The sequence below is a fragment of the Leucobacter faecis genome (assembly GCF_054456635.2).
On sequence record NZ_JBTJEP020000006.1, the window covers coordinates 56906 to 114576 of the forward strand.

Genomic DNA, 57671 nt, shown 5'->3' on the forward strand with positions numbered 1-57671 from the left:
CTGATCAGTCACGATCCACCAGTTCGAGCTCACCGGCACGCACACGCACCCGGTTCCAGTTCACATCGTCAGGCACGTCTTCTTCTACAGCCGCCGTTACGATCACCTGTTCAAACTCGTTCACCGAGGCCATCAACCGCGCGCGGCGAGCACCATCGAGCTCTGCGAACACGTCATCGAGAATAATCACGGGATCGCCCGCCGACGATTGTTCACGCAGCACCATCGCGAGTGACAGCTTCACGGCCAAAGCAAACGACCAGGATTCCCCGTGGCTGGCATATCCCTTTACCGGTAGCCCGTTCAACGTCATGGTGACATCATCACGGTGCGGGCCCGCAAGCGTCACACCCCGGTCTACCTCACGAGAACGCACTGCCGTAAGCGTTTGATAAAAGGCCTCAGCCAGCGTTTCACGTGAAACGTTCTCCTGTTGCAGTCGCTCGCGCATCTCGGGAGACACGTCAGACAGTGCTGACTCAACCAAGCTCCAGCTCGGCCCGTGGTCCTCCCCCACGAGCGCTGCGTAGGCTTCAGAAAGATATGGGCCAGCGTCGGCGATGTAATCGCGACGAGCCAACATGATCTGCGAACCAAGCCCCACGAGCTGTTCGTCCCACACTTCTAAACTCGACTGAATCTGCTGCAGGCGACCGCGAGCCGATTTCAGCAGTGCAGTGCGCTGCCGAAGCACTCTTTCGTAGTCCAACAGGACGCCACCGGCTGCCGGATGCCGCGCCGTGAGTGCATCGTCGAGAAACCGGCGACGAACAGAGGGCTCTCCACGAACGATACTGAGGTCTTCTGGCACAAAAGCGACCGCCGCAAACCACCTGGTGAGCTCCCGCGGCGGCGCAGCGTTGCCGTTCACCTGAGCCCGGTTCGGTCCTTCTTTGTTGATCTGCAGGTCGAGCAACACTGTTCGGCTATTCGCTTCGACCTTCATCTTCAAAAACGCCGAGCGCTCACCGAATCGCACAAGCGGTGCATCAGACGAGACCCGGTGTGATTTGAGGCTCGCGAAATACCCGATCGCTTCGGCAAGGTTGGTCTTGCCCTGTCCGTTACGCCCGACGAGCAGGTTCGCGCCGGGCTCGAGTGGTAGCTCGGCCGACGCGTAGTTGCGAAAATCTCGAAGGGAGAGATGCGCGACCCGCATGTCGGTCTACCGCAACAAAAGGTTAGGCTGCAACAGGTAGCGGTAGCTCGTGTCGTCTGCGTCTTCTTTGCTGCGCTGGCTCGTGATCAACACGGGGCCGGGCTTCGCGGGGTTCTCGGTGCGTGTAAACGCGATCCGAGTGAACTCCGAGTGGGTCGACCGCAGAGCATCAAGCAGGTACTGCGGATTCAGCGACACGGTCATGTCTTCGCCCACGAGGTGCACGTCAACCTTCTCGACGGCCTTCGCTGATTCTGATCCGGCGGCTTCGAGAGTCACCGAACCGTCAGTGAACGTGAACCGCAGGGCTGCTCCGCGTTCGAGCACCAGGCTGACGCGACCGACAGCCTCGATGAGCTCGTTAGTGCTCATAACTGCGTGATTCTCGACGTTCGTGGGGAACAGGCGCCCGACAGGCGGGTAGTTGCCCTTGATCAGCAACGACGTCACGGTCTTGCTGCCGCCCGTGAACGCGATGAGCTCGCGTTCGGCATCCTTGATGATCGTTACCTTGACGGTGCCCTCGTTGCCAAAGGTCTTACCCACTTCGGTGACGATCTTGGCGGGCACAAGAGCACTGAGTGCGTCTTGCTCACCGAGCGGCTGCCAGTCGATCGTGCGTGTCGCCACACGATAGCGGTCGGTCGCAGTGAGTGTGAGCGCGTTGCCAGCGATCTCAAGCTGCACACCGGTGATCACGGGAGTTACGTCATCACGTGAAGCAGCGAGTGACACCTGCGCAACCGCTTCAGAGAAGGCGTTCGCCGGCACGGCCCCTGTCACATCAGTGACGTTAGGTAGCTGCGGGTACTCCTCCACAGGCATCGCTGAAAGATTAAATGTCGCAGAACCACAACGAACTTCAACGCGGTTTTCAATCAGCGTGATCTCGACGTCTGAGTGCGGCAGCTTCTGGGCAATATCGCTAAGTAGCTTACCCGAGACGAGCACACGGCCGGGCTCACTGATCTCAGCAGCAATTGCCGTACGCGAAGAGACCTCGTAGTCAAATGTCGAGATGGTCAGTTCACCCTGATCCGCCTCGATCAGCGCGCCACTGAGTAGTGGCTGCGTTGGCCGCTGCGGCAGCAGCTTTACGGCAAACGAAACGGCCTCGCTGAATACATCACGATTAACGCTAAACCGCATATCGCCCCTTCCGCCACAGATTGTGTAGTTCAAGCGTTCCAATCTTTGCACACTACGGGCATCCAGCCCACTCCACAGCTCCCAGGTGCGTTAACAGCCCGACCCGGATCTTGTGATCGAGTGCCCGCGTATTTAGATTGATGTGTTAACAGTGTTAACGGTTGTGGATACTGTGGATAACTCACGCGATGCCAGTCGTGGCAACGGATCCGAGCAATGCTTCGGTGTGAGCGGATCGCAAAAAATGTGCAAACCGGGCAGTGAGTCGATTTCCTGCAGCATCGGCGCCCCTCACAGGTGCCCAGAAGTTGTCCACAGCAACACGCGAGCTATCCCCAGTTATCCACAGCGGGGTATAAACCTGGGGATAAAGCGTAGTGCCGGCTGGAGCTGACACTTACTTGGTGCCCTGCTTGATGCGGGTCGTCAGCTCGGTGACCTGGTTGTAGATCGAACGGCGTTCAGCAATGAGCTGCGAGATCTTCTTGTGGGCATACATCACGGTCGTATGGTCGCGACCGCCAAACAGTTGGCCAATCTTGGGTAGCGAAAGTGGAGTCAATTCGCGGCACAGGTACATCGCAATTTGGCGGGCCGTCGCAATCTGCTGTGCGCGAGTGGGCCCATACAGATCATCAACTGACAGGTCGAAATACTCAGCCGTGCGCGTGATGATGTCGGTCGGCTGCACCTCGTTGTCGGCATCGAGGGTAATCAGATCCTTGAGTACCGTGTGCACGAGCGGCATGTCGATGGCCTGCTGGTTGAGGCTCGCATACGCGGTCACTCGAATGAGGGTGCCCTCGAGCTCGCGAATGTTCGACGAGAACTTACTCGCGATGAACTCCAAGACATTGTGATCGATCTCGAGGTTCTCGCGCTGCGCCTTCTTGCGCAGAATCGCGATGCGGGTCTCGAGGTCGGGCGCCTGAATGTCGGTGAGCAGGCCCCACTCGAAGCGCGACAGCATGCGTTCTTCGAAACCGCGCAGCTGCTTCGGCTGCACATCGCTCGTGATGACCACCTGTTTGTTGTGGTCATGCAGCGTATTGAACGTGTGAAAGAACGCCTCTTGCGTCTCGACCTTGTCTTCCAAGAACTGAATGTCGTCGACGAGCAAAATGTCGACGCTGCGGTACCGCGCGTGAAACGCGGCACCCTGGTTATTGGCAATCGAGTTGATGAAGTCGTTCGTAAAGTCTTCTGAGCTGACGTAGCGCACGCGCACGTCAGGAAACAGCTCTCGGGCGTAATGCCCAATCGCGTGCAGCAGGTGAGTCTTGCCCAGCCCTGAGTCGCCATAGATGAACAGCGGGTTGTACGCGCGGGCCGGCGCTTCGGCCACGGCGACCGCGGCCGCGTGCGCAAACCGGTTCGACTGGCCAATCACAAAACTGTCGAACGCGTACTTTGCGTTGAGTCGTCCCTCACCGGGCTCCCCCGCACCGTGGCGCGTGCGCGGCTCGGCCACCGGGCGCGCAGCACCCTCGGCACGATCGATGCGATCTGTGGGAAACTGCGAGACCGTCGCGAGTGAAGGTGCACCCTGCGGCTGGTGGGCTTGCTGCGGCGCCTGCTGTTCCTCAGGCTCCGGATCAATGTGCGGAAGAGCGGTTTCGTCGACCATCACCACGAAGTTATCGATGCCGTCTGCCTCGGGGATCTCGGCCAGCGCGGTCATGATCGCCGGGCGCAGCCGGCTTTCAAGGAGTTTCAGCGTGAACTCGAGCTGCACCGCCAGGTACAGGGTTCCTGCTCCAACGCCGCGGGGCACCGCGAGCGCGAGCTGCGCACCAACGGCCGGTCCAACAGCGGGGTCGCCCATCACCGCTTGGGTGACCTGTTCCCAGATCTGTTGAACTTCGTCGACTGTCACGCGTTTCCCCGGCCTAATCGTGTGGTGAGATAGATCAATGTTATACCCAGGCTTATCCACAAGCCATGGGAGCGAGTCTCGCATGAATTCGTGACATCTGTGCACAGAAGTGTTAACTGCGACAACGTTAGTCACAGATTTGTCCACAGGCAAGGTGTCGGCCGTTCGTTCGATGGCCGTGTTGACGGGCGCGTAAAAAGCGCGTAGAGTGTCAATCTTGTATGGGCGACAGCTCTCAGCTGACCTGCCCTAAATCCGACTTCCTCGGCACCAACGAGTGTTTCGGGGATCTATTCCAAAAGTCACGGAGTCTTAACAAATGAGCAAGCGCACTTTCCAGCCTAACAACCGCCGCCGCGCAAAGGTCCACGGTTTCCGTGCCCGCATGCGCACCCGCGCCGGCCGCGCGATCCTTACCGCACGTCGCGCTAAGGGCCGCTCGAAGCTCAGCGCGTAACTAGCGCCTCCCTACGATCATGCCCGCGAGGCAGCATCGCATTACTCGGGGAGAGGATTACCGGCGCACTGTGCGAACCGGTCGCCGCGTGGGAGGTGCATACTGCATCACCCACGCGGTTTTCTCTGCCCCCGACACTTCAGTGGCACAAGGCGGCACAAGCACCCCCGCGCGCTTCGGCTTCATCATCTCGAAGGCGGTCGGTAACGCGGTTACACGCAACCTGATCCGGCGTCGATTTAAGACGATCGTCGAGCGTCAGCTGGCGAGCGGCATTGCCGGGGTAGACATTGTGTTTCGCGTGTTTCCGAAGGTCACCGAGGCGAGCTTCGAGGAGCTTGAAGCCGAGGTGACTCGCGCCCTCGCGCGCGTGACGCGCGATCGCGAGCGGGCTGCGAGGAGCTAGCGATGCGCGTCGCAAGCGAGCTGTATCTGTTGCCGCGTAACGCAATGATCGCGTTTATGCTCGCTTACAGGCGCGTGATTTCGCCGCTGTACGGCGAGGTGTGCAGGTATTACCCATCGTGCTCCAGATACTCTCTTGAGGCATACCAGCAGCGCGGCTTCGTCGTGGGGGTCGCGCTCACCGCGTGGCGCCTCGTGCGCTGCAACCCCTTCAGCCCGGGCGGTATCGATGACGTACCGAAACCTGCGCACGCACGATTTATGACTTCTCCTCGCGGATTCGTCCGCCCCCCTCTTCGAAAGGCCTAATCCGGTGGACTTCTTCCAAACCATACTCTGGCCGCTGCGCTGGCTCGTCGAGCTGGTGCTGGCGGTCTGGCACTCGGTGCTCACGTGGGTGGGCCTCGATCCCGATGCTGGCCTCACCTGGGTGCTCGCCATCATTGGCCTCGTGATCGTCGTGCGTGCCGCGCTCGTGCCGGTCACGGTGCGTCAGATCAAGTCGCAGCGTCGCATGATGGATCTCGCGCCCGAGATGAAGAAGATCCAGGACAAGTACAAGGGCAAGAAGGATCAGTTCTCGCGCGAGGCCATGAGCCGCGAGACGATGGCGCTGTACAAGAAGCACGGCACCAACCCGTTTGCTTCGTGCCTGCCGATTCTGATTCAGATGCCCATCTTCTTCTCACTGTTCTACGTGCTGCGCCAGGCATCTGGTGCCATGGGCTCGGGCGGTGACGGTGCAGGCCAACCCGGCATCGGCATGATGACGCAGGAGCTCACCGACAGCTTCAACGCGGCCGAGATCTTTGGCGCGCCCATCAAGATGACGTTCACCCAGGGCTGGGAGAGCGGCAACTGGATCGTCGTGATCATGCTCGGCCTGATCATGCTGCTCATGATCGCGTCGCAGTTCTTCACGCAGCTGCAGATCATGTCGAAGAACGTCTCTGACGAGACGAAGAACTCGCCGATGTACCGCCAGCAGAAGATCATGCTGTACATCATCCCCTTCGCGTTCTTGTTCTCGGGCGTCACCTTTCCCCTCGCGCTCAACATCTACTGGTTCTCGTCGAACCTGTGGACGATGGGTCAGCAGTTCATTGTGATTCGCAGTATGCCCACCCCCGGCAGCGACGCGTGGCGTGCGCGCCAGGCGCGCCTCAAGGCAAAGGGTAAGCTCAAGGAAGACGAGAGCGCCGCGCTCGAAGCGAAGCCCGAACAGGGGCAGCGCCAGCAGCCGGTGAGCTCGAAGCGCGCCAAGAAGAAGAAAAAGTAAGTGAGGCTCCCAGTGACTGCTGCCACCCCACAGGACCGACCCGCTGAAGACCTGACGCTCGAAGAACTCGAGGCCGACGGTGACCGCGCCGCCGACTACATCGAGGGGCTGCTCGACATCGCTGACCTCGACGGCGACATCGATATCGACGTCGCCAACGGGCGCGCCTACGTGTCGGTAACCGGTGGTGGGGCCGAGCTCGATAAGCTCGCCACCCCCGACGTGGTGCAGGCACTGCAGGATCTCACGCGGCTCGCGGTGCAGACCGAGACAGGCCGCTTCTCGCGCCTCATCGTTGACGTGGGCGGCTCGCGCGACGCGCGCACCGTGCAGCTGCAGGGCATGGTCGACGCAGCGATCGCGCAGATCGCGGCCGGCCGCGCGCTCGTCGAGCTCGAGCCCATGTCGTCGTACGAGCGCAAGCTCGTGCACGATGAGGTCGCCTCACGCGGGTACCACTCTGAGTCACGCGGCGAGGGCCGCGACCGCCGCCTCGTGATCACGTCGGCTACCGCCGGCGCGCAGGCCTAGGCGCGCCGTGACTGTTTCACGTGAAACTGACGGGGCCCAAACAACCCCCGCTGTGACCGCTGCGGTGATCGAGTCCGAGCCAGCCGCGGCCGCGGTGCTCACGGGCGACCGCATCGAGGTGCTGCGCGCGTTCGCGGCCGACCTCGGCGCGCGCGGCGAAGAGCTGGGCCTCATCGGCCCGCTCGAGCTGCCGCGCCTCTGGACGCGGCACCTCGTCAACAGTGCGCTGCTCGCTCCCCTGATCGAGTCTGGGGCCACGGTCGCCGACATTGGCACAGGCGGCGGCATGCCCGGGCTCGTGCTCGCGATCTGCCGGCCCGACGCCAAGTTCTACTTCATCGAACCGATGGAGCGCCGCTGCGCGTGGCTGAACGAGCAGATCGAACGCCTGGGGCTTGAAAACGCCGAGGTCAAGCGCGGCCGCGTCGAAGAGTTTCACGACGCGTTCGAGGTCGACCAGGTGACGGCGCGCGCCGTCACCGCGCTCAAGAAGCTCGTGCCCATCACGGCGCCGCTCTTGCGCGACGGCGGCGCGATGCTGTTTCTCAAGGGCGCATCGGTCGAGAACGAGATCGAAGCGGCCGAAAAGCCGCTGCGCAAGCACAAAGTGCGCGAGATTTCGGTCGAAGAGCTCGGCGCCGACCTCGGTGTAGAGACCACACGCGTGTTTCGGGCTAAAATCGTGAGACATGGCTGAAGCTGAAAAGTCCCTCGTAGGCGACCACCTCGTCGACAAGATTCGTCGACGCCGTAAGCTCGCCGAAACGGTCTCACCCCTGCCCGAAAAGACCCGCGTCATCACGGTGTCGAACCAGAAGGGCGGCGTCGGTAAGACGACGACGACCGTCAACCTCGCGTCGGCGCTTGCCCGCCGCGGCGCGAACGTGCTGGTGATTGACCTCGACCCGCAGGGCAACTCGTCGACCGCGCTCGGCGTGAACCACCGCCCCGAGGTCACGAGCATCTACGACGTGCTGCTCGGCGACAGCGAGATCGCCGACGCGATCGCGCAGTCCACCGACCACGAGAACCTCATGTGCGTGCCGTCGACGATTAACCTCGCCGGCGCCGAGATCGAGCTCGTCTCGCTCGTGGCCCGCGAGCAGCGACTGCGCACCGCACTGCACACGTTCTTCGAACAGTCAGATCGCCCGTACCACTACGTGTTCATCGACTGCCCGCCATCGCTGGGCCTGCTCACGGTGAACGCGTTTGTCGCGGCCGACGAGGTGCTGATTCCCATTCAGTGCGAGTACTACGCGCTCGAGGGGCTCAGCCAGCTGCTCAACAACATCAAGCTGATTCAGAAGCACCTGAACCCAGGGCTGCACGTGTCGACGATCATGCTCACCATGTATGACGCGCGCACCAACCTGGCGCAGGAGGTCGCGAACGAGGTTCGCACCCACTTCCCCGCCGAGGTGCTGAACGCGATTATTCCCCGCTCGGTGCGCATCTCTGAGGCGCCCAGCTACGGGCAGACCGTGCTCGCCTACGATCAGGCGTCGATCGGCGCGCTGGCCTATCTTGAGGCTGCGGCCGAGATGGCCGAGCGCGGTGTGCGCAAGCAGTCACCAGTGAAGGAAGGGGCGTAGCTCATGACCGCCAAAAAACGTAGCGGCCTGGGTCGCGGAATCGGTGCCCTGATTCCGCAGTCACCCACGACGGGCGAACGCCCCGTAGACGTGTTCTTCTCGCAGACCCCCGCGGCCGATAAGGCCCCTGAGGCTGAGGCGCCCGCTGCGGCGGATCCGGTGGTCGAGGCCGAAGCTCCCGCGGCTGCAGCGCCCGCGAGCGATGCGCCCAAGGCCGCCGCTCCCCCGGCGAAGAAGCCTGCGCGGTCACGGGCCAAGTCGGGCCAGGCTGCCGTGGCCGTAGATCCGGATCAGGGGGCCGCAGGGGACCTACAGGCCGTGCCCGGTGCGACGCTGACGCGCCTCGACATTGTCGACATTGTGCCGAACAAGCTGCAGCCGCGTACCGAGTTTGATGAGGACGCGCTTGATGAGCTGACGCACAGTGTGCGGGAGTTTGGCGTGTTTCAGCCGATCGTGGTGCGCGCGATCGACCCGGCCCCCAAGAAGGGGCCGAAGTATGAGCTGATCATGGGCGAGCGTCGTTTGCGGGCGTCGAAGCGGGCGGGGCTCGAGTCGATCCCCGCTATTGTGCGGTCGACGGCCGACGAGCACATGCTGCGCGACGCGCTGCTCGAGAACCTGCACCGTGCGCAGCTGAATCCGCTGGAAGAGGCGTCGGCGTACCAGCAGCTGCTGTCTGATTTTGGGATTACCCAGGAGCAGTTGGCGACCCGCATCGGCCGGTCGCGGCCGCAGGTGTCGAACACGATTCGGCTGCTGCGTCTGCCCGAGACGGTGCAGGCAAAGGTGGCGGCGGGCGTGCTGTCGGCCGGTCACGCCCGCGCCATTTTGTCGCTCGACCCCGACACGGAGGCGATGCTCAAGCTCGCCGACAAGATCGTGAACGAGGGCCTGTCGGTGCGCGCGGCAGAGGCGGCCGCGGCCGAGGAGCCCAAGCGCAAGCTGCCCAAGCCCCGCGCCGGCGGCGTGCAGGCGCAGCTTGGCGAGATCGCTGACCGCCTTGGCGACCGCTTCGACACCCGCGTCGCGGTGAAGCTGGGCGCCAAGAAGGGCCAGATCATCATCGACTTCGCGACGATCGCGGACCTGAAGCGCGTGCTGTCGGAGCTCGGCGACCCCGGCTTTGGGCAGGGCTAGCCCCACCCGTCATTCTGCTGGACTTCTCTCCCCTCGTCATTCTGCGGGAGCGAAGCGACTCGCAGAATCCAATGGCCCCGCTTCGCGGACTCTATTGCACGTGAAGTGGGGCCGTTTTGCGCCGTGCGCGTTCTTCCACATCGTCATCCTGCGGAGCACCCCTCTTGGGTCATCCTGCGTGCGCGGATTGCTTAGGAAAAACGCGCCAGCGTTTTTCGCAATCCGCGCTGGCGCTACAGCGCCAGCGAGTCGCAGGATCCACACTCTGCTCCCCTACCGCGCTACTAACTCCTGTGCTTGACTGCTGTCATGACTGAACAACCAACGCTGGTCTCAGCAGAACTAGAAATCCCAGCCGACGCCGCAACAATCTTCGAACTCATCGCCGACCCCTCGTTGCAGCCCTCGTGGGACGGAAACGACAACCTCGCCTCTGCGGAGCCGGGCCAGCGCATCCACGCCGTGGGTGACATCTTCCTGATGGTGAACAAGCCCGACCGGGTGCGCGAGAACCACATCGTCGAGTTTGAGGAGGGCCGCCTGATCGCATGGAAGCCGTCACTGCCGGGCGGCGAGCCGTTCGGCCAGCTCTGGCGGTGGGAGCTCACTCCGTTGGAGTCGGGTGCGACGCTGGTGCGGCACTCATACGATTTCTCGCAGCTGCACGATGAGCAGCGGCTGGTACGGGCGCGGGCCACTACTTCGGAGAAGTTGATGGGGTCGATTGAGCGACTTGCTGCCACCTCAATTTCGATGTGATGAAGCCGACAGAATGTACGAGACGGGAATCAGCGTTCTTGGCTGATTCCCGTCTCTTCTAATTACTTGTTACTGCATTGCTTGCACTTGGGCCATCCGTTGGTACCTGACCGGCGATTGTGTGCAGGGATTTGTTTGCCAGTAGGGCAGTCATTGTGATCATGGTGAACATCTGGATCACTCTGATTTGCAGAGTGGTAGGGGGCAACACGCATTTCATGCTCCTTTGCTTGAATCATGCACCGGCTGGTGCATGGACACCATAACCTGAGCCAGTGACATTCCATCTGACGGGAGCTGGGAATTGCTCAACGACCGTGAAACTAAGCAAGATAGAGAGCATGGCCGTCTCTTTCGTACCTGCTCCTGAATCTTCGAGCACAGTCACTCCGGCAAGACCAGTGACTCTGTGGGATCTGCTCGACGATATGTATTTCGGGGCAACAAGTCATCGGGACAAAGGAACGAAGTTCGAGCGGTTCCTTAAGAGTTATCTGCAGACTGGACCGAAGTGCCTGACCGTTCGTCAGTAGAAGTGGCGCGGGCTCTAGTGTTTAGCCTCGTCCGCTCCGCAATCGCTCAGCTACAAACACGCCGGCCCCTGTTCCATTCAGAGGCTGACTTGCAACATGAACTCGCGGTCGAAATTTCACGACTCGACCCTTTTTTAGAAGTCCGGCTTGAGCGGCCTGTGCGCATTGCTGGCGCACGGCCCATCAATTTGGACATGATGCTGCTGCGGGACGGATACCGATTCGCAGTCGAGCTCAAATACATCACGGCCAAACTCGAAGAGACCATAAACGGCGAGGAGTTCCTGCTTCGAGCGCAGGCAGCACAGGATCTCCGGCGCTACGACATTTTGAAGGATATTGGACGGATCGAAATGCTCTGCGCTCACAATATCGTCGAGTCTGGCATGTCGGTTACGATAACTAACGACCGCACACTTTGGATTGAATCCACAAGAACAGGCACCGTTGACGAGCTGTTCCGTCTGCATCACGGTCGTACTGTGACAGGTGAGCTTGGCTGGCGCGATCACGCTAGTCCTGGCACGATTCGCGGACGCGAGGCGACACTTACACTCTCCGGAGCGTACCTGCTGAATTGGTTGCAATATTCGGCAGTTGACGCTCCACGGAACGGAGACTTCCGGATGCTGATCGCGGAGGTTAAATAACGATGGCTGCGCCTGATGGCGAGAGAATGAACGTTCCTGCGCGCCAAGTCTCTGACTCGGCGTTTGGGCAGATACAGCAGGTCAGAGGAAAGAAGGATGGTCGCCGCGTCCCTGAGCTCTTTACCTCAGAACTCAAAATGGGCGATGGTACCGTCCTGAAAACAGTAATGCCAGAACCTCCTGGTGTAACAGTTTCCACAAACCTTAATTCCGACAATTCTTAGATCACACAGGTCTTTCGTTCAGCCCGCTCGACATGTTCGGCCCGGGCGAGCAAGATCAGTGTTGTGAGACAGTCACGAGGCTCGCCGAGCTTGTGTGGTGGCCCGAGCGGCTACACGAAGTGGCTTAGCCCGAATAGAGTCGAGTGTGAACCCTTGAATGAAGGAAACACGATGCAAGTTAGAAATGCGGCGCTCGAGCAGCACATCGCAGTCTTCGGAGAGAGTGGCAGCGGCAAGACTGTGCTCGTCTCATCGTTTTACGGCGCTACCCAGCAGCAGAGCTTCAACGAGAGCCACTACGTTGATGTGTTTGCTGACGATTTGGGGCAAGGCACGAAGCTTTACCGCGATTATCTGGGCATGCGCGATGACGCTACTGCACCGATGCCTACGAAGTTCGCCCCCACCTCGTATGCATTCATCATGAAGCCGAAGAAGGGCGTTAATCCGAAAGCGGGCAAGCGTGCTGGAGTGGCAACGCTGCGGGTGGTGTGGCACGATTACCCAGGTGAATGGTTCGAACAAGATGTGATGGGCGAAGAAGCTCGTAGACGAGTGGATACGTTTCGTGCACTGTTGGGCTCTGATGTGGCGCTATTGCTTGTCGATGGGCAGCGGCTGCTTGATCACCAGGGTGAAGAAGAACGCTACCTGAAGTCGTTGTTTAACAATGTCAAAAATGGTCTGCGCAATCTTGAAGATGAGATTTTAGATGATGGCAAACCCCTCGTGCGGTTTCCACGAGTTTGGATTCTCGCGCTCTCGAAAGCTGATCTTCTACCAGAAACCAATGTCGACGGGTTTCGTGACCTGTTGATCGCAAAAGCAAGTGACGAGATTCTCGAACTTCGTGAAACATTGAAGGGGTTTGTGCAGGGGCCTCAGGCGCTGTCATTTGGTGAAGATTTCATGTTGCTTTCTTCAGCTCGATTTGAACCGGGCAAGATTGAGGTGGAGAAACAAATCGGGCTCGACCTGATGCTGCCGATTGCAGCGATCTTGCCGTTCGAGCGACAGGCGCAGTGGAGCCAGATGCAGAAACTGCCGGCTCAGGTTGCGAAATACTTTGCAAAGAATGCAGACACTGTCGTGGATGTGCTTAACTCGCTAGCTTTCTTCGTGCCTGGGCCTTTTGGCAAGGTGTTTAGCCTCGTGAATACTGTGCTTACAAGAGATGCCTTCGCACGGGGCCTTACGTTGCTTGGCGAGCGCCTCGTTACGCTCAACGAGGAAGCCATCAAGAAACGGGAGTACTTGGTCGCAACCCTGACACAGTTCACGATGGCACTCGATCGAGGAGAAGAAGAAAAGGTGCTATTGAGGAGTCGTCGGTGAGAATAATTTGGGCGACACGAGGGAGAACCTGGGGGTTCAAGTTCTTGCTAGATGGGGGATTCGCTGACCCGCTCAAGGCCTATGAGACCGTGTTTTCTGTGCAGGAGTCTGCGGGTGAAATGTTCACTCGGGTCGGTGACCGGGTAGCTCTGCGGTTCCTTGATCCGCTGGGCCGAAAAGACCGCGCAGGGCGTGTGATTCCACACGAGTTTGTGGTGTTTGATTCACTTGCAGATGATATTCATACGGTCGATGATGGCCGCAGACTTGTGTGGCCCCTCGTTGCAGATGAGTATGCGCGCGTATGGGACCTGCCTCAGCCAACACCTCTGAGCAGGCACCCAAACCTGCCAAACTAGACCCATGACAGCGTCGTTCACCCTCGTCCAACTGCGCTACTTTGCTGCCGTCGCCAGGCTCGAGAACATGACGGCGGCGGCCGCCGAACTCAACGTCACCCAGTCGACGCTGTCGAGCGCGATCAGTCAGCTCGAACGCGAGCTGGGGGTCGAGCTCTTCACGAGGATCCCCAGAATCGGCCTCCGGCTCACCGACTCGGGCACCGCGCTGCTCGCACGAAGCGCAGCCTTTCTCGAAGAGGCCGACCAGCTCGCAATCGAAGCGCAGCACGCGAACGCTGCCCTACAGGGTGAAATCTCGGTGGGCATCTACGCGCCCCTCGCGCCGTTCCAGGCACCCGAGATTCTGCAGCGCTTCGAACAGCTCTACCCCAACGTGACCGTCACGTTTGTCGAAGGCGATCAAGACTCCCTGCAGACGCAGCTCTACGACGGCCGCTGCGAGATCGCCCTCATGTACGACCTGGGCGTCGACGACCGGTTCGACCGCACCGTCATCGACCGCATTCCCCCGCACGTGATTGTCGCAGAGAGCCACCCGCTCGCAAAACAGGGCCGCAGCGAAATTCACCTGTCAGAGCTAGAAAGCGACCCGCTCGTACTGCTCGATCTGCCCTACACCCGCGAGTACTACCTGGGCCTCTTTCGGCAGCTCGGCATTAAGCCGCGCGTGCGCCACGTCTCCCTCGGGTACGAGACCGTGCGCTCATTCGTGGCCCGCGGGCACGGCTACTCGGTGCTCAACCAGTGGGTGGGGCACGGCATGACGTACTCGGGGTCGCGGGTGGTGCCGATCCGGCTCCTTGATGAACTTCAGCCCATGGAAGCCTCGCTCGTGAGCCGCCGCGGTCTTGCGCCCACTCGTAAGGCCCGGGCCTTCGCTGAGGTGTGCACCGAGCTCATGTCACACAAACGCCACGAATCGATTTTCTCGATCGATAACAACGAAATTATTCGTTAGACACGATCGGCCGGTGCGGCCAACACTAGAGGGACGAGCTCCGCACACGGCCGACAACGACGCCGACCGGTGAGGTGCGGGCACCACTCAGGAGGACGCAATGACGCTGCAATCCGAAGCCACCAACACAGGTGATAGACCAACGACCGTGAACAACACCGCGGGCGTGACCCCGCACACTGATCCGGTGAACATACCGACCGGGCCCATCTCGGTCGCCGAGCGCCGCGCGCTCACCAAAGAGCGCCGCCGCGTGCTGCTCGCCGGCAGCGTCGGTCAGTTCATCGAGTTCTACGACTTCACCCTCTACGGCCTCTCGGCCCTCACGCTCTCGGCCCTCTTCTTTCCGACCGTGCACCCCTCCCTCGCCCTGCTCTCCACGTTCGCGGCGTTTGGCGTCGCGTTCTTCGTGCGCCCCCTCGGCGGGCTCTTCTTCGGCGCGCTTGGCGACAAGTACGGGCGCAGGCCCGTGCTGTACGTGACGCTGCTCACCATTGGCATCGCGACCACCGCGATCGGCCTGCTGCCCACCTACGCCCAGATCGGCATCGCCGCCCCGGCGCTGCTCGTGCTGTGCCGGCTGCTGCAGGGCTTCTCGGCCGGCGGAGAATCGGTGGGCGCCCCCGCGTTCGTATTCGAGCACGCGCCCAAGAACCGCCGCGGCATGTGGCTCAACATCACCCTCGCCGCGACCGCGATGCCCTCGGTCATCGGCGGCACCCTGATCCTCGTGCTCTCCCAGAACATGTCTGCCGCGTCGTTCGAGTCGTGGGGCTGGCGCATTCCGTTCTTGATCGCGCTGCCACTCGCCCTGTTCGGCCTGTGGATCCGCACGCACACCGAAGAGTCAGAAGCGTTCAAGCAGGTGCAGCAGAAGCAGCTCGCGCAAAAGGAACAGCACACCCCCATCAGGGACGCATTCCGTGAGAACTGGCGCCAGATGCTGCAGGTGATCATGGTCATGGGGCTCACCGCGATGGGCTTCTACTTTCTCTCGGGTTACTTCGTTGCCTACGTGCAGACCGCCGGCGACCTGAGCCGCGAGGCGTCGCTGCTCGCCAACGCGGCCGCCATGCTGCTCTACACGCTCGTGCTGCCGTTCACCGGCATGCTGGGCGACCGCTTCGGCCGCAAACCAATGCTCATCGCCGGCGCCGCCGTGATCGCTGTGCTGTCGGTGCCCGCCTTCATGCTCGTCACCTCAGGCAGCTTCGGGCTCGCCCTGCTCGGCCAGTTCATCTTCGTGATCGCGGTCTGCATCTATGGTGGCGGCTGCTACACCTTCTTCGTCGAGATCTTCACCACCCGCACCCGCTTCACCTCGGCCGCGGTCAGCTACAACGTCGGCTACGCGATCTTCGGCGGCACCGCCCCGTTCATCGGCACCTGGCTCGTCGGCGCGACAGGCTACGGCGCGAGCCCCGGCGTCTACATGGCGATCGCCGGAGCCCTCGTGTTTCTCGTTCTCGTCTTCACCAGCATCCCCGAAACCCACCCCCTCAAGAAGCACACCCGCACGACAGGAGCCCGCAAGTGACCACCGAATCTTTTCTCACCGACTTTCACGAGGTCGCGAAGATCGGCGCGACTCCTAATGGCGGCGTCGACCGCCAGGCCGCCACGGCCGAAGACCGCGAGACGCGCGAGTGGTTTCGGGCGTTCGCGCGCGAGCGCGGCTGGGAGGTGCGGGTCGACGGCATTGGCAACCAGCTCGCGCTCATCGAGCTGCGACCCGGCGCCCCCTATGTGCTGCTCGGCTCGCATCTCGATTCGCAGCCACTGGGCGGCCGCTTCGACGGCGCGTACGGCGTCATCGCGGCCCTGCACGCAGCGTGCCGGATCGTGCGTCGCGTCACCTCGGTCAGCGCCGCGGGCGGTGCTGGCTCAGACAGCGAAGACAGCGACGGGTCGCAGCTTGACGCGCCCCAGTACAACCTGGCCGTCGTGAACTGGTTCAACGAGGAGGGTGGCCGCTTTGCCCCCTCGATCATGGGCAGCTCGGTGTTCGCCGGGCTCATGAGCGAGACCGAGATGCTCGACGTGCGTGACCTGAGCGGGGTGTCGGTGCGCGAGGCGCTGCGCGATATCGGGTACCTCGGCACCGACGAGCGCCCCGAGGTCGCCGCCTACGCCGAGATCCACATCGAACAGGGTCGCATCCTCGAGCGCGAAGGCATCGCGATCGGGGCGGTCGACCGCTCCTGGTACACGCAGAAGCTCGACATCGAGGTGCTGGGCGAGCAATCCCACACCGGGGCGACCCTCATGTCTGACCGGCACGACGCGCTGCTGGGAGCCGCCAAGGTGATTCAGCGGGTGCACGAGGTCACCGACCTGTTTGAGCCCGAGACCCTCGTCTCCTCGGTGGGGCAGATGACGCTCGAACCGAACTCCCCCATCGTGGTCGCGCGCCGCGTGCACCTCGTCGCCGACCTGCGCGCCGACGACCGCGAGGTCGTGATCAAGGCCCGTGACCAGATTCTTGCCGACATCCGGGAGATCGAGGCCGAGCACGGCCTCGTGATCAACGCGCGCGACTTCGACGTGCGTGACAACCAGCACTACCCCGAGCAGGGGCTCGAGCTCGCCGACCAGGTCGCCGCCGATCTGGGACTTGGCTCCCGCCGCATTCGCACCATGGCGGGCCACGACTCGGTCGCGATGAACCGCATTGCCCCCACTGTGATGCTGTTCATTCCGTCCGTCGACGGGGTGAGCCACTGCGAACGCGAGTTCTCGCGTGACGAAGACATGGCCGCGGGCGTTGACATGCTCGCCGAGGTCGGCTGGCGACTCGTGCACGGCGCGCTCGCTGAAGCGGGTGTGGATCCTGCGATTCGCTTCGCTCACGCAGGATGACGGAGAAAAGGCCACGCAGGATGACGGGTGGGGTGTCGCGCAGGATGACGAAGAAAAGGCCACGCAGGATGACCGGGAGAGAGAAATAATGCTCACCACGCAGCAAACGTCACCGCTCACCGAGCTCGACGCCCACGCCGCCCGTGCCCTGTTCGAATCGGGGGAGCTCGCCCCCAGCGAGCTACTCGAGGCCACCCTCGACCGCATCGCTCGGGTGAACGGAGACCGTGAAACGGGCATCAACGCCTTCACCGAGGTGATGGCGGAGGAGGCGCGGGCCGCGGCGCTTGCAGCCGATGCGGCTTGGGCAGCGGCCCGCCGATCCGGCACGAAGGCCCCGGCACTCTTGGGCATTCCCGTCGCGACCAAAGAGAAACACGGCATCGCAGGGCGCAGCCTCGAGCAGGGGCTCGCGTCACAGCGGGGCGTGCGCGCCGCGGCGAACCACCCGGTGGTCGAGCGCATTCTCGCCGCCGGCGGCATCATTCACGCCCGCACCACCTCGCCCGAGTTCTCGTGCGCGACCGTCACGCACTCCCCCGCGTGGGGCGTCACCCGCAACCCCTGGAACCTTGAGACATCACCCGGCGGCTCCTCGGGCGGGGCCGGCGCCGCGCTCGCCGCGCAGATGACCACGCTCGCCACCGCCTCTGACATTGCGGGCAGCACGCGCATTCCCGCGGGATTCACGGGCACCGTCGGCTACAAGGCACCGTATGGTCGGGTGCCGGGGCTGCCGCCGCTGTCAGCCGACTGGTACCGGGGCGACGGGCCGATGGCGCGCACCGTGGCAGACACGGCGCTGCTCGCCGAGGTGATGAGTGGGGCGCACCCGCTCGATCACGGGTCGGTGGGCAGGGTTGCGGCGGGCCGAGCGGGCTTGGCTGGTTCGGGTGGTTTGGCTGGTTTGGCTGGTTTGGCTGAGCGATCGGGCGAGTGGGCGAGTCTGACTGACAGGGTCGCGGCGGTGCAGCGATCCGGGCAGTTGCAGGGCTTGCGCATTGGGCTCTCGCTCACGCTGGGTGATTACCCGATCGCGCCGAGTGTGCGCGAGAACACGGAGCGCGTGGCGGCCTTGCTTGAGGCCCGGGGCGCGACGATCGTGCCGGTGACGCTGCCGTGGACGACGGAGCGGATCACGGCCACGACCTTCGCCCACTTCGGGCACATTCTCGGGCCCGCGATGGCACAGCTCACGGCGGGCACCGAGTCAGAGCTGGCCGCGTACACGCGCCAGTTCATCGCAGACGCTGCCCGGTTTGCTGCTGGGGTCAGCCTGCCCGATTCGATGGCGCTCGACGCCCAGCTGCAGCAAGAACTCGCTGTTGCGATGACCGGTCTCGACGCGCTGCTCGCCCCCACACAGGGCATTGAGATGCTCGACGCGGCGGGCGACTACCTTGCGGGGGTGTGCGTGCCGGGCGCTGATGGTGAGCCCGTGGAGTTGGGGCACTACTGGGAGGCGCACCTGACGAGCCCGTTTAACGTGGCGAACCGCTGCCCCGTACTCGCGGTGCCGAGCGGGCTCTCGACAGTGGGCGTGCCGACAGGCGTGCAGGTCGTGGGGCACCCGTGGGACGAGGGCACGGTGTTCGAGATCGGTGCCGTTATTGAGCAGGCTGGCCTGATGCCGGGGTTGCCTGCGCTGTGAGCGCGGGATTGCCCGTGCCGCTGCGGGAGGCGGCTTGCATCGTGGCTGTTGTCAGCGGGCTCTTGCTCGTCAGCTCAGGTTCATAACATCTTGTTCACTCTAAGAGACTTTTCATTTATACTGAACAAAAGCTTAGGGTGAACAGACTGAACGGGCTGATCGATGGATTTGACGCTTGCAGAAGATCTACAATCACGGCTGCATGAGTACGGGCTCGAGCTTCGCATGGGCGTCACATTAGAGAACCTGGAGCCTGGAGCGGTGGTTCACGGTGAGTTGCGTTACCGAGGCTCCACCTTGCGTGGCAATTTGAGCTACGTGCCTGAAATGACAGCGTCTACCGTTGCGAAAACTGCCGACTTCCATCAGTTAGATGCCCCACTGCTTGTGGTGGGTGATCGGGTGACCGAGCGAAGCGCCGATATCATGCGCGAACGCGGCATTAACTACATGGACGGCAGTGGCAACGCGTACATCAACTTTGAGCCAGTGTTGATTGACGTGCGAGGGCGTCGACCGAGCACCCCGGCGGCTGCTGGTCAGAACACGAGGACCCGAAACGTTGTGCACCAAAGAGGTGGCATTAACTTGATGAGCCCAAAGCGTGCGCAGGTCATCTTTGCCCTGCTCTCTTGGGAATTTCTCTTGGAATCACCGTTACGAGAACTTGCTCGCGTAGCCTGTGTTTCGCTCGGGCAGGCGCAGTCCACACTGCAACTCCTGCGCGAGCAGGGCTTCTTGGCTCATCGGCAAGGCTTTAGCGAGACGATGCGCGAGCGGCTGCTTGACCTCTGGGTGCAGTCTTACCCAGCGGGACTCGGCAGGGGGCAGCTCCGTGCCACTTTCTTTGGGGACATTACAGTGACTGAGAGTCGGGAGAGCCCCGTTTTCATTAGTGGCGAATCTGCATTAAGAACACACATGCGACCAGAAACCCTTACGCTCTATAGTCACGGACAACCGACTGAGCTATACATTTCGCTTCGCTGGCGACGTGAGGAGGCTCGCCCAAACATCTTCGTCAAAGAGCAGTTTTGGGAAGATCCGCACGGGCATTCTTCGGGAGGCGTGTTTACGGCCCCGCCGCTTCTTGTTTACGCTGACCTGCTTGCTGCGCAAGACAGTCGTCAGCACGAGGTAGCCTTAGAGTTTCGAGAGTTGCATGCTCAACTTCGCGCAGATTAGCCCGCGTCTTTTCGATGAGTTTGAAGCGGTTATCACCGAGCTTATTGAGACGGTGAGCATGCTGCCCGAGCAAGTCTTGATCGTTGGTGCTGGCTGTCGCGACATCTTGCATGCGGCCCTTGGGCATGACTTTTTGCTTCGAGCCACAAATGACGTCGATATAGGGATTGCTTTGGATGACTGGGCTATCTCTGATCGGATCGACGATCGATTCCAGCGGCTTGGAAGCAACGGGATTCGCTACAGGATCGGTGGGCTTCCTGTCGACATTATGCCGTTCGGCGCAATTGAAGATCCGACAGGGATCTCGACCCCTGCGCCGAGGGGTGAGGGGCTTGTCGTTTTCGCTTTCTCCGAAGTGCACCAGCAGTCGTTGCCCCTCAAATTGCCCAGTGGAATAACCGTGCGTATACCAACTATCACCGGATACGCGCTCCTAAAACTGCGATCGTGGGTTGACCGCTCGGTGTATGGGGAAGATAAGGATGCGAAAGATCTTGCTTTAGCTGCCTTCTGGTACCGAGAAGCACAAGAGGTGCAAGACAATCTGTACTCCACGGATGAGGGTCAGGAGCTATTAGAAGAAGCCGAATGGGACATCGCGGTGGCTGCCGCTAGGCAGCTTGGTATCGACGCTGGGCTGATGCTGGGTGTGACGGAACGCGTTAATCTTGCCGAACAATGGGATGCACTTGACCATGACAAAGCGGCCAGGAGTTTCGTGCTCCCTCCAGGAAGCCCAGGTGAGCTTGATGAGGGGTGTCGTGCGAAGGTCGTCGCAGCCCTCAACCAAGGGCTCCAGGACTCTAGGGGTATGAAACCGGCTGCGTGAGGTGACTGCTTTGAGCCCCCGTGTGGCGCGAAATAAGTTGCGGTGTAAACGCCTCGTTCAGCTTAAGGGGCTTTTCAACTTTACTGAACAAGCCTTTAGGTTGAGCGAACAAGGGGTGAACAGCGGCGTCGCGTCGCTGGCGCCGTCAGGCCCGACAGTGGCTGCGAGGGTCAGCGAATTCGCAACGGTCCTGCTGTCATTGGCGGACAGTATCGAACGTTAGCCTCACGACAATACGCCTGTTGGGCAGATTTTCTGCTTCCCGGCTGCCCAATCCCATGTTGAGTGCCCGACTCGGGAAATTCGGATTTCTGAATAGTGCTTGAATACTTACACTCTGGGTGTTAGTTTCTAAGCATGAAGTACCGACCTGCGCTGCGTGAGCTTGCAGAGATTACCGAGTCCCAGTGGGGCATGGTTACCTCTGCGCAGGCTCTTGCTCGCGGGCTGAGTCATGTGGATCTTGCGCGCCTTGCAGACAATGGTGATCTCGTCAGGCTCGCGCATGGTGTGTATAAGGATGCGGGAGCACCTAGCAGTGAGCATGAAGACCTTCGCGCCGCCTGGCTAAGTATCGAGCCCAAACAGCTTGCATGGGAGCGCACGCAACATCGGCCGAGCTTTGCGACAGTTTCGGGTGAGACAGCGACAGTGCTTTATGGCGTAGGAGACCTGCGGGCCATGCGAACTGAATTTACCACTCTGCGTCGCAAGCAAACGCAGCGTGAAGAGATACGGTATAAAACTCGCACGCTAACTCGAGAAGATGTAACGATTCGCGAGGGTCTGCCGGTCACAACGGTCGAACGCACGATCGCCGACCTGGTTGAAGCACGCACCCAACTCGAGCACATCGGCGCGGTGATTCGTGACGCGAATCGCAAGATGAACCTGGACATGGAAAAGCTCGAGAGCTATCTCACTCCACTAGCTGAACGTAATGGTCACCGTAAGGGTGACGGGGAGGCTCTGCTCCAAGAGCTTCTGGAGGCGGCACATATTGATAACGAGACTGTCGCTGCACAGCTTGCCTCCCACGAGGAACTCGGGGCGATGATCGCAAGCAAGTTCATTGCCTCCCTGCCCGGCGCTGATCGGGCAGCAGTGGTTAGAAAAACTTCAGGGGCGAGAGGGAATTCTTCTGACTATCTGAAGGTTGTGGACTGGATCAATTTGGCTGCTCGAGCTGAGTATCCAGGATTCAAGAGCACAGAGGACGAAAGGTGAACGTCGTGAGCTACCAAAGCCCGAGGGCAGTAGAGTCAGGCATACTTGCCGCAGCCCGTAAGCTCTCTTCGGATGACCCATCGATCTCAGTCAACGATCGGATTAGGCAGGAATACTTCAGGCGGTTTCTAAGCAGGATATTTTCTGATGAAGCGGATGCACAATGGATGCTGAAGGGCGGCACCGGAGTACTCGCGCGCGTTGGTTCAGCCCGCACCACCAGAGACATCGACCTGTACCGAAAAGGCCAGACGATCGACGGCGCTTTGGATGATCTTAGGCGTTCCGCTGAAATTGACTTGGGAGACTTCTTTAGGTTTGAGTACGTGGGGCACGAACCGTCGGTCGCTGGTGATCAACAGGTTTACACCGAAGGGGTCCAGGTTCATTTCGATATGTACGTGGGAGCGAGCAAACGAGGCACGCTCAAAGTGGATCTTGTGACGAATGTAATTGTCATAGGAACGGCCCTCGTTGCAGCCCCTGCAAACGGACTTGATCTGCCGAAGCTGCGCAGCCATGACTACCGGCTCTATCCCGTGGTAGATCAAATTGCAGATAAGGTGTGCGCCACTCTCACAGAGTACAAAGGGCGACAGTCAACCAGAGAATGGGACCTCGTCGATCTGGTTATTCTCGTTTCGACAGCCTCCATGAATGCAGATGAACTATGGCGTGCGCTTCAAGCTGAGGCCGACGCACGTGCATTGCTGCTCCCACAGATGTTCCGAGTACCGCAAACTTGGGGAGCGCGCTACGCAAAAGACGCAAAGACGGTTCCAGCCTGCGCCGACTACCGAACCGTCGACGCGGCCATGGTGCTCATGCGGGCGTTTCTTGACCCGGTGCTACGCGGTGAGGCGCGAGGTAAAGAGTGGAGCCCCGAGTCTCTCAGCTGGGGTTAAGTACAGGCCCAATTTGATCGTGCTGGATGCTGCGACTCCTTCGTCGCGCAGCATGACGAGGGCGGGGGTATTCGCGCGGTGTGACGAGGGTGGTGATGCTGGCGCGGCATGACGAGGTCGGGGTGCTCGCGCGGCATGGCGACGGCGGGGGTGCTCGCGCGGCGTAACGGGGGCACGGACACAATATCCCCCTCGCGCAGCGACCAGCTGCGCGAGGGGGATCCGGAACAAAAAGCCGGGCTTAGATGATCCCGTTCAGGTGCTCCTCGATCATCTGCTTGGGCATTGCGCCGATGATCTCGCGCACCTCTTCGCCGTTCTTGAAGACCTTCATCGCCGGGATCGACGTGATGCGGTACTTCGCCGACAGGTTGGGGTTCTCGTCGACGTTGAGCTTCACGACGCGCAGCTTGCCGTCTTGCTCGGCCGCGATCTTGTCGAGCACGGGCGCGACCTGGCGGCAGGGGCCGCACCAAGCTGCCCAGAAGTCGACCAGCACGGGGATCTCGCTCTGCAGCACGACCTTGTCGAACGTGTTCTCGTCTACGTTGATTGCTTCACTCATGATGACCTCCTTGGTCGGTGGATCCTGCGACTCGCTGGCCCTGTAGGGCCACCGCGACCTGTGAGAAACGCTGGCGCGTTTCTCTCTGAACAGGTCGCGCGCGCAGGATGACGGGGAAAGATGCTCGCGCAGGATGACGGTGTGTGGTGGATCCTGCGACTCGCGAGTGCTGAGGGCGCGCCCGCAGGGTGACAAATTGTGGGTTCTACGCGGTCGCGAGCTCGGCGGTCGCCTGCTCGCGCGCGGCGAGGTAGTGCTCGGCGTCGAGTGCTGCGACGGTGCCCGAGCCGGCGGCCGTGATGGCCTGGCGGTAGGTGGGGTCGATCACGTCGCCCGCCGCGAACACGCCCGCAACCGAGGTGCGCGATGAGCGGCCCTCGACCGCGATCGTGCCCTCGGCGGTGAGCTCGAGCTTGTCGTGCACGAGGTGCGTGCGCGGGTCGTTGCCGATCGCGACAAACACGCCGGTCACGTCGAGCTCGCTGAGCGCGCCGTCGACGGTGCTGCGCAGGGTCACGCCGGTCACGTCGCTCTCGCCGTGAATCTCGGCGACCGCAGAGTTCCACACGAACTCGATCTTCTCGTTGTCGAACGCGCGCTGCTGCATGATCTTCGACGCCTTGAGCTCGTCGCGGCGGTGAATCACGTACACCTTCGACGCGAAGCGGGTGAGAAAAGTTGCCTCTTCCATCGCCGAGTCGCCGCCGCCGACGACGGCGATTGTCTTGTCTCTGAAGAAGAAGCCGTCGCACGTCGCGCACGACGAGACGCCGTGGCCGGTGAGCCGCTCCTCGCCCTCCACGCCGATCTTGCGGTACGCCGACCCGGTCGCGTAGATCACCGCGGCGGCCTCGTGCACCACGCCGTCGGCCGAGGTGACGCGCTTCACGTCACCCGAGAAATCGACCTCGGTGATGTCGTCGTAGACGACCTCGGTGCCAAAGCGCTCGGCCTGCTCCTGCATCTTCTGCATCAGGTCGGGCCCCTGAATGCCCTCAGGGAACCCGGGAAAGTTCTCGACGTCGGTCGTGTTCATGAGCTCGCCACCGATGCCGATGGCGCTCGCGAACATCAACGGCTCAAGGCCCGCACGTGCCGCGTAAATCGCGGCGGTAAAACCGGCGGGGCCGGAACCGATGATGATGATCTGGCGCATGAGGCTCCTCGCTGCATTAACGTGTTCGGGCGCCGGGTTTGCCCCGACGCCTCAGGTACAACCCATCCTAGGCGTCGTCTATTCCATGCGGCTTCACGTCGCTCTCACCCACCGCCCGCGGCTTACGCTGCTTGCGCGCCGACCCGGTACGGCGCTTACGCACGCTGCGAATCGCGCCCCCCACGAAGAGCCACGCCGCGGCGATGCCCAGCACCCACAGCATGATCGTCTCGACGATGCTGCTAATCGACAGCGGCAGCGTGCCCGTGAACACGGTCGGATCGCCGCCGCGAGCGGCGACGGTCACCACGAGCCCCGACTCCCCCGACGACACACGACTGCGCACCGGCACGAGCACGCGCTCGTTCGCCTCGGCCCCCACCGCGACATCCTTAAACACCCGCTGTTCAACCTCGAGCGCCGCCGACACCGGCTGCACGTTCACCTGCACGGTCGCGTTAAACGGCAGTGAATTGTGCAGCTGAATAGGCACGCTCGTCGACACGCCCACGAGCTGCGTGTGCTCGGCGCTAATCACCTGCACGCCCTCGAGCAGCTCGGCATCGCGCGTGCGAAACGCGGTCGCGGCCCGATCAAATCCGCCGTCTTGCGGCGCATACCGCGTCGCAAACAGCTGCAGCAGGCGCGTGCGCTGATACCCGCTCAGATACTGCGGGTCATCAAGCACCGCCCCCACCTCGTTCACGGCCGCCTCACGATCGGCCGCCGACCGCAAGAGCGCAAGCCTGGGCTCCAGCGGGCCCGCTGCCCGCAATTCCCCACTGCCCTCAGCCTGATCTTCGATCGGGGTCGCGCGCACGGCATCAAGCAGCGTGAGCGCCTCAACAAGCAGCTCCGGATCCTCGGCATCAGCCACCGCGGCCCGCCCGAGCCCGAGCACGACGCCGCCCTCCTCAGCCTGCGCGCGCACGGCCAGCATGGCGACAAGCTCGGCCCGGGCGGCGGCGCGGTCAATGTCGGTGTCGCCCGTGAGGGCGGCCGCGGCGACCGCGCCGAGGGCGTTGTCGGTGACGACAACCGATGCGTCACCCAGGGTGATGCGCGGGCCGCCCGTGTGTTTCACATTGCCCGAGTCGAGCACGAGCTGGTCGACGTTTGACGCTGCGAGCAGGTCGAGCGCGCCCTCGTCGACGTTGCCCTCGGCCGGCCACGCCGTCGCTTTCTCGGGCCACGCCGTCAGCTGCTCGACCGTGGGGGTACCGACGCTCTCGTCGCTGCCCGCGTCGTTGTTGCCTTCGTTGTCGTTGTCGTTGTCGTTGTCGTTGTCGTTGCTCTTGTCGCCGCCAGCTTCTTCACCGGCATCGGGCTGTGTGTCGGAGTTCTCGGCGGCGTTCTTGTCTGTGTTCTTGTCTGTGTTCTCGTCGGCGATTTTGCTCTTGGCCTCGCTGGCCGCGTCTGCCGCGTCTGTTGCATCCGGATCTGGGTCGGCGGTGCCGTTTTTGGATTCGGGGGCCGCCTCGAACTCCCCAAAGCGCGTCACAAACTCGAGGTTCGTGGGGCTCAGTAGCGAGGTGAAGCCGAGCGCCGCCTGCGCGGCCGGGTCGGCGTCGGCGAACTGCAACAAGAAGCTCGGGCTCGCGCTGGATTCGATCCGGCTCAGAAACTCTCGTGCCTCAGCGGGGGCCTCGGTGCCGTAACTGCGAATGCCCGCGATGACGCGGGGGTCGATCGCGAGGGTCGCCCGAGCCGCCTCGGCCGCGGTGAGCAGCCGATCCCAACCGGGCGCCAGGTCAGACAGCTGCCCGCGCGTGGGCATCGTGTGAATACTCGAGGGCAAGACGAACGGCACGATGAAGCTGACGTCGAGCTTCGTGAGCGCCTCGGCCTTCTGTGCCGCATCGGGCTGTTTCTCGTCGGCCTGTTGTTCGTTGCCGGGTTGCTGTGTGCCGGGTTGCTGCGTACCGGGCTTAGGCTCAGCGGTGGGTTTTTGCGTGGCCGTGCTGCGCCACACGAGGGGGGTCGCGGTTGTCGCCAGCGGGGCGTTAGCGCCCTCGGGGGTGAACTGTGCGCGCAGCACATACGTGCCGGGCGGCGTGATGTCGGTGAACGGTAGATCGTCTGCGGCGATATCGGTGGTGACGCGCTGCTCACCCGGGGCGCCTAGGCCGTCTGCCTGGTTCTCGCCCTTCTTTTGCTCTGCCGCGTCGACCTCGCCCACTTCGGCGGAGGTGAGCTTGGCGAACGCGAGGCCCGCGTCGGCGGTGTGGTTCGCCTCACTCACGGGCGTCGAGTCGGCGGGATCTGCTGTGTCTGCTGTGTCTGCTGTGTCTGCCGACTCGGCAGTCTCGCCTTCCTTGCCGCTCTCGCTCGTCCCGCCGACCCCGACGCTCTCGCGATGCGTGGTGAGCGCGCTGTCGAGCTCTGCCGAGGTGCGCACGGGCGCGGTGCTCAGCTCGTACACGATCTCGCCGGCCGCAAGCGGTGCGTCGGTCGGGTTGCGTAGCAGCGCGCGCAATTCGAGCCCGTCTTTCACCTCGCGCAGTACAGCCTCGCCGGGCGCGACGACGAGCGAAGGCTCGGGGGCGCGGGTCTCGGGACTGCTGGCCTCAGGAGTCTCAGCGCTCGTGCCGGGCACCGTAGCAGGCGCCGCTTCGGGTACCATGATGGCCGACGCCGCGGGCGCACCGCCCCAAATGAGGGCAGCGGCGAGGGCGGCCGAGAAGACAGAGCGAAGGCGCATGGGTCAAGTTTAGAGAGCCCAGCCCGCGCTCACCCCCAGGTACGATATACGGATGCCCTCTGTTGCTGAATCTATGGTCGCGCTGCGCGAGATTGCTGCCGCAGCCCCCGTCGCCACTCTTGCTCAGGCCTTCGCCCAAAACGGACACGAGTTTGCGCTCGTGGGCGGCCCGGTGCGCGACGCGATGCTCGGGCGGCCCGTCACCGACCTCGACTTCACCACCTCGGCGAGGCCCGACGAGACCCGCGCCATACTCGACGCCCTCGGCGTAAAGATTTGGGACGTGGGCCGCGACTTCGGCACCATCGCCGCCCGCGTGCACGGCGAAACCGTTGAGATCACCACCTACCGCGCCGAAATCTACCGCGACGACTCGCGCAAGCCCGAGGTGACGTTTGGCGACACCATCGAGGGTGACCTGGTGCGCCGCGACTTCACCATCAACGCGCTCGCGCTCATGCTGCCCGAGCTGCGTCTCGTCGACGTGTCGGGCGGCGTCGAAGACTTGCTCGCCCGCAAGATTCGCACCCCCGGCGCCCCCGAGGCCTCGTTTACCGACGATCCGCTGCGCATGTTGCGCGCCGCCCGGTTCTCGGCGCAGCTCGGTTTCGAGGTGGTGCCCGAGACCCAAGAGGCGATGGTGCGGCTGGCAGATCGGCTCGACATCATCTCGGCCGAGCGCATTCGCGACGAACTCGTCAAGCTGCTCAGCGCAAACGATCCGGTGCCCGGTATACGGCTGCTCGTCGACACGATGCTCGCCGAACGGTTCTTGCCCGAGCTCACCGAGCTCGTCGAAACCCAAGACGATCACGGCCGCCATAAAGACGTGTACGAGCACAGTCTCACCGTGCTGCAGCAGGCAATCGACCTCGAGATCGCGCGCCGCGACGACCCGCAGGCCGCCCCCGACATGGTGCTGCGGCTCGCGTCGCTCTTGCACGACATCGGCAAGCCAGCGACCCGCCGTTTCGAAGCGGGCGGTGTCACCTTTCACCACCACGACGTGGTGGGCGCCAAACTCGCCAAGAAGCGACTGCGCGAGCTGCGCTTCGACAACGACACGATCAAACGGGTGTCACGGCTCGTTGAACTGCACCTGCGGTTCTTCGGGTACAGCGACCAGCAGTGGACCGACTCGGCGGTGCGCAGGTATGTGCGCGACGCGGGCGGTGAACTCGAGCAGCTGCACATTCTCACGCGCGCAGACGTGACTACCCGCAACCGCCGCAAGGCTGAGCGACTCGAGCACGCCTACGACGACATTGAGCGCCGCATTCAAGAGCTCGCCGAGGCCGAAGAGCTGGCGGCCGTGCGCCCCGAGCTCGACGGCGAGCAAATCATGGCGATCCTGGGCATCAAACCGGGCCCGCAGATCGGGCAGGCCTACAAGTTCCTGCTCGAGTTGCGCCTCGACGAAGGCCCCATCGGAGAAGCGGCTGCGACCGAGCGGCTGCAAGCCTGGTGGGCCGAGCAGCACACCGCGAGCACAGAGCATTCCGCGAGCACAGAGGAAGAGAAGTAATGACTGAACAGGCAAACCGCACCGCGGTAGCCGACTGGTTCGACGGCCGGGCGCGCGTGATGTTCGTGCACGCCCACCCCGACGACGAGACGATCACGACGGGCGGCACCCTCGCGGCGCTCTCCGAGGCCGGCCGCGAGCCGTTGCTTGTCACGATGACCCGCGGCGAACGCGGCGAGGTCATGGCGGGGCCGCTTCAGGCGCTCGCTGCCACGCACGGCCTCGCGGTCGCCCGCCAGAACGAGCTGCGCACGGCGCTCGGCATGCTCGGGCTCGAGCGGCACGTGTTTTTGGGGGTCGATCCTGCGCGCGCCGAGGGGCACCCGCCCGCTATCTACGAAGACTCGGGCATGGCCTGGGGGGCAGATGGCCGCGCGACTGCTGGCCCCGATGCCGGCATCGACGCTTTCACGAGCGTGCCCGTCGTTGAGCCCCTCACCGACCTGCTCGCGGCCGCGCAGCAGTCGGGGGCGCAGGTGATCGTCAGCTACGATGACGGCGGCGGCTACGGCCACCCCGACCACGTACTCTCCCATCGCCTCGCCCGCGCTGTCGCGCAGGCGCTGCAGCTGCCGTTCTGGGAGATCACGACCGCAGAGAGTCAGGCCGCCGCGGGCAATGATCCGGATCAAAAATATGAGGCACACGATGTCGCGCCGTGGCTTGATCGCAAGATCGCGGCCCTGCGCGCGCACGCGACCCAGGTATTTGTCGACGGTGACGAGCTTGAACACGTGGGTGGTCAGCGCGAGCCGATTGGCGCCGTTGAGGTGTTTCGTCGGGCCGTGGTCGTCGATACGCAGGACTAGACCGTGAGTTGGGCGTCGCGGGGTGCGTGGGTCCGCCGGGTGCGCGGTAACCCATGGCTTGCGGGTGCGTTCGTCTGGGGCGCGATCATGCTGGCGGTGGGTGGCAATGGTGTGTGGGCGTGGTCACACACCCAAGGGTTGCCGCACGAGCAGGTGCGGGCTGTCGCGCGCGTAGACACGGGAGACAAAAACCGATGCATGATGATTGGCCGCCCAAAGCCGGTGTACGACGTGACGTACCTGTCAGCTGAGCCACCACCCGGGCTCAGTGAGGAGTTTCGAAACAGGGAGGGCTGCGGCGCTCGCACCCCGGGTGCGCATGAAATCATTGTGCGCACCCCGACCGCCATGGGAGAGGACAAGATTTGGTTCCATCCTCCCACCACGTTCGGAACCGCCCTGGGTGATGCACTCCTCTGGGCGACGGGTGCCGGCCTTGTGTCCAGTGGGCTGGTCGCCGGGATGAGGGCGTTCGCACGCCGGGCGCAAAAGCGAACGCAAGAAACCCCGCCGCAGGGGTAGGGCACAGCCCATATCAGTGGTAAGCTAGTCAAGTTGTCTGTGCGCGGCGAACCTTTGCCGTGCGTGGGCACGATGCACAAACACCCTCCTGTCACAGAAATCCTGTGGCCGTGAAGTCCGAAGGAGGTGGGTCAGTACATGCATCCGTACGAACTCATGGTGATCCTCGATCCGGGTATCGACGAGCGTACCGTGGCTCCCAGCATGGAGAAGTTCCTGAGCGTCATCAGCAAGGCTGAAGGCGTCATCGAGAACGTCGACATCTGGGGCAAGCGTCGCCTCGCATACGAGATCAAGAAGCAGACCGAGGGCATCTACGTCGTGGTGAACTTCACCGCTTCGCACGAAGCCACCGCAGAGCTCGATCGTCAGCTGGGCCTGTCTGAGGCCGTGCTGCGCACCAAGGTGCTGCGCACTGACGAGATCATCGCTCAGCGCGCTGCTCAGGCAAAGCGCGATCAGGCCAAGGCCGCACGCGCCGCTGCAAAGGCGGGCGCGTAGCTCATGGCCGGTGAGCCGCTGATCACAGTTGTCGGTAACCTCGTTGCCGACCCCGAGCCTCGCGTAAGCCAGGCCGGCAAGTCGTGGGTGACTTTTCGTATCGCCTCGACGCCGCGCGTGCGTGACCGCCAGTCGGGTGACTGGTCGGACGGCGAACCGCTGTGGCTCGGATGCCGCGCATTCGGCGAATACGCCGATAACATTGCGGCATCGCTCACGAAGGGTATGCGGGTAATTGTGCAGGGTCGTCTGACTCAGCGCAGCTACACCGATAACCAGGGGCAGCAGCGCACCTCACTCGACCTTGATGTCGAAGAGGTGGGCCCGTCGCTTCGCTTCGCTACTGCACAGATCTCGCGCGGTCAAGCGCGTGGTCAGGTGGGTGGCTTTGGCGGCGGCGCGCAGCAGCCCGCGGGTCAGCCGAGCTGGGGACAGCCGGCTGCCGCACCGCAGCAGCCTCACCAGGCTCAGCAGCCTCAGCAGCAGCAAGACAACCCCTGGACCAACTCTGGTCAGGGAGGGTCGGGCGGCGGCTTTGGTGGCGGCTTCGACGATGAGCAGCCCTTCTAGGGCGCGAGCTTCGATTTACTTCTTGTTCCGTTTCTCGGAACGCATCACGAAAAGAGACCACAATGGCAGGCAAGTCCAGCGGCGCAGGCCGCAAGCCGGGTCGCGGTAAGAACGCAAAGACCGTAGCACCCGCTAAGAAGCAGACCGTGGGCGTCATCGATTACAAGGATGTCGCGACACTGCGCAAGTTCATCTCTGAGCGCGGCAAGATCCGCGCCCGCCGTATCACCGGCGTGTCCGTTCAGGAGCAGCGACTGATCGCGAAGGCCGTGAAGAACGCCCGCGAGATGGCACTCCTCCCCTACGCCGGCTCTGGCCGCTAAAGGAGAAGCGCATCATGGCGAAGGTAATTCTCACCCACGAGGTATCAGGCCTCGGTTCTGCTGGCGACGTCGTTGACGTTAAGACCGGCTACGCTCGCAACTACCTCGTGCCCCAGGGCTTCGGTGTTCACTGGACCCGCGGTGGCGAGGCCCAGGTTGCATCGTTGCGCGCGGCACGCGACGCACGCGCACTCGCTTCGGTCGAGGACGCTCAGGCGCTCCGCGACAAGCTGCAGGCAGGCAAGATCCGCCTGTTCGCAAAGACCGGCACCGGTGGCCGTCTGTTTGGTTCGATCAAGGGTGCCGCAGTAGCAGCAGCCGTTGCCGAGGCTGGCCTCGGCGAGATCGACAAGCGCAAGGTCGTGCTTCCCGCGATCAAGACGACCGGCGAGTACAAGGCTGTCGTGCACCTGCACGAGGGCGTTGACGCACGCATCACGCTGCAGGTTATCGCTCAGCGGTAACTCTCGCTCGCGTTGACAGCGGGGCGGTGGTTCCTTACGGACCCATCGCCCCGCTTTCGCGTTCCCCCAGTCCTGCGCGACGGCTTCCCGCGTTGTCATCCTGCGCGACGGAGGAGTCGCAGGATCCACCCCACATGAACGGCGCACAAACCGCGCCTGTCTTCGTGCCGGATCACTCCGGCCGAAGCGCCCCGCTGTCAACCGAACATTCGTACGGTTCTCCACAGAGGGGCTGTTAACAACTGCGGTTCAACCAGCACTTGAGGGTTGAATAACTTTTACCCTGTGGAAACAGTAAACCCCAGGTCATGATTCGGTTTTTGTTAACATGCCAGATTTCATCCACAGGTTATCCCCAAGCCTGTGGATAGAATGTGGTGAATCGTGGCAAGTTTTCCCCATAGTTATCCACAGGTAGATTTGACGGGGCTGGCGAGGCCGCGGCGGAGCGCCTAACGTGAACGTTAGACGCTCCGCCGCGGCCTCGCTGGTCGTTTGATTTTGCATCGTAAGGAGTAGTTGCGTGTCGATCGCACACCTCGGTATCCCCGACGAGCCCCCGCACCAGGGTGAGGCGCGTAACTTTGAGCGCACCCCGCCCTACGACCTGCTCGCCGAGCAAAGCGCGCTTGGCGGCATGCTGCTGTCGAAGGACGCGGTCGCAGACGTTACGGGGCTGCTCACCGGGGGCGACTTCTACGTGCCCAAGCACGAGGTCATCTACGAAGCAGTCTTGTCGTTGTACTCACGCGGTGAGCCGACCGATGTCATCACGGTCACCGACGAGCTCACCAAACTAGGCGAGCTACAGCGGGCCGGCGGGGTGGACTATCTGCACACCGTCACGAGCATCGTGCCGACGGCAGCCAACGCGAGCTTCTATGCCGAGATTGTGGCCGAGAAGGCGTTGCTGCGCCGACTCGTCGAAGCTGGCACGCGCATCGTGCAGATGGGCTACGCGGGCGAGGGTGAGGCCATCGACCTCGTCAACGTTGCGCAGTCAGAGATCTACGGAGTGACAGGCGAGTCACAGGGTGAAGACTATGTGCAGCTGTCGCTCGCCGTCGACGCTGCTCTCGAAGAGATCAGCAAAGCGAGCAGCTCGACCGGCGGCATGATGGGCGTTCCCACGGGCTTTAGCGAGCTCGATGCAATGACGAATGGTTTTGCGGGTGGTCAGATGATCATCATCGCAGCCCGTCCCGCCATGGGTAAGTCGACGCTTGCGCTTGACGTGGCCCGTTACGCTTCGGTGCACGCCGACGCGCCCACCGTCTTCTTCTCGCTCGAGATGGGGCGCGCAGAGATCGCGATGCGTCTACTCGCCGCCGAGGCGACGATCCCCATGCAAACGCTGCGTAAGGGCGCCCTCGATAACCGGGATTTCCAGAAGCTGGCTGCGACTCAGGCCCGCATCGCCGAGAAGCCCCTGTTTATTGACGATAGCCCCAACCTGACCCTCGTTGAGATTCGCGCGAAGTGCCGCAGGCTCAAGCAGCAGCACGGCCTCAAGATGGTGGTCATCGATTACCTGCAGCTGCTCTCGAGCGGTAAGAAAGTAGAGAGCCGTCAGCAAGAGGTGAGTGAGTTCTCGCGTGCGCTCAAGCTGCTGTCGAAAGAGCTCGACGTACCCGTCATCGCACTGTCCCAGCTGAACCGTGCATCAGAGCAGCGCGCCGACAAGATGCCAGCGATCAGCGACCTGCGTGAGTCCGGCTCGCTTGAGCAGGACGCCGATATGGTGATCCTGCTGCACCGTGAGGCGGTCGGCGACCGTGACAGCCCGCGCGCGGGCGAGGCTGACTTCATTCTTGCGAAGCAGCGTAACGGCCCCACCGGCACCGTCACCGTCGCGTTTCAGGGCCACTACTCGCGGTTCCAAGACATGCCGAGTGGGGTGTAGCCCGCTGCTCGTCGCGCACAGGCGAAGATGAGGCGTGCGCAGTAGACTTGATGCGGCGAAAGGGAAGTCATGACCGCGACTGCATCACCGAGTGTGCCTTCAGTGACCCCGCAGGGTACACAGAGCCGAAGCATCAAGCTGCTGCGTGTGGTTGTGTTGCTTGCAGCGGGCATGGTCATCACGTTCACGGCGCCGCAGCACGAGCAACTGGGCTTCGACGTGACGGTGACAGCGCTTGCGCTGGCGGCGATCGGTCTCGCTCACGCGGTGGCTTGGCTCGCGGCACGCAGTCGTGGCGGCTCCCCCGCGACCCTGCTGCTCACAATCGTCGCACTTGCGGCCGCTGCCGGTCTGATATTTACCGAATCGACCACGGGCTACGCGGTCGTCGTGGCGGCGTGGGCGCTCGTGTCTGCCCTGCTCGAGTTCATCGGTGCGACGGTGCGGCAGGTGCCCCGTACCGACGCCTTCCTCACGGGAGCGGCGGGCGTTTTACTCGCATTGTTCACTCTGCTCGCGCGCGAAGATGCGGTTGCAGTGCTCGGCTTCTTTGGTGCTTACGCGATCATCGTCGGCGTGTTTCTCGGCATTTCAGCTTTCGATAGTCGCGGCGCTGCGACTCACCCTACAGTTTCTGCTCCCACTGACTCCGCAGCTGACTCCCCCAGCTGATCGCCGACCGAAAGCACACGATGTCTAAGTCTGAACCAGCCCAGAACGATCCCATTAACCCGTCGCGTCGCGACCGCCTGAAGCCGCTCGAGCTCGTCGGCTTCTCGGGCGTGCTGGCGGTGTTCGCCGGCCTCGTCGTGCTGCTCACGACCCGCGACATCGTGCTCGCGCTGATCTTCTTGGGCATCGCGTTTATCGTTGTGGTGATGGTCGTGGCGCTCGTGGGCCTCGGCGGTAAGCCGAGCGCAGAAGACGAAGAAGCACGCAAAGACCTGCAGAGCCCAGACGACGTCTGGCACTAGCCGCTCACGTAACCTCGTACAAATAGAACGCCCGCGCACTGCGCGGGCGTTTCCACCGCGTCATCCTGCGGGAGCGCTTCCCCCGCGTCATCCTGCGGGAGCTTGCGACTCGCAGGATCCAGAGCGTGTGCGATTCACCGGGTGGCTTATGCGTGTCGCGAGTATTCGCCCATCATGCAGGGTGAGTTCGTAGTTGCGGTGATGGGTGCCCCTACTGCTTGTTGCGCGTTCGCGCGGAGTCCATTTTTCTGTGAGACAAAAACGCTCATGGTCTTTTCTTGTCGCCGTCGGAAATCTCATTGCGCAACTAGCCAAGCTTTGAGTCGATCGTCTGAGGCCGCGTCGACAAGCTGCACCAGGCCCCAGTTCTCGGAGTGATTCGGTGCAAGTCGTAGGCGCTCAACCCAAGCTCTGGAGTATGAACGGAGAGCTTCAACCGCCTCATCAAGCACTTCATCGAGCGTTTCGCCATCGGCGGCGATAGGAAGCCCTGGAAGAAACAGGCTCCAGCCATCTGGCTCGCTCACCATCTGAGCGTTGGCATGGATAGTGGCCGCTAGAAAGTCGACCAATCGGGCGGAATCGACGGCCGCAATCTTTGTTTCACGTCGGGCAATAGACGCGGGTTTACCAGCCGCCGCAGCGTCGACAAGCGCGGACAAGTGCTCTCGTCCGGCCCGCACGGTGGCGAAATGCGTTTCGTTGGCCGGGCTATTGTCTGCCACGAGCGTGCCCACGGTAGTCCTCCAAACATTCAACGCGAACGTCGGATGGCGCGTTCCGCGTGTGCACACAGTGTACACGTCACCATGTGTTTGATGCACGCTCGCTCCCGTGTGCAGAATGATGGGAGCGAGCTGGCGCACCACGTTAGTCGTCGAGGTCGGTGGGATCGATGGGCGCGTGGTGGTCGAATGCGGCGTCGCCGCGCTTCCAGTACCCGGTGATCGCGTACTGCTCGCGCGGCAGCTTCAGCTCGTGCCGCACGAAACGGCGCAGCGCCACAAGTGAGCCGGCCTCCCCCGCCGCAAACACGTACGTGTTCTCGTCGATCGACAGCTCGGCCGCGGCCTCGGCGAAGCCAACGGCGGCGCCCACCACACTCACCTTGCGGCCGCACTGGGCTCGCAGGTACTCCTCGGCCTGTGACACTGCGTCTGAGCCTGCCTCGGGCGAGGCGTCAACGACAACCTGCACGCTGGCGTCTGCGGGCATCTCGCTGATCCAGCGTGCAGCAGCAGGCAACGCGGTCGCGTCGACAAAGCACAGCACGCGCGGCGCGGCGCTTGCGACGGCACGCGAGCCGCGGGGGCCCACCACGACGAGCTCGTCACCGACCTCAGCCTGCGCCGCCCAGCGCGCTGCGGGGCCCGCGTTGTCGTGGCGCAGAATGTCGATGTCGAACGAGCGCTGCCCGGTCTCGGGGTGCTCGTGAATGTTGATGGGCGTGAAGTCGCGCCCGTGCATGGGAGCGTCGGGGCGCACAATGCCGTCAATGTCGGGCCCGGCGGGCGCCGGGGCGACCAGGGCGCCCGTGGCCGGATCCGGAAAAAACGTGCGCGCGTGGTCAGACGGCCCGAAGCTTGCCCAGTCATGCAGCTCGGGGCTCGTGAGGGTGACGCGAATGAAGCCGGCGACCTCGGTGACGTGGGTCACAGACACGGTGCGGGCGGTGAAGCGGTGGCGCGAGCCCTCGCGGGCAAAGCGGGTTGCAAGATCTACGTTGGTCACTACAATCCTTTCGTGGACTCCCCCCACTCTGCCCTATCCGCCTGTATAGCGCTACCATTGTCGCCGTCGCGGCCCACGCGTAAACGCCAGATGCGCCAGTCCGTTCGGTATAGAGGGCTCTATACCGAACAAACTGGCGCATCTGTACCGTGGAGGCCGCGGCAAGCACCGCGGCTACTACCGACTACCGCTGCAAGAAGTCGACCAGGCGCACCGCGTCACCGATGTAGGTTGCGGGCGTAAGCTCCAGCAGGCGCGCTTTCGCCTCGGCTCCGATCTCGAGTGCCTGCACAAACTCGACGAGTTCGGCCTGCCCGATCCGGCGCCCGCGCGTGAGCTCCTTGAGCGCAGCGTAGGGGTCAGAGATTGTCGAGCGGCCCGCGGTGACCTCAGCACGAATGACGGTCTGAATCGCTTCGCCCAGCACCTCCCAGTTGTGGTCGAGGTCGTACGCGAGCGCCTCGGGCGCCGCGTCGATCTGACCCAGGCCCTTCAAAAGGTTGTCGAGCGCGAGCACCGAGTGGCCAAAGCCCACACCGATGTTGCGCTGCGCCGACGAGTCGGTGAGGTCGCGCTGCCAGCGGCTCGTCACGAGCGTCGCCGCGAGCGAGTCGAGAATCGCGTTCGACAGCTCGAGGTTTGCCTCGGCGTTCTCGAAGCGAATCGGGTTCACCTTGTGCGGCATCGTCGAGGAGCCCGTCGCGCCCGCGACTGGAATCTGCTTGAAGTAGCCGATCGAGATGTAGCTCCAGATATCGGTCGCGAGGTTGTGCAGAATGCGGTTCGCGTGCGCGATGCGCGTGTACAGCTCGGCCTGCCAGTCGTGCGACTCGATCTGCGTGGTGAGCGGGTTCCAGTCGAGGCCTAGGCCCTCAACGAACTCCTGCGACACCTGCACCCAGTCAACCGCGGGGTCGGCGGCGAGGTGCGCGGCAAACGTGCCGGTCGCGCCCGAGAACTTACCCAGGTACTCGATGTCGTCGATCTGGTTGAGCTGGCGCTCGAGGCGGTACACGAACACGGCGAGCTCGCGGCCCAGCGTCGTGGGCGTTGCGGGCTGACCGTGCGTGCGGCTCATCATGGGCAGCTCGCGGTACTGCTCGGCCTGGCGTGCCAGCTCAGCGATGACCTTCTCGAAGCGGGGGCGCCACACGTCGGCCACAGCCTGCTTCACGGTGAGCGCATACGACAGGTTGTTGATGTCTTCGCTCGTGCAGCACACGTGCGTCAGCTCGGCGAGGTGCCCGAGGCCCTGCTTCTCGAGGCGTGCGCGCACGAGGTACTCGACGGCCTTCACGTCATGCTGCGTGACCTTCTCGGTCGCCGCGAGCTCGTCGATCTCGGCCTGGCCGAAGCCCGCCGCCCACTCGCGCAGGCTCGCCAGCTGTTCGGCCGCGACGGGGGTCGCACCCAGCAGCGAGTGCTCGGTGAGGTACGCGAGCCACTCGACCTCAACGTGTACGCGCGCCTTGTTGAGGCCCGCCTCCGAGAGCGTGTTGCCGAGGTCTTGCACCGCGGCACGGTAGCGGCCGTCAAGCGGGCTGATGGGCTGAGGGGGCAGGGTCGTCATGAGGTCTCCGTGCGGTGTCGGCGAATAACGGGCAAATCCCCTCCATTCTCCCATTCTTTAGCGCGCAGCTCATTCGCCGCCTGCGCGCGGCTTGCCTAGGCGTTTTTCGCTCCGGATCAATGCCCGCTCCTCCCTCCCGTGTCGTACCCCATTGCTAGGCTCGACCTATGTCGATGCCCCCACCGTCTGGCCCCTGGCTTCCGCCCTCCTCTGGATCACCTGTGCCGCACCCTGAACCTGTGCAGCAAGAGCCGCAGGCGTGGCAGCCGCCCGCGGTCGGGGCTGGTGTTGGGGCTCCCGGTATGGCCGCTGGGGCTCCCGGTATACCCGCCGGGACCCCGGCCGGCCCACAGACGTGGCAACCCGACAACACGCCGCGCGGCCGCAGGTCACGCCGCCGCACGATCACTTTGGTGAGTGTGGGCGTGGGGCTCGCGCTGCTCGTGGCGGGGGCCGCGGTCGCGGTGAAGCTGATCAACGATTCGCGTGATCCGGCATCGCAGGTTGAACAGTACCTCGACCTGCTCGCGAGCGGTGAGGCGGCGAAGGCCTCGAAGATGGTGAGCCCGAACGTGGCCGACACGTCGCTGCTCACCGACGAGGTGCTCGAGTCGGCGACCGAGCGCATTGACGTGATTTCGGTCGAGACGCTCGAGCGTGGCGCCGACGGGGCGCGCGTGCTCGCGCGCATGTCGCTCGCGGGCGAAGAGTTTGAGCACGAGTTCACCGTGGACCAGGGGCCGCGCGAGCTGGTTGTGCTTGAGACGTGGGAGCTTGACGATCCGTTGATCGCTGAGGCGCAGCTGTCGCTTCAGACTCCCGTCAGCGCGGGCGCAGTGTCGGCGGTCGTCGACGTTGCGGGCACCGAGGTGACGCTGGCAGAGACGATGACGGGCGACGACAGCGCGACGGTCTACGTGTATCCGGGGGTGTACGAGGTGGCGGCGGGCGACCTGGGCCGCTACCTCGAAAGCGATGACGGCAGCGCCACGCTCGTCGCCGGAGTGTGGGGCGAGTCCGCGACGGCGTCGCTCACGGCCTCCCTCAACATGGCGTTCGAAGACGAGATTCTCACCCAGGCGGCGGCCTACGCCGATGGCTGCGTGAGCATCGGAGGCAATGATGCCGTGACGGGCAACATGGATGCGGCGTGCCCCGCGATCACCCGCAATACGCGGTTGTCGTCGCTCACGGTGGCGAAGTATGCGGCGGGACTCAGCGACATCAGTGCGAAGTCGTTCACCACCGACCAGTACAAGTTCGAGGTGCGCGACACGACCGCGGCGGCGAGGCTCGACAGCGACACGTCGTCGCTGTCGGGCGGCATTACGTGGCGCGACGGTGAGCCGCGCATCGTCGACGCGACGTTCGGGTGGTGGTAGCTCGCTGGCGGTGAGCAGAGCGCGGCGGTGGGCTGGCCGGGTGTGGCGATCCGGAGCCCAGAGCGGGTGAGCTAACGCCTGGGTCGCTTCTTGCCGGTGCCCAGGAGCGCGTTCATGAGGCCCGCGAGCACCGACATGACGAGCGCGGCGAGTACGCCCCACCAGAACGTTTCGATGCGTAGCCCAAAGCCCGCGAGCTCTGACAGCCACGCCACGAGCTCTGACAGCCACGCCACGAGCGCAAACATGAGGCCGTTGACGATCAGCCCAAACAGGCCGAACGTGATGATGTACAGCGGAATCGACACGAACCGCACCACGCGGCCCAGCGTGCCGTTGACGAGCCCAAACACGAGCGCCACCAACACGAGTGTGACCGCCGGGGCGTAGTCGTCGTCGCTGATCGGCACGATCCAGATGCCGCGGGTGCCGCCGTCGCTCACGATCAGCGTGGTGAGTCACAGCGCGAAAGCGCCAACGAGTACTCGAATGATGGAACGCATGCGCCCAGTCTGGCAGCGCGCGCTGACTCTGGGCTTAGCGCGCGCTGCACCCGGGGTGGGTAGGCGCGTCGATACACTGGCACTCATGAGCGAACAGGCGACTCCCCCCGTCAAACTCCGCGCGAACGTGTTGGCCGCGCCCGCATATCGGCAGGGGGCCGCGCCCACCAAGCCCGGATTCAAGCTCTCAAGCAACGAGAATCCGTTTAGCCCGCTGCCCGGTGTCATCGACGCCGTGGTCGCGCGTGCCGCCCTCACGAACCGGTATGCGGGTGCCGCGATGCCCGAACTGCGCGACGCGATCGGGGCGATCTTCGGCGTCGACGCGGCCCACGTCGCCTTAGGCGCCGGATCAGTGACCCTGCTGTTTCAGCTCGTGCACGCCGCGGCGGGCCCGGGCGACGAGTACCTGTACGCCTGGCCGAGCTTTGAGGCATACCCCTCGCTGGGTCTCGCCTCGGGGGCGACTGGCGTCGCTGTGCCGCTCACCGGCACGAGCGAGCACGACCTCGACGCCATGGCCGACCGGGTGACCGAGGCCACCCGCGTAGTGCTGCTGTGCACGCCCAACAACCCGACGGGCCCCGCGATTACGCGCGAAGCGTTTGACCGGTTCATGGCACGGGTGCCCAGCGACACCCTCGTGGTACTCGACGAGGCATACCGCGAGTTTGTCACCGACCCCGCCGCCGTGCGCGGCGAGGACGTGCTGTCGGCATACGAAAACCTTGTGGTGCTGCGCACGTTCTCGAAGGCGTACGGTCTCGCCGGCTTGCGCATTGGCTACGGTGTTGGCTCCCCCGCGATTCTGGCGGCGGCCGCGAGCGTGGCGATTCCACTGTCAGTAACCGGTGTTGCTGAGGCGGCGGCGCTCGCATCGCTGGCACCTGCGGTCGCGTCGGTGCACGAGTCACGCATCGCCGAGCTCACCGCCCGCCGCGATGAACTCGCCGCCGGCCTGCGCGACCTTGGCCTCGCAGTACCCGACGCGCAGGGCAACTTCGTGTGGGTGCCCGAAACGCCCGGTGCTGGCGCTGGCGGTGTCGGTGGTGCTGGTGTCGGTGGCGTTGGTGCTGGCACTGGCGGTGTCGGTGGTGTTGGTGGCGGTGCTGTCGGCGTTGGGGCTGGTGGCGCTGGTGATGCCGGTGCTGGCGTGCCCAGCGCCGCCGACCTCGCGGCCGACTTCGTGGAGGCCGGCACGCTCGTGCGCCCCTTCCCAGGTCACGGCGTGCGCATCTCGGTCGGCGAACCCGAAAGCGTGCCCGAGGTGCTGCGCATCGTGCGCGCCCACCTCGGCCGCTAGCCCCTACGGGCTGATCCGGCACATAAATATCGCCCCCCAAAAAATATGCGCGACGAATTCTGCTTTAGACCGCGGGTTAAACGGAAGAAGTCGCGCATATTTTGAGGATGGTGGGTTGGGGACACGAGAAGGCCACCACTGTGGGAGTCGCAGAACGCCGAGCATATCCGGGGATACGCATGGTGTTTCATTACACTGGCCTAGATGACTGAGCAGAACTCCCCAAGCGCCCTGCGCAGCACCCCCGTGGCAGCCCTGCACGCGGGGGGCGACCCCGCGCCGATTCGGTTTCTCGACGCAGCCGGTGCCTACGCACCCTCAGACACTGCGGCCGAGTACGCCGCCGAGCTCGAAGGCGTCGGCGTTGACGACTTCAAGCAGTGGTACGTCGACATGGCCTGGACCCGCGCCTTTGACACAGAGTGCACGCACCTGCAGCGCCAGGGCCAGCTCGCCCTGTGGGTGCCGAGCGTCGGCCAAGAGGGCTGCCAGGTGGGCATTGCGCACGCCACCGCACCCCAAGACCACGTGTTTCCGGCCTACCGTGAGCACACCGTTGCCAAGGTGCGCGGCGTGCCATTCGAGAAGGTGGCTTCGCTGTTTCGCGGTGTGACCCACGGCGGATGGGACGTCACCGACCCCGCGCACGGCAACTTTCACCAGTACACGCTCGTGCTTGGCTCGCAGACCCAGCACGCGACCGGCTATGCCCTCGGCCAGGTACTCGACGCCAAGATGCGTGCGCTCGCCGCGGGTGACTCGGTAGGCGAAGAACTTGAGGCGGGCGAAGCGGCCACCGTCACCGGTGAGGCCACCGTCGTGTTCTACGGTGACGGCACCTCGAGCCAGGGCGACCCGAACGAAGCCATGGTGTTTGCGGCAAGCTACCAGACGCCCGAGCTGTTCGTCGTGCAAAACAACGGCTGGGCGATCTCGGTGCCGGTTGCGCGCCAGTCGCGTACCCCGCTCTACCGCCGCGCGCTAGGCTTCGGTCTGCGCGCTGTGCAGATCGACGGCAACGACCCGCTCGCTGCCTTCGCGGTGAGCCGTCGGTTCTTGCGTCTCGCACGCGAAGGCGGCGGCCCGGCCTACATCGAGGCGCTCACGTACCGCATCGGTGCGCACACGACGAGTGATGACCCCACGCGGTACCGCGAGAAGGCTGAGCTTGAGGAGTGGCAGCAGCGCGACCCGCTCATGCGCCTCGAGGTATATCTTCGATCGCTCGGCGTCACCGACGAGTTCTTCGCCGAGACGCACGAGGCAGCAGACCGCGAGGCAAAGCGGGTACGCGATGCGATTCTGACGCTGCCCAAGCCCGCCGCCGATGATATGTTCGCGCACGTATATAGCGAGTCGCACCCGCGCATTGAAGAGCAGCGCGAGTGGCTCGCCCGCTACGAGGCATCGTTTGAAGACCAGGAGGCGGGAGCATGAACGCGGCCGTGAACGCACTACCGATCGCGAAGGCGATCAACGAGGGCCTGCGCGCAGCGATGCAGGCGAACGACCGTGTCATCTTGATGGGCGAAGACATTGGCCCCCTCGGCGGCGTCTTTCGTGTCACCGACAAGCTGCAAGCAGAGTTTGGCTCGGCGCGCGTGCTCGACACCCCGCTCGCGGAGTCGGGCATCGTCGGCAGCGCGATTGGGCTGGCGATGCGCGGCTACCGCCCCGTCATCGAGATCCAGTTCGACGGCTTCATCTTTCCGGCGTTCAACCAGATCGTGACGCAGCTGGCTAAGATTACGAGCCGTCACGACGGCCACATTCAGATGCCCATCGTGATTCGGGTGCCCTACGGCGGGCACATCGGCGCGATCGAACACCACCAAGAGAGCCCCGAGGCATACTTCGCGCACACCCCGGGTCTGCGCGTCGTCGCCCCGTCGACCGCGAACGATGCCTACTGGATGATTCAGCAGGCGATTGAGTCACCCGATCCGGTGCTGTTTTTCGAGCCCAAAGCCAAGTACTGGCAGAAGGGCGAGGTGAACTTCACCGAGCCCGCGAGCAAGCTGCACGCGACCCGCGTCGCCCGCGCCGGCACCGACTGCACCGTCGTTGGGTACGGTGCGATGGTGACCACCCTGATGCAGGCCGCCGAGATTGCGGCCGCCGAGGGCACTAGCCTCGAAGTTGTCGATCTGCGCAGCATCTCGCCCATTGACTACGATCCGCTGCTCGAGTCGGTGCGCAAGACAGGCCGCCTCGTCGTCGCGCAGGAAGCGCCGGGCAACGCGAGCGTGGGCAGCGAAATCGCTGCATACGTCGCAGAGCATGCGTTTTATTCGCTGCAGGCTCCGGTGCTGCGGGCGTCGGGCTACGACGTGCCGTTTCCGCCCGCCGACCTCGAGGGCGTCTACCTGCCCGACGCTGATCGCGTGCTCGAAGCGGTCGACCGCACGATGCACTACTAAACTTCACCATCACCCCAGAAGGAGCCGACATGAGCGAGATGACCTTCCCCCTCCCCGACGTAGGCGAGGGCCTCACTGAAGCAGAGATCGTCACCTGGTTTGTCGCGCCCGGCGACACGGTGACCCTCAACCAGGTGATCTGCGAAATCGAAACCGCCAAGTCGCTCGTCGAACTGCCGTCGCCGTTCGCCGGCGTGGTAACCGCGGTGCTCGCCGAGGTCGGCCAGACCGTGCCCGTCGGTGACCCGATTCTGCGCGTCACCGTCGCAGGCGGTGCGGGCGAGGCTGCGCCTGCTGGCTCTGCCGACTCTGCTGCTGCGCCGGTTGGTTCTGCCAGCTCCGCTGGTGAGCCGGCTGAGCACGTCGCTGCTGCGCCTGCCGGATCGGGCGCCGTCGATGCCGCGCCTGCGGCTCCTACGGTTGCCCCCGCGGCTGCCGAAGAAGCGGGCGGCGCTGTGCTCGTCGGTTACGGCACCGGCGGAGCCGTGAAGTCGCGCCGCCGCCGTGGTGGCGAGCCGCTCCTGTCGAACCCCGCCCCCATTCCCGTCGCAGATGCCGCCCCGGTGATCGCGAAACCACCGATCCGGAAGCTGGCGAAGGACCTGGGCGTTGACCTGACCGCGGTCGTGGGCAGCGGCATTGCCGGCGAGGTGCTGCGCGATGACGTGGTGCGCGAGGCGTCGCAGGCGCGCGTGTTTCGCAACATCGAGACGCCCGAGCCGCAGGAGGCGCGTGAGGTGCGTATTCCGCTGAAGGGCGTGCGCAAGCAGATCGCGAAGGCGATGGCGGCGAGCTCGAATGATGCACCGCACGTGGGTGTTTTCACTGACGTTGACGCGACCCGCACGATGGAGTTTGTGAAGCGGCTCAAGGCCTCGACTGACTTTGCGGGCGTGAAGGTGTCGCCGCTGCTCATCTTCGCGAAGGCGATGCTGTGGGCGATCCGTCGCAACCCTGAGATCAACTCGACGTTCACCGAGACCGAGATTATTCGGCACAACTTTGTGAACCTGGGTATTGCGGCGGCGACTCCGCGGGGGCTGATCGTGCCGAACATCAAAGACGCGCAGGAGCTCAGCCTGCTTGACCTCGCGCGCGCGATTGAGCAGCTGACGATCACGGCGCGCGATGGCCGTACGCAGCCCGCCGAAATGGCGAACGGTACGATCACGATCACCAACATTGGCGTGTTTGGCATGGACTTCGGTACGCCGATTCTGGTGCCCGGCGAGGTAGCGATCATGGCGATGGGCACCATCAAGCAGAAGCCGTGGGTTGTCGACGGTGAGGTGCGCCCGCGCATGGTAACGACCGTCGGTGGCTCGTTTGACCACCGTGTCGTTGACGGTGATGTGATCTCACGCTTCGTCGCCGACGTGGCGTCGGTTCTCGAGGAGCCCGCGCTGCTGCTTGACTAGTTGTGTATGCCAATAGCCGTATGCGGTGAATATGCGCGGGTTTTTCTGCTTTAGATGGTCTCTTTAGCGGAAAAACCCGCGCATATTTGTCGCGTTGCCGGGTGACGGCGGCCTGTGGGTTCCGATGATCTGCCGTGACTATTGGGGTTCGGTCGATACGAAACGTTCATACACGCATGGCAATCGTTAATTTGAATTACTCAAAATAGTGGGTATAGTGGTGTCATATGGACACCACGCTTGCCCCCCTCACGGACGCCGAACTGCGCACCCGTTTGAAAGACGCGGGCCTGCGTGCAACCACCCCTCGAGCGGCCGTGCTGCGGCTGCTCGGCCGCGGTGGCCACTGGAGCGCCACTGAGGTGTTCGACGCCGTAAAGGTCGAGCTGCCGGGCACGTCGGTGCAGGCCGTCTACGGGGTGCTTTCGGCGCTCAGTGACGTGCGCATCGTGCGCAAGATTGAAGCCTCTGCTGGTGCTGCACTCTATGAAATGCACCGCGGCGACAACCACCACCACATTGTGTGCGTGGTGTGCGGCGAGATTCGCGACGTGCCGTGTGCCGTGGGGGCTGCCCCCTGCCTCACCGCGAGCGAAAGCCACGGCTACGACATCGTCGCAGCAGACGTCACTTTTCGCGGCGTGTGCCCCGAGTGCGCCGCGACATAGCGCAGCGCCCCGACGGGGCACGCACCCCTCGGCTGCCACCCCCGCGTTTACGCGGTTTACGCGCCCCACTAGTTCCATTGCCCCACAAGTTTCACTAGCCAAGTATCAACTACCGAAAGAGGTCTCTCATGACAGAACAGAAGTTGACCACCACTCAGTCCGGTACCCCCATCGCCAACGACGAGCACTCGCTCACCGTCGGCGCCAACGGCCCCACCGTTCTGCACGACCGCTACCTCGTTGAGAAGCTCGCAGCGTTCAACCGTGAGCGTGTGCCCGAGCGCAACCCGCACGCAAAGGGCGGCGGCGCGTTCGGTGAGTTCGTCGTCACCGAAGACGTTTCGAAGTACACGCGTGCAGCAGTGTTCCAGCCCGGCGCCAAGTCAGAGACGCTCATTCGCTTCTCGACCGTTGCCGGCGAGCAGGGTTCGCCCGACACCTGGCGCGACGTGCGCGGCTTCTCGCTGCGTTTCTACACGACCGAGGGCAACCTCGACATCGTGGGCAACAACACTCCCACCTTCTTCATTCGCGATGGCATTAAGTTCCCCGACTTCATCCACTCGCAGAAGCGCCTGGCTGACTCGGGCCTGCGCGACGCAGACATGCAGTGGGACTTCTGGACCCTCTCGCCCGAAACCTCACACCAGGTGACCTACGTCATGGGTGACCGTGGCCTGCCCACCAGCTGGCGCGAGATGAATGGCTACGGCTCACACACCTATCAGTGGATCAACGCTGAGGGCGAGAAGTTCTGGGTCAAGTACCACTTCATGTCGCAGCAGGGCGTCAAGACGATGTCGGGCGAAGAGGCTGACGCACTCGCTGGCACCGACGCTGACTACCACCGTCGCGAGCTGTTCGGCGCGATCGCAGACGGCAACTTCCCGTCGTGGGACGTCTATGTGCAGGTCATGCCGCACGAAGAGGCGAAGACCTACCGCCTCAACCCCTTCGATCTCACGAAGACCTGGCCCAAGGCTGACTACCCCCGCATCAAGGTGGGCACGTTCACGCTGAACCGCAACCCCGTGAACTTCTTCGCTGAGATCGAGCAGGCAGCGTTCTCGCCCGGCAACCAGGTGCCCGGCACCGGCATCTCGCCCGACAAGATGCTCATGGCGCGCGTGTTCTCGTACCCCGACGCACAGCGCTACCGTATCGGCACGAACTACAACCAGCTGCCGGTCAACCAGCCGCACGCCACCGAGGCGAACAACTACATGCACCAGGGCAACATGCAGTACCACTTCCCGTCGGCTGCTCAGCGCGTGTACCACCCCAACTCGTTCGGCGCTGCCGGCGGCCCCGTGGCCGACGCGCAGGCTGGTGTCGAGGGCAACTGGGAGTCGGACGGCGAGCTCGTGCGCACCGCGTACACGCTGCGTGAAGACGACAGCAACTTCGGTCAGGCCGGTATTCTCTACCGCGACGTCTTCACCGAAGAGTCGAAGGCTCGCTTCCACGCGACCCTCGGCGGCCAGGCAAAGTCGATCACGATCGACGAGATTCGCGAGCGTTTCTTCCAGTACTGGACGAACGTTGACGCGGGCCTCGGTCAGCTGCTGCGCGACAACTACGCTGCAAGCAAGTAAGCCGTAACTGAGAGGGGCGGTGCGCTAGGAGGTCCTAGTGCACCGCCCCTTTTGGTGTTTGTGGGTGGATGCTGCGACTCCTTCGTCGCGCAGCATGACGGTTGTGGGGAACTCGCGCAGCATGACGAGGAGGGCGCGAGGCGCGGAATATGCCGCGCGCGGCATGATCCGGATCGAGCTATGCGTGCGTGGGCGCGTGCGGAATATGGTGGCTTGCTGGCTCGAGCTGAATCGTCGAATGATCGACGTCGAAGTGGCTCATGAGGCAGGCCTTGAGCTCATCGAGAATCGCATGGTAGCCGCGCTCGTTCCACGCATCGTCGGTGACGGTGACGTGAGCTGAGAACGCGGGCACACCCGACGTGATGGTCCACGCGTGCAGGTCGTGCACCGACGCGACGCCCGGCACCGCGAGCATGTGCGTGCGGGCAACCTCGACGTCGATGTTTTTGGGCGACGCCTCGAGTAGCACGTTGACGACGTCGCGCAACAGGCTGAGGGCGCGGGGAAAGATGAGCACCGCGATGAGGATCGACGCGATCTGGTCGGCGGGATTCCAGCCGGTGAACATGATCACGAGACCCGCGGCGATGACGAGCACCGAGCCGAGTAGGTCGCCGAGCACCTCGAGATACGCGCCGCGCACGTTGAGGCTCTCCTTCTGGCCGGCCTGCAGAATGAGCAGCGACACAAGGTTCGCGGCAGCGCCGATGATCGCGGCGATGAGCATGGGGCCCGACTGCACCTCGACCTCGTGCCCGAAGCGGGCGATCGCCTGCACGAAGATCACGACGGCAATAACGCCTAGGATGATGCCGTTGGCGAGTGCGGCGAGAATCTCGACGCGCAGGTAGCCGAAGGTGCGCTTTGACGTTGCGGGGAGTGCCGCGATGAGGCTCGCGATGAGGGCGATCGCGACTCCCGTCGCGTCGGTGAGCATGTGGCCCGCGTCGGCGAGCAGCGACAGCGAGCCCGAGATGAACGCGCCGATCACCTGCACCACGAAAACGGTGAGGGTGATGCACAGCACCGCGATGAGACGCTTGCGATGTTTGCCGGTCGCGGTGCCCGCACCCTGTAGCCCGTGGTCGTGCGAGTGGCCGTGTGAATGACCGGAGCTGGCACCCTCCGCGGCGCCCGCACCGGGCGCCGCGGGGTGGCCAGCGCTGAACTCGGGCTCACACCCCTCATCGTGGGCGTTCGTCTCGGGCTGCTGATCGCTCATGGCACTCATTGTGCCACGCTCTTGAAGCGGCGCAGACGCAGGCTGTTGCCCACGACAAACACGCTCGAGAACGCCATCGCGGCGCCCGCAATCATGGGGTTCAAGAGGCCGAGAGCTGCCAGCGGAATCGCCGCCACGTTGTACGCGAACGCCCAAAACAGGTTCACTTTGATGGTGCTGAGCGTGCGGCGCGACAGCCGGATCGCGTCGGCGGCGCTGCGCAGGTCGCCGCGCACCAGCGTAATGTCGGCGGCCTCGATGGCCGCGTCGGTGCCCGTGCCCATCGCGAGCCCCAGATCGGCTTGCGCGAGCGCCGCGGCGTCGTTGACACCGTCGCCCACCATCGCGACCACTCGGCCCTCGGCCTGCAACCGCTTCACGACGTCAACTTTGTCGCCGGGCAGCACCTCGGCGTGTACGTCGTCGCCCGCGATGCCCACCTCGGCCGCTACCTGTTCGGCGACGGCACGATTATCGCCCGTCAGCAAGATGGGCGTGAGTCCGAGTCGCTGCAACTGCGCGATCGCTTCGGCGCTCGTGGGTTTCACCGAATCGGCGACGGCGACGAGCCCGCGTGCGGCGCCATCCCACGCGACGTACGCGACCGTGCGCCCCAGTTGCTCCAGGTGGGCAAGCTCCGCGCGCAGCGCGGGATCCGGATCTATAGCCCACTCAGCCAGCAGGCTCTCGCGGCCCACCAGCACCGCGTGGCCGTCGACGAGACCCGAGACGCCCTTGCCAGCAGTGTTGTGAAAGCCTGTGGCGGGCGGCAGCGGTGCGCCGAGCCGCTCGCTCGCGCCTGCCGCGATGGCCTGCGCGATGGGGTGTTCAGAGGCGGCTTCGAGTGCTCCAGCGAGCCGCAGCAGCTGGTCGCGGTCAACCCCCGCGCCCGGCGTTGCCTCCGCAAGGATCATCTTGCCGCTCGTGACGGTGCCTGTCTTGTCGAGCACGACAGTGTCGACGCGACGCGTGGACTCGAGGATTTCGGGGCCCTTGATGAGCGTGCCGAGCTGCGCGCCGCGGCCGGTGCCTACGAGCAGCGCGGTGGGGGTGGCGAGCCCGAGCGCGCAGGGGCATGCGATGATCAGCACCGCGACGGCGGCCGTGAACGCTGACGCGGCCGAGAATCCGAGCGCGAGCCAAACGCCCAGCGTTACCAGGGCGACGACGATCACGATCGGCACGAACACGCCAGAAACGCGGTCGGCGAGGCGCTGCACTTCGGCCTTGCCCGACTGCGCGTCTTCGACCAGCTGTGCCATGTGGGCGAGCTGTGTGTCGTGGCCCACCGCGGTGGCCCGCACGGTGATGCGGCCGCTCGTTGAGACGGTGCCGCCGGTCACCGGGTCGCCCGTGGTGGCCTCGACGGGTACTGATTCGCCCGTGAGCATCGACGCGTCGACCGCCGTCGCGCCCGAGGTGATGACGCCGTCGGTCGCGATCTTCTCGCCGGGGCGCACGACGAACTCATCACCGACCACCAGCTCGGCAATGGGCACGCGCGCTTCGACCCCGCCGCGCAGCACCGCGACGTCTTTCGCGCCCACTTCGAGCAGGGCGCGCAGCGCGGCGCCCGCCTGCCGCTTCGAGCGTTTCTCGAAGTAGCGGCCAGCGAGCAAGAACATGGTGACGCCCGCGGCCACTTCGAGGTACATGTTGCCCGCTCCGTCATGCGGACTGATGCTCAACTCAAAGGCGTGGGTCATGCCCTTCTCGCCTGCGGTACCGAGAAACAGGGCGTACAGCGACCACAGGTAGGCCGCGCTCGTGCCCACCGACACGAGGGTGTCCATGGTGGCGGCGCCGTGGCGGGCGTTAATGAACGCGGCGCGGTGAAACGGCCACGCCGCCCACACGATCACCGGTGACGTGAGCGCCAACATCGCCCACTGCCAATACGTGAACTGCAGCGCCGGCACCATCGAAATCACGATCACCGGCACCGACAGCCAGATCGAACCGATGAGCCGCTGCCTCAGACTCGCGAGCTCGGGGTCGGGTTGCTGAGTGCCTGTTCGCGCAGCGGGCGCGGTGCTTGTTCGCGCGGCGCTTGCTTGCTCGGCCGCGGTGTGATCCGGATCATTGCCCGCGGGCCCAGGCGTGGTCGCGACCGCAGCGGCGGGCGGCGTCGGTAACGTCGGGGCTGCGGGTAGCTGCGCAGAGTAGCCGGTCTTTGTGACCTCGGCGATGAGCAGCTGGGGGTCATACCCCTCGGGGGTGTGCACGCGGGCTTTCTCGGTGGCGTAGTTGACCGTGGCCTCGACGCCGTCGAGGCGGTTGAGCTTCTTCTCGATGCGGTTGGCGCAGGAGGCGCAGGTCATGCCGCCGATTTCGAGGTCGAACGTGGTGGGGAGTGACATGCTGCCTTCCTTCGCGAGTGGGAGTGGTGTGGACGCTGGCGCGGGTTACGCCTGCGCGGCTTCGTAGCCCGCTTCGTCGACGGCTGCGAGAACGGATGCATCTTCGATGGGGGATTCGTGTGTAACGCTGAGCTTGCCTGTCTCGGCGCTCACCGCGATCTCGGTGACACCCGCGACGCTGCCCACCTCTTCGCGCACGGCCTTCTCGCAGTGGCCGCAGGTCATGCCGGTGACCTGAAATTCGGTGGTGGTGCTCATGGTAGCTCCTCGTTGGGTTGCGGTAGCGTCCGATTGGGCGCTCACCAACACTATACCCCCCAGGGGTATGTACGAAAACCTGTAACGCGGCTTCAGCCGAGTAGGTCGAGGATGTCGTCTGCCGAGATCGTGCCGGGGCTCGCCCCGCCACCGTCGAGTACCCGGCCAAAGAGCTCGGCCTTTGACTCGCGCAGCGCGATCACCTTCTTCTCTATCGTGTTTGCCGCCACGAGGCGGTACACGAACACGGGGCGCTCTTGCCCGATGCGGTGGGTGCGGTCGATCGCTTGCGCCTCGACGGCCGGGTTCCACCACGGGTCGAGCAGCACCACGTAGTCGGCCTCGACAAGGTTGAGGCCGAAACCTCCGGCCTTGAGCGAGACAAAGAACACGGGAGCGTCACCGGTGCGAAACTCGTCGATCACTTCGCCGCGGTTGGTGGTGGACCCGTCGAGGTAGCAAGACACTAGCCCCGCGGCTTCGGCACGGTCGCGGGCTGACCCCAAGAACCGGGTGAACTGGCTGAGCACGAGCACGCGGTGCCCCTCGTCGGCGGCCTCGGTGAGCAGCTCGACGAGCGCCTCAAGCTTCGCCGACGGGACGGTGCTTGCTTGGCTTGCTTTGCTTTCGTGGCGTTCGACGAGCGCGGGGTCGAGGGCGAGCTGCCTGAGCATGGTGAGCGACTTGAAGATCTGAAACCGGTTCGCCTCCATGTTTGTGACGAGCCCCAAGATCTTTTGTCGTTCGCGTTGAAACCGCAGGTCGTAGAGTTTGCGGTGCCTGGGGTGCAGCTCGACCTCGATGACCTGCTCTTGTTTGGGTGGCAGTTCTTTGGCGACGAGGTCTTTGGTGCGGCGCAGCAGAAAGGGCCGCAGCCGGCGCTGCAGCAGCGCGAGGCGCTCGGGGTTTTGTTGCTTCTCAATCGGGGTGCGATAAAACTCGGTGAACTTGGCGCGGTTGCCGAGCAAGCCCGGGCAGGCAAGCGAGGTGAGCGCCCACAGCTCGAGCAGGTTGTTCTCGAGCGGGGTGCCCGTGACGACGAGCGTAAACGGGGCACCGAGCATGCGCGCGGCGCGGTGGCCGTGGGAGGCGAAGTTCTTGATCTGCTGCGCCTCGTCGAGAATGAGCCCCGACCATTCGAGGTCGCGGTACGCTTCGGCTTCGCCGCGAAACAGGGCGTAGCTGGTGACGACCACGTTGGCGCCGTGCACGGCATCGGCGAGCGGTGCACCCCGCTTGCCCTCCATGCCCGTGATGGTGGCGACCTGCATGGCCGGGGCGAATCGGGCGCACTCGCTCGCCCAGTTGCTCACGACGCTGGTCGGCGCCACCACCAAAAACGGCGGCATCTGGGGGTCTTCTTCGCGGGCCAGCTCCATCATGGCGATGGTCTGCAGTGTCTTGCCGAGCCCCATGTCGTCGGCGAGAATGCCGCCGAGGCCGTGTGCGCGTAGAAAGTGCAGCCACGCGAGCCCGTCTTCTTGGTAGTCGCGCAGCGTCGCTTTGATGCCCTTGGGCTTGGTCACGCGCGGGATCTCGGCGTTTGGGCCGAGCGACTGCATGGCCAGCCACCAGTCGGCCTCTTGCGCGGCCACGATGCCGAGCTCGCGCAGGTCGTTCCACAGGTCGACGTTGTGTCGGTTGACGCGCACGCCCTCACTAAAGCGTGCCTTGTCGCCGTCGACGAGCGCGCGGGCTTCATTGAGGATCTCGCGTAGCTTGTCGAACTCGGGCGACATGAGCGAGAAGTACTTGCCGCTCGGTAGCACGAACAGTGCGTCGCCCAGGGTGAGGGCAGTGAACAAGGACGCAAACTCGACGATCTCACCCTCGACCTGCACCGACACGTGCAGGTCGAACCAGTCGCCCGACTCTTGCGCGCGAATGTCGACCTTGGGCACCGTGTCGAGCGCCTGATAATTGGGGGTCTCGCTGTGCTCGATGACTTCGACGCCGTCGATCTCGCGTATGCCGGGCAACGCCTCGGTCACAAACTGCACACTCTGTGTCTGGTTGAGACTCGACCGGGGTGGCGCAAAAGTATCGCTGCCTGGCTCCTCTGGGAACCCCAAACCGCTGGGGAACGTCAGATCGGGGCACACGAGATCTGCGATGCTCTCGGGCAGCGTCTTGAGCAGGGTCTCGCGCAGCGCGGCCAGGATCGGTCGTTCGAGTGCCGGATCGCGCGGAAACCGGTCTGGCCGGTGCCACTTCCAGGCCAGGCGGGTCTGGCGCGCACCGTCGGGGCCGCGTGCCCGCCCGGCACCAGCGGTCTCGTAGGTGATCTCGAGGCGCAGCGTGGGCGCCGCAGGCTGGGGAATCGTATAGCTGTCGTCGGGGGAGACGAGGCGCAGCTCGGCCAGCAGTCGCGGCAGGTACTCGTCTTCGAACGCCGCGCGCTCGGACTCGGGAATAACGAGCGGCTCAGGCATAGCGAGCAGCTTGCGGCCCACCTGAGTGAGCGGATCTGTGAGCTTCGCGATGGTAATGCGTTCATTGGCTGCCGAGGGCTGCTCGATGAGCGCGAACGCGGCGGTGGGCGTGCCGATCCACCAGGGGTGCTCTGTTACATGGGTTTCGTCGCCACCCGCGGCCCCGATGCTCAGCCGCGCTGAGATCTCGAGGTGGTCGCCCTGCCGCGACACGAGGCCCTCGACCTTGCCCACGCCGTCGAGAAATGTGACCGGCCGCTGGTTCGCGCCCGCCGACACGATCGCGATCGCTTTGGCGGCATCGCGCAGCGTCGCCCACAGTGCGTCACCCGGCGCACGCGACAGGTCGAGCCAGTCGTTCGTCGAATAGTAAGTGGAGTAGCGCTCAGCGACCGCCCGAATGCGCACGAGCGCGCGGGTGGCCTCGCGTGAACCCCCCAACTGCTCAACGTTGCTCCACTTGGCCGAGCCGCGAATCCACTTGCCTCGCGACCCGAGAATACCCGGACGCATCGACAGCGTCGCCGCGTCGTGACTGTACAGTCGTGACGACGATGGCTGCAGCGCCGTAATAAACAGGCACAGCGTTGCCCGCACCTCGCGGCGCGGCGCGGGCAGCGCGGTATCGAGTTCGTGCGCCCAGCCAGACAGGCGAGAGGCGGGCGCCTGGACGCGCGCCGGCACCCGGGCCGTCTGGCCCCCCGGACCGTATGCGCTGATCGTCTGCAGCAGCAGGGCAACCGAGTGCGCGCACGGCCCACCGTCATCGTCGTAATACTGTGCACCCTCGGGCAAGAACGCGCACGAGCAGCCATATGAAACGCCCGCGGTGCCCGAGCGATAGTCCACGATGTCATCAAACTCGTGCGCCTCGTCCTCGCTGGGCGCAAAATCAACGCCCACCTCAACACCCACCTCAGCAGCAACCTCAGCGGTGGCCCGAGCACGGCTGAGCGATACGACGCCGGTGGCATTAAACCCGTCGTCGAACTCCTCGACGCTGCGCGTAACCACGCGACGCTCAGCGATGATCGCAATCGCCTGACTGAGCACGCTGCGCGAAGCGACCTGCTTCGCGATCGAGAGTGCATCTGCTGTGACGTCCATACCTTCAGTGTTCACCATGCCACTGACACGGTGTCAAGCGCGCACCGTGTCAAGCGCGCCCGGTGTCAAGCGCGGCGCGGTCAGCTCCGGATCAGTGCGACCCCGCACTGATCCGGAGCCGCGGGTTATTGCGTCGCCAGCAGGGCGGACGCGACCGGGCCGTCCTCCTGCCAGAGCAGCGGGCAGAACTCGACCCACTTGAGCAGGGGTGTCTCGGGCAGTTTCTCATGCGTCACGAACCTGATGCCGTGCGCGTCGGCCGCGCGCTCGCCGCCGAGCGCCGCCACCACACGATCCGGGCGGAGGCGCCTGAACGCGTCGTGCAGGGCGCTGTAGTGCGTGGGCGTCACGCCAAACGCGGCGAGCCCGCGCGCGATGCCGACGTACCCCACGTTGAGCGGCGACGCGGGCTGCGTCGTGCGAATGTGATGGTACATGCGGTTGTGCGCGAGGCCGCTGCGCAGCGGGCCCTTCAGCGCGACGAGCCAGCTCAGCAGCTCGTCGGCTTCGAGGCTCCGAGTAGGTGTCTGGCCGCTCTCGATCGCGCGCCAGCACGCGCAGCCTGCGGTGCACGTGAGCCGCACCGGCGGCAACTCGGGCTGCGGGTCAGGGTGTGCGGCGGGCAGCGTGGGAGTGCCGTGCTCGGTGCCGTCGTTACCGATGAGGGTGATGCTGGCGTTTGAAGCGTGCACTCCGGTGCCGGGGTTGGCGCCGAGGTTGGTGCCGGGGTTTGTGGGCTGGTTTTGGGTACCGTGAATGGACACGGGTCACCTCCGTGAAGAGAAACTGACTTGCGGGCCCTTTTGGGCCTGCCGGCTCTTCCCCTGGGGCACCCCGCTCAGTGAGGAGGGTTGCCGTGCAGCTAGCCAGGTACTTAGCGCTGCAGCTCGAGAGCACGCCCAGCGTAGCAGAAGTTTGGGCGGTGTACATGCAGGCAGGTGCGTTCTCGGAGGCCCGCTGCTGGGCGCAAAGTTTCAAAGTTATGCATAGTTATGACACTCAACTCAAGGGTGTGCGTTGAGTGTTATAACTATGCATAAATCTGGCATAAACGAGCGCAGTGCCGTGTTTGCGGAGGTCGATTAAGCCGATTTATGAGGTTGTTGGGCTCTTTAGAAATGTGAGGGTGCCGCGCTGCTGGCCACTCTCGAGTGCTGATCATTTGTACGAACGATTTGTTCGCTTATCTGGAGTTTTCACGCTACTTCGGGTGGCGTGCGGGGCTTGACTTCGGGGAATTGTGCTTCTCGCACGAGGCGTTGGCTTCAAAGTTATGCATAGTTATAACACTCAACTCAAGGGTGTGAGTTGAGTGTTATAACTATGCATAAAGTCGGCTTAACCGGGCCATTAGAGGGTCGCGGGCGGGCCTTAAATGAGCAAAGTGCAACTCAAACTGCAGATTCAAACTGGCAAACTGCAATTCATACTATAAAAGTTGCACTTAGGGTTGTACTCTTGCAGTATGACGTGGAACGAAGGCCGCATCCTAGAGCTTCTGGACACCCTGCGGGTGCACCGGGGCGACACTACGTCGGTAGAAGTGAAACGGGCGGCTGGTGGCGTGCCCGAGGCGGCGGCCAGCACCATCTGCGCGTTTGCAAACATGCCTGAGGGTGGCGTGATGCTGCTCGGCATCGACGAGGCGTCAAACTTCACAGTTGTCGGGGTCGCTGATCCAGCAGCGATGGAAGCCGGCATCGTCAACCAGGCGCGGTCGGCGATCGACCCCGCCCCGCACCTCGACACCTACTCGGTCGCGGTAGACGGCAAGCAGGTGGTGGTGGTTGAGGTGACCCCGTTGCGGCTCGCCGACCGGCCAGCGGTCTACCAGGGCAGGGCCTACCTGCGGCAGGCTGACGGTGATTTTGTGATGCACGAACACGAGCTGCGCATGATCGAGGTCGAGAAAGCGCTGCTGCAGACCCCCGACAACTATGACCTGCAGCCCGTACCCGGCGTGACCGCAGAAGATCTCGTGCCCGAGCTCGTCGCGCAGTACCTCAGCGCTGCGCGCAGCCGCGACCGGCGACTCAGCGAGCGCACCGACGCCGAGATTCTGCGTCGCACCGGCGTTGTCACGGCATCGGGCGAGCCGACCTTGGCTGGGCTTTATGCGCTGGGGGATTACCCTCAGGGGCAGTATCCGAGCCTCACTGTGACGGCCGCGGTGCAGCTGCCGAGCAACGACCGGGGCGAGCGTACCCGCGACCTCAAACATTTCACTGGTCCGGTGCCGGTGCTGCTCGACGAACTGATGGTCTGGTGTGAGCAGAATATTGTGGCCACACGCTTCTACCGCGCCGACGGACACATGGGCGAGCGCCCACAATTGCCCCTCAGTGCGGTTCGAGAGCTACTCGCCAACGCGCTCGTGCACCGTGATCTCAGCCCCAACACCCTCGGTATCGGCAAACAGGTTCAGGTGCGCCTCACGCCGCGGGCGCTGTTCATCGTTAGCCCCGGCGGGCTGCGCGGGGTCTCTCTCGAACAGCTCGAGAGCGAGGACCACGCGCAGGCCGCCGTCAACCAGCGGCTTTATGGCATCGCGCAAAAGCTGCGCACTGCAGACGACGCGTTCGTCATCGAGGGCGAAGGCGGCGGCATTCGCGAAG

The 57671-nt window shown here is 63.9% G+C and carries 51 protein-coding genes and 1 riboswitch (1 of these 52 cut by a window edge); of the genes, 36 read left to right on the forward strand and 15 right to left on the reverse strand.

Annotated elements, in window-relative coordinates; all coding sequences use genetic code 11:
• Positions 1 to 4: 4 nt before the first annotated feature.
• From recF to dnaA, 3 genes are all read right to left on the reverse strand, one after another.
• Positions 5 to 1159 carry a DNA replication/repair protein RecF gene (recF, locus tag ACXR2T_RS06740; RefSeq protein WP_458817092.1) on the reverse strand — a complete coding sequence of 385 codons (1155 nt, stop codon included), beginning with the start codon at positions 1157 to 1159 and terminating at the stop codon, positions 5 to 7.
• Positions 1160 to 1165: 6 nt separating this feature from the next.
• Positions 1166 to 2308, reverse strand: a complete 1143-nt coding sequence (dnaN, locus tag ACXR2T_RS06745) for a DNA polymerase III subunit beta (protein WP_458838592.1) — start codon at positions 2306 to 2308, stop codon at positions 1166 to 1168.
• A 397-nt stretch (positions 2309 to 2705) separates the two neighbouring features.
• Positions 2706 to 4133 carry a chromosomal replication initiator protein DnaA gene (gene dnaA / locus ACXR2T_RS06750; RefSeq protein WP_458817110.1) on the reverse strand — a complete coding sequence of 476 codons (1428 nt, stop codon included), beginning with the start codon at positions 4131 to 4133 and terminating at the stop codon, positions 2706 to 2708.
• 370 nt (positions 4134 to 4503) lie between these two features.
• On the opposite strand from dnaA, the gene rpmH reads away from it, so the two are divergent.
• From rpmH to ACXR2T_RS06845, 19 genes are all read left to right on the forward strand, one after another.
• On the forward strand, positions 4504 to 4641 hold the full coding sequence (gene rpmH / locus ACXR2T_RS06755; protein ID WP_458817088.1) for a 50S ribosomal protein L34: 138 nt from the start codon (positions 4504 to 4506) through the stop codon (positions 4639 to 4641).
• 19 nt (positions 4642 to 4660) lie between these two features.
• A complete protein-coding gene (rnpA, locus tag ACXR2T_RS06760) occupies positions 4661 to 5047 on the forward strand; it encodes a ribonuclease P protein component (RefSeq protein WP_458817086.1) in 387 nt (128 codons plus the stop codon).
• A gap of 44 nt (positions 5048 to 5091) precedes the next feature.
• Positions 5092 to 5355, forward strand: a complete 264-nt coding sequence (gene yidD, locus ACXR2T_RS06765) for a membrane protein insertion efficiency factor YidD (protein WP_458838670.1) — start codon at positions 5092 to 5094, stop codon at positions 5353 to 5355.
• A gap of 4 nt (positions 5356 to 5359) precedes the next feature.
• On the forward strand, positions 5360 to 6325 hold the full coding sequence (yidC, locus tag ACXR2T_RS06770) for a membrane protein insertase YidC (protein ID WP_458838593.1): 966 nt from the start codon (positions 5360 to 5362) through the stop codon (positions 6323 to 6325).
• Complete coding sequence (locus tag ACXR2T_RS06775; RefSeq protein WP_458838594.1) at positions 6326 to 6856, forward strand: Jag family protein; 531 nt, start codon at positions 6326 to 6328, stop codon at positions 6854 to 6856. It begins immediately after the preceding gene.
• A gap of 52 nt (positions 6857 to 6908) precedes the next feature.
• Positions 6909 to 7553, forward strand: a complete 645-nt coding sequence (rsmG, locus tag ACXR2T_RS06780; protein ID WP_458838671.1) for a 16S rRNA (guanine(527)-N(7))-methyltransferase RsmG — start codon at positions 6909 to 6911, stop codon at positions 7551 to 7553.
• Entirely contained in the window at positions 7546 to 8451 is a 906-nt protein-coding gene (locus ACXR2T_RS06785; RefSeq protein WP_458817077.1) for a ParA family protein, read from the forward strand. The genes rsmG and ACXR2T_RS06785 overlap by 8 nt, the downstream gene beginning before the upstream one ends.
• Before the next feature lie 3 nt (positions 8452 to 8454).
• Positions 8455 to 9591 carry a ParB/RepB/Spo0J family partition protein gene (locus ACXR2T_RS06790; protein ID WP_458838595.1) on the forward strand — a complete coding sequence of 379 codons (1137 nt, stop codon included), beginning with the start codon at positions 8455 to 8457 and terminating at the stop codon, positions 9589 to 9591.
• A gap of 309 nt (positions 9592 to 9900) precedes the next feature.
• Positions 9901 to 10350: an SRPBCC family protein gene (locus ACXR2T_RS06795; RefSeq protein WP_458838596.1), complete on the forward strand. Its 450-nt coding sequence runs from the start codon at positions 9901 to 9903 to the stop codon at positions 10348 to 10350.
• A 622-nt stretch (positions 10351 to 10972) separates the two neighbouring features.
• Positions 10973 to 11533 carry a hypothetical protein gene (locus ACXR2T_RS06800; RefSeq protein ID WP_458838597.1) on the forward strand — a complete coding sequence of 187 codons (561 nt, stop codon included), beginning with the start codon at positions 10973 to 10975 and terminating at the stop codon, positions 11531 to 11533.
• Between the two features lie 377 nt (positions 11534 to 11910).
• The gene (locus ACXR2T_RS06805; RefSeq protein ID WP_458816789.1) at positions 11911 to 13092 is read left to right on the forward strand and encodes an ATP/GTP-binding protein; all 1182 of its coding nucleotides are present in this window, start codon (positions 11911 to 11913) and stop codon (positions 13090 to 13092) included.
• A 363-nt stretch (positions 13093 to 13455) separates the two neighbouring features.
• Positions 13456 to 14412 carry a LysR family transcriptional regulator gene (locus ACXR2T_RS06810; RefSeq protein ID WP_458838599.1) on the forward strand — a complete coding sequence of 319 codons (957 nt, stop codon included), beginning with the start codon at positions 13456 to 13458 and terminating at the stop codon, positions 14410 to 14412.
• A 100-nt stretch (positions 14413 to 14512) separates the two neighbouring features.
• On the forward strand, positions 14513 to 15949 hold the full coding sequence (locus ACXR2T_RS06815) for an MFS transporter (RefSeq protein WP_458838600.1): 1437 nt from the start codon (positions 14513 to 14515) through the stop codon (positions 15947 to 15949).
• Positions 15946 to 17271 (forward strand): M20 family metallo-hydrolase, encoded by a 1326-nt coding sequence (locus tag ACXR2T_RS06820; protein ID WP_458838601.1) that lies wholly within the window; start codon positions 15946 to 15948, stop codon positions 17269 to 17271. The genes ACXR2T_RS06815 and ACXR2T_RS06820 overlap by 4 nt, the downstream gene beginning before the upstream one ends.
• 88 nt (positions 17272 to 17359) lie before the next feature.
• Positions 17360 to 18922 carry an amidase gene (locus tag ACXR2T_RS06825; RefSeq protein ID WP_458838602.1) on the forward strand — a complete coding sequence of 521 codons (1563 nt, stop codon included), beginning with the start codon at positions 17360 to 17362 and terminating at the stop codon, positions 18920 to 18922.
• 162 nt (positions 18923 to 19084) lie between these two features.
• The gene (locus tag ACXR2T_RS06830; RefSeq protein ID WP_458816776.1) at positions 19085 to 20107 is read left to right on the forward strand and encodes a type IV toxin-antitoxin system AbiEi family antitoxin; all 1023 of its coding nucleotides are present in this window, start codon (positions 19085 to 19087) and stop codon (positions 20105 to 20107) included.
• The gene (locus ACXR2T_RS06835) at positions 20085 to 20939 is read left to right on the forward strand and encodes a hypothetical protein (protein ID WP_458816774.1); all 855 of its coding nucleotides are present in this window, start codon (positions 20085 to 20087) and stop codon (positions 20937 to 20939) included. Before ACXR2T_RS06830 ends, ACXR2T_RS06835 begins: the two co-directional genes overlap by 23 nt.
• 357 nt (positions 20940 to 21296) lie before the next feature.
• Positions 21297 to 22166, forward strand: a complete 870-nt coding sequence (locus ACXR2T_RS06840; RefSeq protein WP_458816772.1) for a type IV toxin-antitoxin system AbiEi family antitoxin domain-containing protein — start codon at positions 21297 to 21299, stop codon at positions 22164 to 22166.
• Positions 22167 to 22171: 5 nt separating this feature from the next.
• Positions 22172 to 23071, forward strand: a complete 900-nt coding sequence (locus tag ACXR2T_RS06845; protein WP_458838603.1) for a nucleotidyl transferase AbiEii/AbiGii toxin family protein — start codon at positions 22172 to 22174, stop codon at positions 23069 to 23071.
• Between the two features lie 241 nt (positions 23072 to 23312).
• Here the strand turns inward: ACXR2T_RS06845 and trxA are convergent, their stop codons facing one another.
• From trxA to ACXR2T_RS06860, 3 genes are all read right to left on the reverse strand, one after another.
• Positions 23313 to 23636, reverse strand: a complete 324-nt coding sequence (gene trxA / locus ACXR2T_RS06850; protein WP_458816752.1) for a thioredoxin — start codon at positions 23634 to 23636, stop codon at positions 23313 to 23315.
• Positions 23637 to 23841: 205 nt separating this feature from the next.
• Positions 23842 to 24792: a thioredoxin-disulfide reductase gene (gene trxB, locus ACXR2T_RS06855; protein ID WP_458838604.1), complete on the reverse strand. Its 951-nt coding sequence runs from the start codon at positions 24790 to 24792 to the stop codon at positions 23842 to 23844.
• Between the two features lie 67 nt (positions 24793 to 24859).
• Positions 24860 to 27493 carry a DUF6049 family protein gene (locus ACXR2T_RS06860; RefSeq protein ID WP_458838605.1) on the reverse strand — a complete coding sequence of 878 codons (2634 nt, stop codon included), beginning with the start codon at positions 27491 to 27493 and terminating at the stop codon, positions 24860 to 24862.
• Between the two features lie 52 nt (positions 27494 to 27545).
• Here ACXR2T_RS06860 and ACXR2T_RS06865 point away from each other — a divergent pair, with 52 nt between their 5' ends.
• The 9 genes from ACXR2T_RS06865 to ACXR2T_RS06905 all read left to right on the forward strand — a co-directional run bounded on the left by ACXR2T_RS06865 (position 27546) and on the right by ACXR2T_RS06905 (position 35084).
• Complete coding sequence (locus ACXR2T_RS06865) at positions 27546 to 29018, forward strand: CCA tRNA nucleotidyltransferase (RefSeq protein WP_458816746.1); 1473 nt, start codon at positions 27546 to 27548, stop codon at positions 29016 to 29018.
• Positions 29018 to 29827: a PIG-L deacetylase family protein gene (locus ACXR2T_RS06870; protein WP_458838606.1), complete on the forward strand. Its 810-nt coding sequence runs from the start codon at positions 29018 to 29020 to the stop codon at positions 29825 to 29827. Before ACXR2T_RS06865 ends, ACXR2T_RS06870 begins: the two co-directional genes overlap by 1 nt.
• 660 nt (positions 29828 to 30487) lie before the next feature.
• Positions 30488 to 30850 (forward strand): 30S ribosomal protein S6, encoded by a 363-nt coding sequence (rpsF, locus tag ACXR2T_RS06875; RefSeq protein ID WP_458816742.1) that lies wholly within the window; start codon positions 30488 to 30490, stop codon positions 30848 to 30850.
• 3 nt (positions 30851 to 30853) lie between these two features.
• The gene (gene ssb, locus ACXR2T_RS06880; RefSeq protein ID WP_458816740.1) at positions 30854 to 31420 is read left to right on the forward strand and encodes a single-stranded DNA-binding protein; all 567 of its coding nucleotides are present in this window, start codon (positions 30854 to 30856) and stop codon (positions 31418 to 31420) included.
• Between the two features lie 62 nt (positions 31421 to 31482).
• Positions 31483 to 31743 carry a 30S ribosomal protein S18 gene (gene rpsR, locus ACXR2T_RS06885; protein WP_017792729.1) on the forward strand — a complete coding sequence of 87 codons (261 nt, stop codon included), beginning with the start codon at positions 31483 to 31485 and terminating at the stop codon, positions 31741 to 31743.
• A 14-nt stretch (positions 31744 to 31757) separates the two neighbouring features.
• On the forward strand, positions 31758 to 32207 hold the full coding sequence (gene rplI / locus ACXR2T_RS06890; protein WP_458816738.1) for a 50S ribosomal protein L9: 450 nt from the start codon (positions 31758 to 31760) through the stop codon (positions 32205 to 32207).
• Between the two features lie 523 nt (positions 32208 to 32730).
• Positions 32731 to 34110, forward strand: a complete 1380-nt coding sequence (gene dnaB / locus ACXR2T_RS06895; RefSeq protein ID WP_458816736.1) for a replicative DNA helicase — start codon at positions 32731 to 32733, stop codon at positions 34108 to 34110.
• Between the two features lie 69 nt (positions 34111 to 34179).
• Complete coding sequence (locus ACXR2T_RS06900) at positions 34180 to 34782, forward strand: hypothetical protein (RefSeq protein WP_458838607.1); 603 nt, start codon at positions 34180 to 34182, stop codon at positions 34780 to 34782.
• A gap of 20 nt (positions 34783 to 34802) precedes the next feature.
• A complete protein-coding gene (locus tag ACXR2T_RS06905) occupies positions 34803 to 35084 on the forward strand; it encodes an ABC transporter ATP-binding protein (RefSeq protein WP_458838608.1) in 282 nt (93 codons plus the stop codon).
• 296 nt (positions 35085 to 35380) lie between these two features.
• Here the strand turns inward: ACXR2T_RS06905 and ACXR2T_RS06910 are convergent, their stop codons facing one another.
• The 3 genes from ACXR2T_RS06910 to purB form a co-directional block, all read right to left on the reverse strand.
• A complete protein-coding gene (locus tag ACXR2T_RS06910; protein WP_458838609.1) occupies positions 35381 to 35821 on the reverse strand; it encodes a hypothetical protein in 441 nt (146 codons plus the stop codon).
• 133 nt (positions 35822 to 35954) lie between these two features.
• Positions 35955 to 36815, reverse strand: coding sequence for a siderophore-interacting protein (locus tag ACXR2T_RS06915; RefSeq protein WP_458838610.1), 861 nt, complete (start codon positions 36813 to 36815; stop codon positions 35955 to 35957).
• Positions 36816 to 36999: 184 nt separating this feature from the next.
• On the reverse strand, positions 37000 to 38385 hold the full coding sequence (gene purB, locus ACXR2T_RS06920; RefSeq protein ID WP_458838611.1) for an adenylosuccinate lyase: 1386 nt from the start codon (positions 38383 to 38385) through the stop codon (positions 37000 to 37002).
• A gap of 167 nt (positions 38386 to 38552) precedes the next feature.
• On the opposite strand from purB, the gene ACXR2T_RS06925 reads away from it, so the two are divergent.
• Positions 38553 to 39767 carry a hypothetical protein gene (locus tag ACXR2T_RS06925; protein WP_458838612.1) on the forward strand — a complete coding sequence of 405 codons (1215 nt, stop codon included), beginning with the start codon at positions 38553 to 38555 and terminating at the stop codon, positions 39765 to 39767.
• Between the two features lie 71 nt (positions 39768 to 39838).
• Here the strand turns inward: ACXR2T_RS06925 and ACXR2T_RS06930 are convergent, their stop codons facing one another.
• The gene (locus ACXR2T_RS06930; protein ID WP_458838613.1) at positions 39839 to 40210 is read right to left on the reverse strand and encodes a phage holin family protein; all 372 of its coding nucleotides are present in this window, start codon (positions 40208 to 40210) and stop codon (positions 39839 to 39841) included.
• 145 nt (positions 40211 to 40355) lie between these two features.
• On the opposite strand from ACXR2T_RS06930, the gene ACXR2T_RS06935 reads away from it, so the two are divergent.
• The 6 genes from ACXR2T_RS06935 to ACXR2T_RS06960 all read left to right on the forward strand — a co-directional run bounded on the left by ACXR2T_RS06935 (position 40356) and on the right by ACXR2T_RS06960 (position 47674).
• Positions 40356 to 41573, forward strand: coding sequence for an aminotransferase class I/II-fold pyridoxal phosphate-dependent enzyme (locus tag ACXR2T_RS06935; RefSeq protein WP_458838614.1), 1218 nt, complete (start codon positions 40356 to 40358; stop codon positions 41571 to 41573).
• A 204-nt stretch (positions 41574 to 41777) separates the two neighbouring features.
• Entirely contained in the window at positions 41778 to 43010 is a 1233-nt protein-coding gene (locus tag ACXR2T_RS06940) for a thiamine pyrophosphate-dependent enzyme (RefSeq protein ID WP_458838615.1), read from the forward strand.
• The gene (locus ACXR2T_RS06945; RefSeq protein WP_458816886.1) at positions 43007 to 43993 is read left to right on the forward strand and encodes an alpha-ketoacid dehydrogenase subunit beta; all 987 of its coding nucleotides are present in this window, start codon (positions 43007 to 43009) and stop codon (positions 43991 to 43993) included. The genes ACXR2T_RS06940 and ACXR2T_RS06945 overlap by 4 nt, the downstream gene beginning before the upstream one ends.
• Positions 43994 to 44022: 29 nt before the next feature.
• Complete coding sequence (locus tag ACXR2T_RS06950; RefSeq protein ID WP_458838616.1) at positions 44023 to 45411, forward strand: dihydrolipoamide acetyltransferase family protein; 1389 nt, start codon at positions 44023 to 44025, stop codon at positions 45409 to 45411.
• A gap of 227 nt (positions 45412 to 45638) precedes the next feature.
• Entirely contained in the window at positions 45639 to 46079 is a 441-nt protein-coding gene (locus ACXR2T_RS06955; RefSeq protein WP_458816880.1) for a Fur family transcriptional regulator, read from the forward strand.
• Between the two features lie 128 nt (positions 46080 to 46207).
• Positions 46208 to 47674 carry a catalase gene (locus ACXR2T_RS06960; protein ID WP_458838617.1) on the forward strand — a complete coding sequence of 489 codons (1467 nt, stop codon included), beginning with the start codon at positions 46208 to 46210 and terminating at the stop codon, positions 47672 to 47674.
• A 178-nt stretch (positions 47675 to 47852) separates the two neighbouring features.
• Here the strand turns inward: ACXR2T_RS06960 and ACXR2T_RS06965 are convergent, their stop codons facing one another.
• The 5 genes from ACXR2T_RS06965 to ACXR2T_RS06985 form a co-directional block, all read right to left on the reverse strand.
• Entirely contained in the window at positions 47853 to 48899 is a 1047-nt protein-coding gene (locus tag ACXR2T_RS06965; protein ID WP_458838618.1) for a cation diffusion facilitator family transporter, read from the reverse strand.
• Between the two features lie 5 nt (positions 48900 to 48904).
• Positions 48905 to 51259: a heavy metal translocating P-type ATPase gene (locus tag ACXR2T_RS06970; RefSeq protein ID WP_458838619.1), complete on the reverse strand. Its 2355-nt coding sequence runs from the start codon at positions 51257 to 51259 to the stop codon at positions 48905 to 48907.
• Between the two features lie 45 nt (positions 51260 to 51304).
• Positions 51305 to 51517, reverse strand: coding sequence for a heavy-metal-associated domain-containing protein (locus ACXR2T_RS06975; protein ID WP_458838620.1), 213 nt, complete (start codon positions 51515 to 51517; stop codon positions 51305 to 51307).
• 92 nt (positions 51518 to 51609) lie between these two features.
• Positions 51610 to 55056 (reverse strand): DEAD/DEAH box helicase, encoded by a 3447-nt coding sequence (locus ACXR2T_RS06980; RefSeq protein ID WP_458838621.1) that lies wholly within the window; start codon positions 55054 to 55056, stop codon positions 51610 to 51612.
• Between the two features lie 125 nt (positions 55057 to 55181).
• Positions 55182 to 55820, reverse strand: a complete 639-nt coding sequence (locus ACXR2T_RS06985; RefSeq protein WP_458838622.1) for a hypothetical protein — start codon at positions 55818 to 55820, stop codon at positions 55182 to 55184.
• An 18-nt stretch (positions 55821 to 55838) separates the two neighbouring features.
• Positions 55839 to 55951, reverse strand: a riboswitch (SAM riboswitch).
• A gap of 570 nt (positions 55952 to 56521) precedes the next feature.
• On the opposite strand from ACXR2T_RS06985, the gene ACXR2T_RS06990 reads away from it, so the two are divergent.
• Positions 56522 to 57671 carry the 5' portion of an RNA/DNA-binding domain-containing protein gene (locus ACXR2T_RS06990; protein ID WP_458838623.1) on the forward strand. It continues 452 nt past the right edge of the window, so the window shows 1150 of its 1602 coding nt (coding positions 1-1150); the start codon lies at positions 56522 to 56524; the stop codon falls past the right edge of the window.

Bases quoted from the DNA above. Each gene is read 5' to 3' on its own strand.
- ACXR2T_RS06965 (WP_458838618.1), bottom strand. From the start codon at position 48,899: ATGAGCGATCAGCAGCCCGAGACGAACGCCCACGATGAGGGGTGTGAG.
- ACXR2T_RS06925 (WP_458838612.1), top strand. From the start codon at position 38,553: ATGTCGATGCCCCCACCGTCTGGCCCCTGGCTTCCGCCCTCCTCTGGA.
- trxA (WP_458816752.1), bottom strand. From the start codon at position 23,636: ATGAGTGAAGCAATCAACGTAGACGAGAACACGTTCGACAAGGTCGTG.
- ACXR2T_RS06955 (WP_458816880.1), top strand. From the start codon at position 45,639: ATGGACACCACGCTTGCCCCCCTCACGGACGCCGAACTGCGCACCCGT.
- rplI (WP_458816738.1), top strand. From the start codon at position 31,758: ATGGCGAAGGTAATTCTCACCCACGAGGTATCAGGCCTCGGTTCTGCT.
- ACXR2T_RS06905 (WP_458838608.1), top strand. From the start codon at position 34,803: ATGTCTAAGTCTGAACCAGCCCAGAACGATCCCATTAACCCGTCGCGT.
- ACXR2T_RS06790 (WP_458838595.1), top strand. From the start codon at position 8,455: ATGACCGCCAAAAAACGTAGCGGCCTGGGTCGCGGAATCGGTGCCCTG.
- ACXR2T_RS06815 (WP_458838600.1), top strand. From the start codon at position 14,513: ATGACGCTGCAATCCGAAGCCACCAACACAGGTGATAGACCAACGACC.
- ACXR2T_RS06865 (WP_458816746.1), top strand. From the start codon at position 27,546: ATGCCCTCTGTTGCTGAATCTATGGTCGCGCTGCGCGAGATTGCTGCC.
- ACXR2T_RS06785 (WP_458817077.1), top strand. From the start codon at position 7,546: ATGGCTGAAGCTGAAAAGTCCCTCGTAGGCGACCACCTCGTCGACAAG.
- ACXR2T_RS06900 (WP_458838607.1), top strand. From the start codon at position 34,180: ATGACCGCGACTGCATCACCGAGTGTGCCTTCAGTGACCCCGCAGGGT.
- ACXR2T_RS06795 (WP_458838596.1), top strand. From the start codon at position 9,901: ATGACTGAACAACCAACGCTGGTCTCAGCAGAACTAGAAATCCCAGCC.
- ACXR2T_RS06830 (WP_458816776.1), top strand. From the start codon at position 19,085: ATGGATTTGACGCTTGCAGAAGATCTACAATCACGGCTGCATGAGTAC.
- rpsF (WP_458816742.1), top strand. From the start codon at position 30,488: ATGCATCCGTACGAACTCATGGTGATCCTCGATCCGGGTATCGACGAG.
- ACXR2T_RS06940 (WP_458838615.1), top strand. From the start codon at position 41,778: ATGACTGAGCAGAACTCCCCAAGCGCCCTGCGCAGCACCCCCGTGGCA.
- rpmH (WP_458817088.1), top strand. From the start codon at position 4,504: ATGAGCAAGCGCACTTTCCAGCCTAACAACCGCCGCCGCGCAAAGGTC.
- rpsR (WP_017792729.1), top strand. From the start codon at position 31,483: ATGGCAGGCAAGTCCAGCGGCGCAGGCCGCAAGCCGGGTCGCGGTAAG.
- ACXR2T_RS06810 (WP_458838599.1), top strand. From the start codon at position 13,456: ATGACAGCGTCGTTCACCCTCGTCCAACTGCGCTACTTTGCTGCCGTC.
- dnaN (WP_458838592.1), bottom strand. From the start codon at position 2,308: ATGCGGTTTAGCGTTAATCGTGATGTATTCAGCGAGGCCGTTTCGTTT.
- dnaA (WP_458817110.1), bottom strand. From the start codon at position 4,133: ATGGGCGACCCCGCTGTTGGACCGGCCGTTGGTGCGCAGCTCGCGCTC.
- ACXR2T_RS06825 (WP_458838602.1), top strand. From the start codon at position 17,360: ATGCTCACCACGCAGCAAACGTCACCGCTCACCGAGCTCGACGCCCAC.
- purB (WP_458838611.1), bottom strand. From the start codon at position 38,385: ATGACGACCCTGCCCCCTCAGCCCATCAGCCCGCTTGACGGCCGCTAC.
- ACXR2T_RS06870 (WP_458838606.1), top strand. From the start codon at position 29,018: ATGACTGAACAGGCAAACCGCACCGCGGTAGCCGACTGGTTCGACGGC.
- ACXR2T_RS06960 (WP_458838617.1), top strand. From the start codon at position 46,208: ATGACAGAACAGAAGTTGACCACCACTCAGTCCGGTACCCCCATCGCC.
- ACXR2T_RS06950 (WP_458838616.1), top strand. From the start codon at position 44,023: ATGAGCGAGATGACCTTCCCCCTCCCCGACGTAGGCGAGGGCCTCACT.
- ACXR2T_RS06935 (WP_458838614.1), top strand. From the start codon at position 40,356: ATGAGCGAACAGGCGACTCCCCCCGTCAAACTCCGCGCGAACGTGTTG.
- ACXR2T_RS06970 (WP_458838619.1), bottom strand. From the start codon at position 51,259: ATGTCACTCCCCACCACGTTCGACCTCGAAATCGGCGGCATGACCTGC.
- ACXR2T_RS06860 (WP_458838605.1), bottom strand. From the start codon at position 27,493: ATGCGCCTTCGCTCTGTCTTCTCGGCCGCCCTCGCCGCTGCCCTCATT.
- trxB (WP_458838604.1), bottom strand. From the start codon at position 24,792: ATGCGCCAGATCATCATCATCGGTTCCGGCCCCGCCGGTTTTACCGCC.
- ssb (WP_458816740.1), top strand. From the start codon at position 30,854: ATGGCCGGTGAGCCGCTGATCACAGTTGTCGGTAACCTCGTTGCCGAC.
- ACXR2T_RS06980 (WP_458838621.1), bottom strand. From the start codon at position 55,056: ATGGACGTCACAGCAGATGCACTCTCGATCGCGAAGCAGGTCGCTTCG.
- recF (WP_458817092.1), bottom strand. From the start codon at position 1,159: ATGCGGGTCGCGCATCTCTCCCTTCGAGATTTTCGCAACTACGCGTCG.
- ACXR2T_RS06840 (WP_458816772.1), top strand. From the start codon at position 21,297: ATGAAGTACCGACCTGCGCTGCGTGAGCTTGCAGAGATTACCGAGTCC.
- ACXR2T_RS06945 (WP_458816886.1), top strand. From the start codon at position 43,007: ATGAACGCGGCCGTGAACGCACTACCGATCGCGAAGGCGATCAACGAG.
- ACXR2T_RS06975 (WP_458838620.1), bottom strand. From the start codon at position 51,517: ATGAGCACCACCACCGAATTTCAGGTCACCGGCATGACCTGCGGCCAC.
- yidD (WP_458838670.1), top strand. From the start codon at position 5,092: ATGATCGCGTTTATGCTCGCTTACAGGCGCGTGATTTCGCCGCTGTAC.
- ACXR2T_RS06835 (WP_458816774.1), top strand. From the start codon at position 20,085: ATGCTCAACTTCGCGCAGATTAGCCCGCGTCTTTTCGATGAGTTTGAA.
- rnpA (WP_458817086.1), top strand. From the start codon at position 4,661: ATGCCCGCGAGGCAGCATCGCATTACTCGGGGAGAGGATTACCGGCGC.